This is a genomic window from Maricaulis sp. (genome assembly GCF_030149425.1).
In the GTDB taxonomy this organism is placed as follows: domain Bacteria; phylum Pseudomonadota; class Alphaproteobacteria; order Caulobacterales; family Maricaulaceae; genus Maricaulis.
In genome coordinates this window covers 57672-114854 of sequence record NZ_JASBRQ010000068.1, presented here as the reverse complement: position 1 = coordinate 114854, position 57183 = coordinate 57672, and the positions used below count along the sequence as shown (strand labels likewise).

Annotated in this window: 52 protein-coding genes (2 of these 52 running past the window's edge); 27 read left to right on the top strand and 25 right to left on the bottom strand. The window is 62.3% G+C overall.

All coding sequences use genetic code 11. From position 1 onward, the window contains the following. On the top strand, nt 1-4766 hold the final stretch of the coding sequence (locus tag Q1V57_RS12240; RefSeq protein WP_300531201.1) for an autotransporter outer membrane beta-barrel domain-containing protein. 7639 nt of this gene lie to the left of the window's left edge; 4766 of the gene's 12405 nt are visible here — the last part of the coding sequence; its start codon lies off the left edge, out of view; the stop codon is at nt 4764-4766. 71 nt (nt 4767-4837) lie between these two features. Here Q1V57_RS12240 and hemN read toward each other — a convergent pair whose 3' ends face one another. From hemN to Q1V57_RS12200, 8 genes are all read right to left on the bottom strand, one after another. Next, nucleotides 4838-6178 carry an oxygen-independent coproporphyrinogen III oxidase gene (gene hemN / locus Q1V57_RS12235; protein WP_300531198.1) on the bottom strand — a complete coding sequence of 447 codons (1341 nt, stop codon included), beginning with the start codon at nt 6176-6178 and terminating at the stop codon, nt 4838-4840. 95 nt (nt 6179-6273) lie between these two features. Beyond that, on the bottom strand, nt 6274-7365 hold the full coding sequence (modC, locus tag Q1V57_RS12230; RefSeq protein ID WP_300531196.1) for a molybdenum ABC transporter ATP-binding protein: 1092 nt from the start codon (nt 7363-7365) through the stop codon (nt 6274-6276). Continuing rightward, the gene (modB, locus tag Q1V57_RS12225; protein ID WP_300531193.1) at nt 7355-8029 is read right to left on the bottom strand and encodes a molybdate ABC transporter permease subunit; all 675 of its coding nucleotides are present in this window, start codon (nt 8027-8029) and stop codon (nt 7355-7357) included. The genes modC and modB overlap by 11 nt, the downstream gene beginning before the upstream one ends. Then, nucleotides 8026-8790, bottom strand: a complete 765-nt coding sequence (gene modA / locus Q1V57_RS12220; RefSeq protein WP_300531191.1) for a molybdate ABC transporter substrate-binding protein — start codon at nt 8788-8790, stop codon at nt 8026-8028. Before modA ends, modB begins: the two co-directional genes overlap by 4 nt. A 49-nt stretch (nt 8791-8839) precedes the next feature. Further along, nucleotides 8840-10987: an EAL domain-containing protein gene (locus tag Q1V57_RS12215; RefSeq protein ID WP_300531188.1), complete on the bottom strand. Its 2148-nt coding sequence runs from the start codon at nt 10985-10987 to the stop codon at nt 8840-8842. Nucleotides 10988-11101: 114 nt separating this feature from the next. Continuing rightward, nucleotides 11102-12334 (bottom strand): cyclopropane-fatty-acyl-phospholipid synthase family protein, encoded by a 1233-nt coding sequence (locus Q1V57_RS12210; protein WP_300531185.1) that lies wholly within the window; start codon nt 12332-12334, stop codon nt 11102-11104. Beyond that, nucleotides 12334-13104 (bottom strand): DUF1365 domain-containing protein, encoded by a 771-nt coding sequence (locus Q1V57_RS12205; protein ID WP_300531183.1) that lies wholly within the window; start codon nt 13102-13104, stop codon nt 12334-12336. The genes Q1V57_RS12210 and Q1V57_RS12205 overlap by 1 nt, the downstream gene beginning before the upstream one ends. Continuing rightward, nucleotides 13101-14468, bottom strand: a complete 1368-nt coding sequence (locus Q1V57_RS12200; RefSeq protein WP_300531180.1) for an FAD-dependent oxidoreductase — start codon at nt 14466-14468, stop codon at nt 13101-13103. Before Q1V57_RS12200 ends, Q1V57_RS12205 begins: the two co-directional genes overlap by 4 nt. Nucleotides 14469-14582: 114 nt before the next feature. Between Q1V57_RS12200 and Q1V57_RS12195 the strand changes: the two genes are divergently transcribed. From Q1V57_RS12195 to Q1V57_RS12105, 19 genes are all read left to right on the top strand, one after another. After that, the gene (locus tag Q1V57_RS12195) at nt 14583-15236 is read left to right on the top strand and encodes a sigma-70 family RNA polymerase sigma factor (protein ID WP_300531178.1); all 654 of its coding nucleotides are present in this window, start codon (nt 14583-14585) and stop codon (nt 15234-15236) included. Further along, complete coding sequence (locus tag Q1V57_RS12190) at nt 15233-15892, top strand: ChrR family anti-sigma-E factor (RefSeq protein WP_300531175.1); 660 nt, start codon at nt 15233-15235, stop codon at nt 15890-15892. Before Q1V57_RS12195 ends, Q1V57_RS12190 begins: the two co-directional genes overlap by 4 nt. A 65-nt stretch (nt 15893-15957) precedes the next feature. Beyond that, the gene (locus Q1V57_RS12185) at nt 15958-17013 is read left to right on the top strand and encodes a LacI family DNA-binding transcriptional regulator (RefSeq protein WP_300531172.1); all 1056 of its coding nucleotides are present in this window, start codon (nt 15958-15960) and stop codon (nt 17011-17013) included. Nucleotides 17014-17351: 338 nt separating this feature from the next. Then, entirely contained in the window at nt 17352-17681 is a 330-nt protein-coding gene (locus Q1V57_RS12180) for an Hpt domain-containing protein (RefSeq protein WP_300531169.1), read from the top strand. Beyond that, complete coding sequence (locus Q1V57_RS12175) at nt 17681-17983, top strand: STAS domain-containing protein (RefSeq protein ID WP_300531166.1); 303 nt, start codon at nt 17681-17683, stop codon at nt 17981-17983. The genes Q1V57_RS12180 and Q1V57_RS12175 overlap by 1 nt, the downstream gene beginning before the upstream one ends. Beyond that, complete coding sequence (locus Q1V57_RS12170) at nt 17976-18341, top strand: response regulator (RefSeq protein WP_300531164.1); 366 nt, start codon at nt 17976-17978, stop codon at nt 18339-18341. The genes Q1V57_RS12175 and Q1V57_RS12170 overlap by 8 nt, the downstream gene beginning before the upstream one ends. A gap of 20 nt (nt 18342-18361) precedes the next feature. Further along, a complete protein-coding gene (locus tag Q1V57_RS12165) occupies nt 18362-20419 on the top strand; it encodes a chemotaxis protein CheA (protein WP_300531162.1) in 2058 nt (685 codons plus the stop codon). Further along, nucleotides 20416-20943, top strand: coding sequence for a chemotaxis protein CheW (locus Q1V57_RS12160; RefSeq protein ID WP_300531159.1), 528 nt, complete (start codon nt 20416-20418; stop codon nt 20941-20943). The genes Q1V57_RS12165 and Q1V57_RS12160 overlap by 4 nt, the downstream gene beginning before the upstream one ends. A gap of 25 nt (nt 20944-20968) precedes the next feature. Next, nucleotides 20969-23854, top strand: coding sequence for a methyl-accepting chemotaxis protein (locus Q1V57_RS12155; RefSeq protein ID WP_300531156.1), 2886 nt, complete (start codon nt 20969-20971; stop codon nt 23852-23854). 26 nt (nt 23855-23880) lie between these two features. Next, nucleotides 23881-24762, top strand: a complete 882-nt coding sequence (locus Q1V57_RS12150) for a protein-glutamate O-methyltransferase (RefSeq protein ID WP_300531153.1) — start codon at nt 23881-23883, stop codon at nt 24760-24762. Continuing rightward, a complete protein-coding gene (locus tag Q1V57_RS12145; RefSeq protein ID WP_300531150.1) occupies nt 24749-25372 on the top strand; it encodes a chemotaxis protein CheD in 624 nt (207 codons plus the stop codon). Before Q1V57_RS12150 ends, Q1V57_RS12145 begins: the two co-directional genes overlap by 14 nt. 9 nt (nt 25373-25381) lie before the next feature. Then, nucleotides 25382-26437, top strand: coding sequence for a chemotaxis response regulator protein-glutamate methylesterase (locus Q1V57_RS12140; RefSeq protein ID WP_300531147.1), 1056 nt, complete (start codon nt 25382-25384; stop codon nt 26435-26437). Nucleotides 26438-26524: 87 nt separating this feature from the next. After that, the gene (locus Q1V57_RS12135) at nt 26525-27529 is read left to right on the top strand and encodes a methyl-accepting chemotaxis protein (RefSeq protein WP_300531144.1); all 1005 of its coding nucleotides are present in this window, start codon (nt 26525-26527) and stop codon (nt 27527-27529) included. 10 nt (nt 27530-27539) lie between these two features. Then, complete coding sequence (locus Q1V57_RS12130) at nt 27540-27845, top strand: STAS domain-containing protein (protein WP_300531141.1); 306 nt, start codon at nt 27540-27542, stop codon at nt 27843-27845. Nucleotides 27846-27853: 8 nt separating this feature from the next. Continuing rightward, nucleotides 27854-29050, top strand: coding sequence for a fused response regulator/phosphatase (locus Q1V57_RS12125; protein ID WP_300531139.1), 1197 nt, complete (start codon nt 27854-27856; stop codon nt 29048-29050). Beyond that, nucleotides 29050-29883, top strand: coding sequence for an ATP-binding protein (locus Q1V57_RS12120; RefSeq protein WP_300531136.1), 834 nt, complete (start codon nt 29050-29052; stop codon nt 29881-29883). Before Q1V57_RS12125 ends, Q1V57_RS12120 begins: the two co-directional genes overlap by 1 nt. Before the next feature lie 98 nt (nt 29884-29981). Further along, entirely contained in the window at nt 29982-31520 is a 1539-nt protein-coding gene (locus Q1V57_RS12115; RefSeq protein ID WP_300531133.1) for an alkaline phosphatase, read from the top strand. 57 nt (nt 31521-31577) lie between these two features. Then, complete coding sequence (locus Q1V57_RS12110; RefSeq protein ID WP_300531131.1) at nt 31578-32756, top strand: membrane dipeptidase; 1179 nt, start codon at nt 31578-31580, stop codon at nt 32754-32756. Beyond that, entirely contained in the window at nt 32753-33139 is a 387-nt protein-coding gene (locus Q1V57_RS12105) for a YbaN family protein (protein WP_300531128.1), read from the top strand. The genes Q1V57_RS12110 and Q1V57_RS12105 overlap by 4 nt, the downstream gene beginning before the upstream one ends. Here the strand turns inward: Q1V57_RS12105 and Q1V57_RS12100 are convergent. Continuing rightward, nucleotides 33136-35640: a zinc-dependent metalloprotease gene (locus Q1V57_RS12100; protein ID WP_300531126.1), complete on the bottom strand. Its 2505-nt coding sequence runs from the start codon at nt 35638-35640 to the stop codon at nt 33136-33138. The genes Q1V57_RS12105 and Q1V57_RS12100 overlap by 4 nt on opposite strands. Nucleotides 35641-35776: 136 nt before the next feature. Between Q1V57_RS12100 and Q1V57_RS12095 the strand changes: the two genes are divergently transcribed. Next, nucleotides 35777-36700: a dihydrodipicolinate synthase family protein gene (locus Q1V57_RS12095; RefSeq protein WP_300531123.1), complete on the top strand. Its 924-nt coding sequence runs from the start codon at nt 35777-35779 to the stop codon at nt 36698-36700. Between the two features lie 23 nt (nt 36701-36723). Next, entirely contained in the window at nt 36724-37725 is a 1002-nt protein-coding gene (locus Q1V57_RS12090; RefSeq protein WP_300531121.1) for a 4-hydroxyproline epimerase, read from the top strand. Here Q1V57_RS12090 and glp read toward each other — a convergent pair. Genes glp through Q1V57_RS12055 form a run of 7 tightly spaced genes read right to left on the bottom strand, consistent with a single transcriptional unit; the run spans nt 37722 to nt 42204 of the window. Beyond that, complete coding sequence (gene glp, locus Q1V57_RS12085; protein ID WP_300531118.1) at nt 37722-38906, bottom strand: gephyrin-like molybdotransferase Glp; 1185 nt, start codon at nt 38904-38906, stop codon at nt 37722-37724. The two genes, Q1V57_RS12090 and glp, sit on opposite strands and share 4 nt — an antisense overlap. Continuing rightward, the gene (moaC, locus tag Q1V57_RS12080) at nt 38903-39385 is read right to left on the bottom strand and encodes a cyclic pyranopterin monophosphate synthase MoaC (RefSeq protein ID WP_300531117.1); all 483 of its coding nucleotides are present in this window, start codon (nt 39383-39385) and stop codon (nt 38903-38905) included. Before moaC ends, glp begins: the two co-directional genes overlap by 4 nt. Before the next feature lies 1 nt (nt 39386). Then, the gene (moaB, locus tag Q1V57_RS12075) at nt 39387-39902 is read right to left on the bottom strand and encodes a molybdenum cofactor biosynthesis protein B (protein WP_300531115.1); all 516 of its coding nucleotides are present in this window, start codon (nt 39900-39902) and stop codon (nt 39387-39389) included. Then, on the bottom strand, nt 39899-40417 hold the full coding sequence (locus Q1V57_RS12070) for a molybdenum cofactor biosynthesis protein MoaE (protein WP_300531112.1): 519 nt from the start codon (nt 40415-40417) through the stop codon (nt 39899-39901). The genes moaB and Q1V57_RS12070 overlap by 4 nt, the downstream gene beginning before the upstream one ends. Beyond that, nucleotides 40374-40622: a MoaD/ThiS family protein gene (locus tag Q1V57_RS12065; protein WP_300531109.1), complete on the bottom strand. Its 249-nt coding sequence runs from the start codon at nt 40620-40622 to the stop codon at nt 40374-40376. Before Q1V57_RS12065 ends, Q1V57_RS12070 begins: the two co-directional genes overlap by 44 nt. 1 nt (nt 40623) lies before the next feature. Beyond that, a complete protein-coding gene (gene moaA, locus Q1V57_RS12060) occupies nt 40624-41643 on the bottom strand; it encodes a GTP 3',8-cyclase MoaA (protein WP_300531106.1) in 1020 nt (339 codons plus the stop codon). A 24-nt stretch (nt 41644-41667) separates the two neighbouring features. Beyond that, complete coding sequence (locus tag Q1V57_RS12055) at nt 41668-42204, bottom strand: molybdenum cofactor guanylyltransferase (RefSeq protein WP_300531103.1); 537 nt, start codon at nt 42202-42204, stop codon at nt 41668-41670. Between the two features lie 160 nt (nt 42205-42364). On the opposite strand from Q1V57_RS12055, the gene ppa reads away from it, so the two are divergent. Then, a complete protein-coding gene (gene ppa / locus Q1V57_RS12050; protein ID WP_300531100.1) occupies nt 42365-42886 on the top strand; it encodes an inorganic diphosphatase in 522 nt (173 codons plus the stop codon). A 79-nt stretch (nt 42887-42965) separates the two neighbouring features. On the opposite strand, the gene Q1V57_RS12045 is transcribed toward ppa, so the two are convergent. The 7 genes from Q1V57_RS12045 to Q1V57_RS12015 all read right to left on the bottom strand — a co-directional run bounded on the left by Q1V57_RS12045 (nt 42966) and on the right by Q1V57_RS12015 (nt 48956). After that, the gene (locus Q1V57_RS12045) at nt 42966-43541 is read right to left on the bottom strand and encodes a hypothetical protein (RefSeq protein WP_300531098.1); all 576 of its coding nucleotides are present in this window, start codon (nt 43539-43541) and stop codon (nt 42966-42968) included. 82 nt (nt 43542-43623) lie between these two features. Next, nucleotides 43624-45249: an NAD(P)/FAD-dependent oxidoreductase gene (locus tag Q1V57_RS12040; protein WP_300531095.1), complete on the bottom strand. Its 1626-nt coding sequence runs from the start codon at nt 45247-45249 to the stop codon at nt 43624-43626. Between the two features lie 52 nt (nt 45250-45301). Further along, nucleotides 45302-45679: a phosphate acetyltransferase gene (locus Q1V57_RS12035; protein WP_300531092.1), complete on the bottom strand. Its 378-nt coding sequence runs from the start codon at nt 45677-45679 to the stop codon at nt 45302-45304. Continuing rightward, nucleotides 45679-46047 carry a MaoC/PaaZ C-terminal domain-containing protein gene (locus tag Q1V57_RS12030; RefSeq protein WP_300531090.1) on the bottom strand — a complete coding sequence of 123 codons (369 nt, stop codon included), beginning with the start codon at nt 46045-46047 and terminating at the stop codon, nt 45679-45681. The genes Q1V57_RS12035 and Q1V57_RS12030 overlap by 1 nt, the downstream gene beginning before the upstream one ends. Beyond that, nucleotides 46044-47540 (bottom strand): long-chain fatty acid--CoA ligase, encoded by a 1497-nt coding sequence (locus Q1V57_RS12025; protein ID WP_300531087.1) that lies wholly within the window; start codon nt 47538-47540, stop codon nt 46044-46046. The genes Q1V57_RS12030 and Q1V57_RS12025 overlap by 4 nt, the downstream gene beginning before the upstream one ends. Before the next feature lie 4 nt (nt 47541-47544). Then, nucleotides 47545-48351, bottom strand: coding sequence for an enoyl-CoA hydratase/isomerase family protein (locus Q1V57_RS12020; protein WP_300531085.1), 807 nt, complete (start codon nt 48349-48351; stop codon nt 47545-47547). Next, complete coding sequence (locus tag Q1V57_RS12015) at nt 48348-48956, bottom strand: TetR/AcrR family transcriptional regulator (RefSeq protein WP_300531083.1); 609 nt, start codon at nt 48954-48956, stop codon at nt 48348-48350. The genes Q1V57_RS12020 and Q1V57_RS12015 overlap by 4 nt, the downstream gene beginning before the upstream one ends. 84 nt (nt 48957-49040) lie before the next feature. On the opposite strand from Q1V57_RS12015, the gene Q1V57_RS12010 reads away from it, so the two are divergent. From Q1V57_RS12010 to Q1V57_RS12000, 3 genes are all read left to right on the top strand, one after another. Continuing rightward, nucleotides 49041-49943, top strand: coding sequence for an alpha/beta hydrolase (locus tag Q1V57_RS12010; RefSeq protein ID WP_300531080.1), 903 nt, complete (start codon nt 49041-49043; stop codon nt 49941-49943). Then, on the top strand, nt 49943-52237 hold the full coding sequence (locus Q1V57_RS12005) for a TonB-dependent receptor (RefSeq protein ID WP_300531077.1): 2295 nt from the start codon (nt 49943-49945) through the stop codon (nt 52235-52237). Before Q1V57_RS12010 ends, Q1V57_RS12005 begins: the two co-directional genes overlap by 1 nt. An 81-nt stretch (nt 52238-52318) precedes the next feature. Continuing rightward, nucleotides 52319-53272, top strand: a complete 954-nt coding sequence (locus Q1V57_RS12000) for an alpha/beta fold hydrolase (protein WP_300531075.1) — start codon at nt 52319-52321, stop codon at nt 53270-53272. Here Q1V57_RS12000 and Q1V57_RS11995 read toward each other — a convergent pair. Continuing rightward, nucleotides 53269-53631, bottom strand: coding sequence for a BlaI/MecI/CopY family transcriptional regulator (locus tag Q1V57_RS11995; protein WP_300531073.1), 363 nt, complete (start codon nt 53629-53631; stop codon nt 53269-53271). The genes Q1V57_RS12000 and Q1V57_RS11995 overlap by 4 nt on opposite strands. Nucleotides 53632-53849: 218 nt before the next feature. Here Q1V57_RS11995 and Q1V57_RS11990 point away from each other — a divergent pair, with 218 nt between their 5' ends. After that, complete coding sequence (locus Q1V57_RS11990) at nt 53850-54116, top strand: hypothetical protein (RefSeq protein WP_300531071.1); 267 nt, start codon at nt 53850-53852, stop codon at nt 54114-54116. 71 nt (nt 54117-54187) lie between these two features. On the opposite strand, the gene Q1V57_RS11985 is transcribed toward Q1V57_RS11990, so the two are convergent. Beyond that, on the bottom strand, nt 54188-57183 hold the 3' portion of the coding sequence (locus tag Q1V57_RS11985) for an error-prone DNA polymerase (protein WP_300531068.1). Its footprint extends 280 nt past the window's final position; 2996 of the gene's 3276 nt are visible here — the last part of the coding sequence; its start codon lies beyond the right edge, outside the window; the stop codon is at nt 54188-54190.

Here is a 57183-nt window from a genome sequence, read left to right as displayed (position 1 = left end):
GCGGTGACGGCAACACGGTTTCCATCACTTCGACGACCGATATCGGTACGATTGGCAATGCCTCCCACGGCATCTTTGCCCAGTCCATCGGTGGCGGCGGCGGTAATGGCGGCTCGACCTTCTCCGGCTCCTTCTCGCTCTCCAACTCCAACTCGCTCAACGTCTCGATCGGCGGCAGCGGCGGTATTGGCGGCACAGGCGGCACGGTCTCGGTCAGCCAGTCCGGTACGATCACGACCTCGGGCGCGGCCTCCTACGGTATCTTCGCTGAATCCGTTGGCGGTGGCGGCGGCCAGGGCGGCTATGCCGGCAATCTGTCGATGACGGGGTCCAACTCCAACACGATCGACCTGTCTGTCGGTGGCGATGCCGGCGATGGCAGCACTGGTGGTGCGGTTTCGGTCACGGCCGATGGCATCGTGCAGACCACGGGCGAGGCTTCGCACGCGATCTTCGCTCAGTCGATTGGCGGCGGTGGCGGCCAGGGTGGCATGGTCGGTGTTGATGAAGACACTTTCGGCGCCTTCCTGACCGGTTCGACCTCGGTCAGCCTGGGGACCAATTCCAACAGCCTCAACGTCTCGATCGGTGGCGCTGGCGGTGCCGGTAACTCCGGTGGCTCAGTCACGGTCAACACGGATGCAGCCATTCTGACCCTGGGTAACCAGGCGGTCGGCGTCTACGCCCAGTCTATCGGTGGCGGCGGCGGTGATGGCGGCGTTGGTCTTGCCACTTCGGGCTCCTTCGGCGCCGGCAAGAACGGCAATTACGCCATCGGCATCGGTGGCTCCGGCGGTACGGGCAGCGTGGGCGGATCCGTCGACGTGACCAATACCGGCGCAATCATCACTCTTGGTGGCGCGGCCCACGGTGTCTTCGCCCAGTCCGTCGGTGGCGGCGGTGGCCGTGGTGGCGATGCTGGCGGCTTCGTGACCTCCTACAACTCTACCGACCAATCCGCGACGCGCGACACCCAGGTGTCGGTGTCCATGGGTGGTTCCGGTGGCACGGGCGGCGACGGCGGCGCTGTAAGCGTTGATAACCAGGGCGCGATCGGCGTCAGCGGTGAAATGTCCAACGGTATCTTCGCCCAGTCCGTCGGCGGCGGCGGTGGTGAAGGCGGGCTGGTCTCCCAGTCCGGCGAGCTGGTGAAAACCTGGCTCGGCTTCATCTCCAATGACGAGAACCGCGCAGCTTCGGTCAATATCGGTGGTACCGGTGGTGCGGCTGGCGATGGCGGCAATGTCGTCGTCACCAATAGCGGTGTCATCTTCGCCGACAATGCCCGCAGCGGTTACGGCATCTTCGCCCAGTCGATCGGTGGCGGCGGCGGTGTCGGCGGCTCCGGCCTGGCCGGCAACGTGGCTGTTGGCGGCGCCGGCGGTGCAGCCGGTGACGGTGGCAATGTCACGGTCGACAATAGCGGTGCGGTCTCCACGACCGGCTCCAACGCCCACGGCATCTTCGCCCAGTCCATCGGTGGCGGTGGCGGTGTCGGTGGCGCGACCGACTATGATGACAGCAATGATAGCCGCACGGCTCTCGGCGCTGCGATCCAGACCGCTGCAGACCTGACCGAATTCTACCAGCTGCTGGACAGCTTCGATAACCCGTCCCTGACCCTGAATATCGGTGGTAAAGGCGGCGCAGCCGGTGATGGTGGCGATATCAACATCACCAATTCCGGCTCCATCTTCACGTCTGGCGACGGTGCCCATGGCATCATGGCTCAGTCGGTCGGTGGCGGCGGCGGCGTCGGCGGTGCCGGCTCGGTCGGTGCCTGGGGCGATGTGACGATTTCCGGTGTCGGCGGTTCGGCCGGCGATGGCGGTGACATCAACATCACCCATACCGGCAATATCACCACGGAGGGCTTCGGCGCCTACGGTATCTTTGCCCAGTCCATCGGTGGTGGCGGCGGTGCAGCCGGCGACTACTCCTTCGGCTTCGGTACCTACACCACCAATGTCGGCCTCAACCCGTTCTCGGGCGGTGACGGCGATGGCGGTGACATCACCATCCGGACCAATGGCAATATCAATATCCGCGGCTTCGGCGCGACGGGCATCTTCGCCCAGTCTGTCGGCGGCGGTGGCGGCCTGCTGGGCAATTTCGGTTCGTCCCTGGGCTCGCTCGGCAGCTTCCTCGGTGCGGGTGTTGCCGGTGAGGTGAACATCATCCACTCCGGTGATGTGATCGCGCCGGACGTCAATGCTGTCGCGGTCCTGTCCCAGTCTGACGCTCGCGACGGCACCGATGACATGGTCATCACCCTGGATAGCGATATCCGCGGTGGTTCGCTGTTCGGCATGGGCGTGTTCTATGACGGTGGCAGCAACAATGTTCTCAACACGTCCGGTACGGTGTCTGCCGTGTCCGGTTGGGCGATGAACATGACCACCGGCAATGACACGGTGAACAATACCGGTCTTGTGGTCGGCAATATCGATCTGGGCTCCGGTATCAACCGGTTCAATAACCAGCTTGGCTCCACCTTTATGGCCTTCAACACGATTGATCTGCGTGACCCGACGGGCTCGCCGCAATCGCCGCTGAAGGTTGGCAATGGTGCGGGTAGCCAGTCTCTGGCCCAGCGCATGGTGATTGCCCCGACGGCGAGCGAAGGGGCTCTCGGCCTGGTCGCAACGACGTCGACGGATCTGAAGACGCCGGTGTCGGATACGGCTCCGGGGTCTGAGACGAGCTCCGGTCCGATCAAGCTGGCAACGTCTGACACGCCGGTTGCGGCGGCATCCCCGGCTCCGGCGGATGCTCCGGTGGCCTCCTCGGCTCCGGCGGCGACGCCTGTAGCGGCCGATAGCGCCGCCTTCGCTCCGGTTGCGACCGACAATGCGGCCTCGGGTCAGTTGGTCGCCTTCGCGCCGGGTGGCGGTGAAGGCGAGGCCTTCGGTTCGGTGACGGATGGAACCGCGACCAACGCTTCTGGCTTCGGTCTCGTGGCCGTGGCTACGCCGGCAGCCGGTGAACCGGTGCGCGGTGAAGCTGCTCTGATGGGGCCGGCGGAAGCCGCCGCTGAAGACACGGCCGCGTCCAGCGATGATGCTTCCGATGAGATCGTCGTGACCTCAAGCGACCCTGTGGCGCCGAAGCTGGCGGTTCAGGCCGTGCTGAGCCCTGCGGTTCAGACCGCGGTCCAGACCCCGGTCACCTCGGTCATGGATGCTCCGGTTATCCCGCTGGCAGCCGCACCGGGTGACCCGGCGACCTTTACCAATGAGGGCAATTTCCTGATGGGCCTGGCAGCGACCACGCTGCCGATCGACCTGCAGGATCCGTCGGCTGAGTTCTATAACCTCGACGATGAGGGCGATCCGCTGTTCAACGTCTACTACGGTGCGCGCGTCATCAATGACGTGCAGCTGGACGGTAACTACGTCCAGACCGATACCGGTTATCTCAACTTCGACGTGGCCTTCGGACCGTATGACTATGACCTCGTCACCCTGACCGGTGATGCGGATGTCGACGGTACCGGTGATGTGACCTTCATCTGGCTGTCCGATGCGGTGCCGACGCCGCTCTTCACCTCCCCGACGGGAACGGCGACGGATAATGGTCTGGAGATCACGGACACGCTGGCGGTGGACTTCTCCATCACCACGCAGGCCGGTGATGTCCTGCTCAACATCGACACCGACTTTGGCGGTGTGAACGGTCTCAACCGCAATGAGCAGGAACTGGGTGCCCATATGGACTCCAACCTGCTGGTTGGCGGTGCGGAAGGCACCGGCCGTCTGCTGGCCTGGTTGGGTAATCTGCAGGATGAGGAGCTTTACAACTTCCTCATGACCGAGCTGAACCCGGAGCCGCATATCGCACCGCTCCAGGGCCTGCTGAATACGGCGGCCAGCTTCAGCGATGATCTGCAGGGTTGCGGCACCGCAACGCTGATGGATCTGGGTGAAGAATGCAGCTTCGTGCGTATCGATGCCGGTACGGCAGATCGCGACAGCAGCTTTGAACGCTTCGGCACGCAGATGGACACGACCTCACTGCGCGCCGGTCACCAGCGTCCGCTCAATGATCTGTGGCGGATCGGTATGGCGATCGGTATCGAGTCGGTGAACATCCACTCCATCGATGCCGGCCGGGCCTATACCAGCGGTGACGGCGTCACCATGGGTATGACCCTGCAGCGTCACTGGGCTGATGGCGGCGTTATCTCCGGTGCCCTGTCGGGTGGCTGGATGCAGTACGACACCACGCGCCTGATGCGTCTATGGGAGCCGTTCCAGATCGAAAGCGGTCCGGATGCCGGTTATGTCGACATGCGCCTGGCCGCGGGCAAGCGCTATGAGTTCGAGGGTAATCGCTACTACCTCCTGCCGTCGGCAGAGGTTGCGGTGACCTCGCTGATCCATGGCGGTCTCTACGAGATCGGGGCCCAGGGTAATGGCGTGCGCTCGGATGGTGAGACGCAGTACATCACCAGCTTCTCGCCCAATCTGGAGTTCGGTTACTTCAACGAGCGTGAGAGCGGCGCTTATACCCGCTTCTCGCTGGCTCTGGGTGGCCGTCTGACGCAGCAGGATCATGTCGGCCTGCCGATCAGCTTCCGCGATGCACCGAACGGCACCATCCCGGCGGACATCATCACGGAGATTGATCAGGAGCTGATCACCTTCGATGCCGGTGTCGACTTCTCCGGCGGTGACAATATCCGCATCTCCTTCGGCTATAGCGGCCAGTATGGCGATACGACCGACAACCACAGCGCTGGTTTCGAGGTCGGGCTGAAATTCTAGGCCAAAGCCAACACCCAAACACAAAACGGGCGCCCCAAGGGGCGCCCGTTCTTGTTTCGGCCATGGCTTGCCTAGACAGCGACGCTATGGCGCTCAGTGCCCGCGTTGAAAGCCGGATCCAGCCGGGCCGCGATATTGCGGACATAGGGCCGGCCCGCCGCCGTTACCTGTAAGTGGCCATCCTGCTCTTCCACCAGGCCGAGCTGGAGCAGGTCCTCCAGGGCGGCGCGATCCGCGTCATCAATCGTGCCCGATGCGAGATGAAAATCGCACAGGACCCGTTCGATCCGGGCGCCGGTGCGCCGTTCCTCAACCGACCGGCCGCGGCCGCGTACCAGCGCGCTCTGCCCGTTTTCCAGTGCCTCCGCAAAAACCGCCGGGTCCGTTTCGTTCTGGACATAGCCGCCAGGCGCTTCACTGATGGCCGAGGCGCCAAGGCCGATCAATACGTCGTAACGATCATCGGTATAGCCCTGGAAATTCCGGTTAAGCTTGCCGGTGCGTGCCGCGACCGCCAGCGCATCATCGGGCCGGGCGAAATGATCGAAGCCGACCGGCTGATAGCCGGCCAGTTCCAGCACGCCGGTGGCGGTGAACATCTGCTCAAATCGAGCCTGGGCGCCGGGCAAGCGGTCCTCCGGGATTGCGCGCTGGTGCTTCTTGAACCAGGGCACATGGGCATAGCCGAAAAGGGCTATCCGGTCGGGCTTGAGCATGGCCGCACAGCGCGCGGTTCGCGCCACCCGTTCGCGGGTCTGTGCCGGCAAGCCGTACATGATATCCAGATTGATGGCCGCGATCCCAGCCGCGCGCAGGGTTGCAACGGCGCGCTCGACAGTAGTCAGCGGCTGGATGCGGTGAATGAGTGTCTGCACCTCCTCCGAGAGGTCCTGCACCCCGAGACTGACGCGATTGAAGCCGTTGTCAGCCAGATTGGCGGCCAGCTCTCCGGTAACTCCCCGAGGATCCAGCTCGGCGGCTATTTCGGCATCCGGAGCCAATGTGAAACGGGCGCGGAGACGCTCCATGATCCGCGTCATCTCAGCCGGGTTGAGCATGTCCGGAGAGCCGCCGCCGAAATGAATGTGATGGACCTGGTGATCTGCCGGTAGCTGGGCGGCCCGCTGATCCAGCTCGATCAGCAGTGCCTCAACATAGCGTTCGATGCGTTCGCGGCGATTGGGGATGGTGGTGTGACAGCCGCAATACCAGCACATCGATTTGCAAAACGGGACGTGCAGGTAGAGCGAAACCGCCGGTGTTTCAGGCAGGTCCTGCATCCAGCTCACCCAGTTCTCAGCACCGGTCTCGGCGCGAAATCCTGTGGCGGGCGGATAGGAGGTGTAGCGCGGTACGGTCTCACAGGCCAATTGCGGCAGAAAACGCGGCGCAGACAGGTCGGTAGCGGTCATCTCAGGTCCCCGGAAAATTTTTGCGACTATAAGCGGCGGCCGGGAGCAGCCCGATGTGCCCAAAACGCACAGCAGCAATTTGTCGCGGATTGTCTTTAGAGGGATGCCAGCGAGGCGGTTTTGATCAAGGCATAGACCGTGTCGCCAGGCGCAAGGTCGAGATCAAGAACCGCTGCCCGGGTGAGCCGCGCTGTCAAAGCATGCTGACCCGGCAGGTTGAGCTGGACCTGGGCAAAGGCGTCGGCCGGATCAGGATCGATTGCTGAAATCTCGGCCTGCAACGCATTGCGAATGCTCAGCCCGGCTGGCTCCTCACGGGCGAGCACTATGTCGCGTGCATCGATGCGAAGCCTGATAGCCTCCCCGGCGGGCCGGTCGAGGATTCCCGGTAATTGGATTTTTCCGCCGGGAACCGAAACCTCGCTCAGGGCCAGAGCCGGGTCGTGCCGCTCAATCCTTCCGCTCAAAATGCCGGCGGTTTGTGCTCCGCCGTCCAGCGAAGCGAAATGCGCGGCCAGAACGGACGCGGTGTCGCCGCGGTCATTGATGCGCCCTCCGGCAAGCAGCAGCACACGATCCGCCAGTGCCAGCATCTCGTCGACATCGTGGCTGACATAAAAAACCGGGCCATCGAATTGGGCCAAGACGCTGCGCAGATAGGACATGAGCCGATGCCGCCGCGGCCGGTCGAGCGCTGAAAGCGGTTCGTCGAGCAGGAGCATGCGCGGCCGGCTCATCAGGGCTCGCCCAAGCGCAACCCTTTGCCGTTCTCCGCCTGAGAGATTTCCCGGATGGCGGTCCAGCAGGTCGGCCAGCTCAAGCGCCTCTATGATCTCCTGGCGCTGTCTGTCGCCCAGTTTTGAGCGCCGGGCTGCAAACTCCAGATTGCCCCGCACATCGAGATGCCCGAACAGGTCCGCGTGCTGGGACACATAGCCGATACGCCGCAAATGCGCGGGCACTGCGCTGCGGCGCGCCGGTGACAGCCAGTCATCGTCACCCAGACGGATTGTGCCGGCGGTCATGGGGGTCTCGAAACCGGCGATCAGGCGTAACAGCGAAGTCTTGCCGCTGCCGCTGGGGCCGAACACGCCGGTCACGCCCTGCCCGCGGACAGTTTCCTCGACCCGCAAGTCAAATCCTGGCCGGGCCCAGGCGATATCGAGAGAGAGATCGTCAGCGGACATGGACAGGGAAACGGCGATTGAGGGCGAAGACCGCGAGCAGGGTGACAAAGGCGAACAGGATCAGCCCGGCGGACAGGGCGTGGGCGGTGTTGTAGTCCAGGGTCTCAACCGCCTCGAACAGGGCGATGGAGACAACCCGCGTCTCACCGGGAATGGAGCCGCCCATCATCAGGACGATGCCGAATTCTCCTAGGGTATGGGAGAAGCTGAGCACGGCGGCGGTGATATAGCCGCGAATGGAGACCGGGATCGCAATGTGGATGAAGCGATCCAGGGGGGCGGCGCCGAGGCTGGCCGCCGCCTCGAGCTGGCCCTGGCCAACGCCGGCAAAGGCCGTTTGCAGCGGCTGTACGGCAAAGGGCAGGGAATAGATGATCGAGGCCACCACCAGGCCGGAAAACGAGAAGGTCAGCGAACCGCCGGTCCATTCGCGCCAAAAGGCGCCGATCGGTGATTGCGGATTGAGCAGGATCAGCAGGTAGAAGCCCAGCACGGTCGGCGGCAGCACGAGCGGCAGGGCGGTGAGCGCCTCGACAACGGGCTTGAGCGGATGACGGGAGCGGGCCAGCCACCAGGCCAGCGGCGTGGCGATAACCAGCAGCAGGACGGTGACCAGAGCTGCCAGGCGCAGGCTCAGGGCGATGCTTTGCCATTCAGAGATCATGGCGCGTGGCTTTCATATCCGGCCTGCTGCATCAATGCGCGTGCGGACGGAGAGCGGAGATAGTCCAGGAAGGCCTGAGCGGCTGCGGGGGAACGGCCTCGCGCGAGGCGGATCGCATCCTGGTGCACGGGCCTGTGCAGTGAGGCGGGAATATCGATGGTCTTCAGCCCGTCCGGGACGGGCGACTGGACAAGGGCCGAGCGTGCAATGAAGCCGGCATCGGCATTGCCGGTCGCCACGACGGCATAAACCTGGGCCACATTGACCCCATAGACTTGGTTGTCTGCGGTTTTTTCACTCAGTCCAAGCGCGTCCAGGACCTGTCCGGCAGCCAGGCCGTAGGGGGCGAGCTCGGGCTGGGCCATGGCGATGCGGCTGGCCTGCTGCAGGATGCCGCGCAGGTCGGCCGGGACCGCGTCCCCGGGTTGAAACAGCAGACTCAACTGGCCCGTGGCGTAGGTGAAGCGGGTGTCCTCGAGGCCCAGTCCGCGCGCAGCGAGAGCGCTTGGCCGTGCCTGGTCTGCGGCGAGCAGGATATCGAAAGGCGCCCCTTGAACAATCTGGGCATAGAGCAGGCCGGTGGAACCGGGGATCAGGGTGACCTGATGGTCGTGTTCCGCCTCGAATGCCGCTTCCAGCTGACGCGCTGTGGACAGGAAGTTCGCCGCGACCGCGACCCGGATTTCGTCGGCCCGGGCCGACGCAGAAGCTGTCACAGCCAGTAGGCCGGACAAAAGGAAGACAATCAGCCCGTCGCGCATGTCCGGACTATGGCGCGATGGCGGAGGTCTCGTCCAGCCAGCTTGGCGGTCAGCCCGCCTGGCGCTTGTGGTCGCGCAAGTGTTGGCGCAGGGCGGAAGCGGTCAGCGGACGGCCGAAATGCCAACCCTGGAGATAGCGGAAGCCGAGCAGGCGCAGGAGGGAAGCCTGCCCTTCGGTTTCAACACCTTCAGCAACGAGATCTTTCTGCAAGGCGTCGCCGAGCAGCGACATCGCCTGCAGCATCTTGTTGGACCCGTCGCCCTTGCCGATCGAGCGAACGAAACTCTTGTCGATCTTGATCTTGTTGAACGGGACCTGGTGCAGATAGCCCATGCCGGCAAAACCGGTTCCGAAATCATCGAGATTGAGGCGGAAGCCAGCCGCAGCAAATTGCAGCAGGCGCTCGCGGGCCCGTTCAAAGTCATCAACGAGGACGGCTTCGGTCAGCTCGATCTCGATCAACTCCGGCGACAGGCCGGCGGCTTCCAGCTTGGCGACATAGCGTTCACAGACATCGGCGCTGTTGAGCTGGGCCGGCGACAGGTTGATCGACACCGTATGCTCGGAGCAGGCGGCGAAGTCCTGACACACTGTGTCGAGAACGAAATCACCCAGTTTCTGGATCAGTTTCGAGCGCTCGGCGATCGGAATGAAGACATCGGGAGGAACAGCACCCCGCGTCGGGTGTTCCCAACGTGCCAGCGCTTCAACCGAGCGGATGGTCCCGTCATTGGCATCCACGATGGGCTGATAGACGACATAGAACTCATTGCGCTCCAGACCGGCTTCCATATCGGCTTCAAGATCGCGGCGGCGATTGTGTTCAATGCCGAGCGAACAGTCATAGGTCAGAGGCTGATCGAGCTGTTCCGCCTTGGCGCGGTACATGGCCATGTCGGCCTCTTCAACCAGCTCCTTGAACGCGCGCGGTTGCTCGAGCGTGGACCAGCTGACGCCGATGGCGCCGCCGATATCATAATTCCGGCCCTGTGCTTCAACGGGCTCAGCCAGAAACTCAGAGATCGTCCGAGCCAGCTCGAGCGCCCGTTCCGATGCATCCTTGCCCAGCACGACACAGGCGAATTCATCGCCACCAATCCGGGCGATGTGGACATGTGCGGGCATGCTCTTGCGGAACCGGTTGGCCACCGTTTTCAGGACAATATCGCCAGCCTGGTGGCCCGCTTTGTCGTTTACCGCCTTGAAGCCGTTGAGGTCGACATAGATTACGGCAGCTTCGCCACTCTGGGCGGCGCTCCGAGAGGCCGGGCGGGCAATATACTGGTTGAAGCCCTGGCGATTGGACAGCCCGGTCAGAGCATCGCGAGCGGCCGCGCGGCGAGCCCGGCGCTCATTGGCTTCGGACCGTCGCGCCATACGGCGCACACGACGGCGCATGACGTGGAAGGCCAGCATGAAAACGAGGATGTAGCCGACGATCGGCACCATTGCGACCCGCAGCGTTTCGATCCCGGGCTTGGAGGGCGTCCAGACAAACTCGCCGACAGCCTCGCCAAGGTGGTTGTTCAACGGCACGGCCCCGGCCACCGGGCGGAGCTCCTCCTCTACCAGGCGGATGTCGTGGATCAGAAAGTTCTGCTCCAGCGCGCTAACGAATTCCTTGTCGATACGGGTACCAACCACAATGATCGGCGCTGTCTGGGGGTCGAGCTCCCCCCGTGCATCGCTTTCTCCCAGTGTGCTGACCGAGAAAAGATAAAGTTGACCGTCGAGGTCAACAAACTGACTGACGATGAATTCCGAGCGCTCGCGTCCCGCCTGCAATCCGGCCCTAAGCGAATCCAGCGTCTCCGCGCTCAGCAGGCTGTGATGGACTTTCTGACCGGTATCTCGACGCCAGCCGAAGCTGCGATCATTGCCGGGTTCGGACAGTGAAATAAGGTCGAAGGCGCTGTGGTCCTCGAAGGGCGAGGCCATCGCGGAGCTGAGGATTTCAGTACTGCCGGCATTGAAAAGAAGCAGAGCTTCGTCCCACCAGCCATAATCAGCCGCCCAGATTTCATTCTGCCGGGCCGCGGCTTCAATACCCGCAGTAATCAGCCTGCGATCTGTCTCGGCTGCGTTGCGGTTCAGCGTGCCGACGAAGAAGTAGATCGTCAGCACGGACGCGATCAGCGATAAGATCGCTGCGGCGCTTAGATATAGTGCGAGCCGTTTTTCGAGCGGTTTACGCATTACCCATCCCATTCTTATTGGGACGGACGCTAGCGGGCAGAGGTAAAAACTCCGCTTCCAGCCGCTGCACTTGTTCACCATGCGTGCAGCGGATCAGTAATTTATTATGAGCGGCTAGGGATTGCGATAGATAAACTGGCCGACATCGATGCGGCCGGTGTCAAAGCCCGCCTCGCAATAGGCCAGATAGTATTTCCAGATCCGGCGGAAGCGCTGATCGAAGCCGAGCGGCTCAATTCGCGCCCAGTCGGCATCGAAATCCTCGTGCCAGCGGCGCAGGGTTTCCGCATAGCTCGGTGCGAACATGCAGATATCATCGCTGATCAGTCCCGCGTCCTGAGCCAGTTCCTCAAGCTTGACCGGGGGCGGCAGCATGCCGCCCGGGAAGATGTATTTCTGGATGAAGTCGACCGCGTGGCGGTAGCCTTCGAAATCCTGCTCACGGATGGTGATGATCTGCAGGGCCGCCTTGCCGCCCGGCTTGAGACAGGATTGCAGCTTCTTGAAATACACCGGCCAGTGTTCTTCGCCCACTGCCTCAAACATCTCGATTGACGCGATCGCATCGAAGGTTTCCGGGATGTCGCGGTAATCCTGCAGGCGCAGATCGACCTGATCGGCGAGACCCAGGCGCAACATGCGCTGCTGTGCGAAGTCCAATTGCTCCTTGGATAAGGTGACGCCGGTAACCCGGGCACCGTATTCGCCCGCAGCTACTTCGGCAAAACCGCCCCAGCCGCAGCCGATCTCAAGCACGCTCTGACCCGGTTTCAGCTCAAGCTGATCGCAGATGCGCCGGTATTTCCGGCGTTGGGCGTCGGCCAGCGGTTCGTCGAGCTGGTCGAAGACCGCGGAGGAATAGGTCATCGTTTCGTCCAGCCAGTGGCTGTAGAACGTGTTTCCGAGGTCGTAATGGAAGGAGATATTGCGACGGCTGCCCTTGCGCGTATTGGCATTGCGCAGGTGCTTCAGGCGAGCCAGGAGCCGGCTCGGTCCGCCGCGGCGTTGTGCCGTCTGGATCTTGTCGAGCTCGCCCGACAGTGTCGTCAGGAGCGTCTGCAGGTCGGGCGTGTCCCACTCGTCATTGATATAGCCTTCGGCAAAACCGAGCGCGCCGCTGGATGCCACGCGCAGTAGGGCGTTCCACCGCTTCAGCGACCATTCGATATCGCGCGATGCATCCGGGTGACCACAGACAAAGCGATACCCGGAGGGCAGCCGGACCATGAGGCGAACGTCTTCGACACGGGCCATTGCCTTGCCGAGCCAGGCTTCCACCAGGCGATCAATCGGTCCGGCGGACGGCTGGCGCGGTTCGCCCTGCATGTGTTCTGAGGTCAGGTCCATTACAGGCTCCGGGATTGGGTATCGATTGTTCCGCGTCGTGGTGCGTGGGTGGCAAGTCCTTTCAGGCGCAATTTTAACGCCTCAATCAGGATCGCGCCAACAATCGATAACGTGTTGAACGGGTGTCGGAATTTTGTTGCCAGTAGAGATCTTGACGTAAGCGGCTGCCGCTCTGCGCGATGCACCGCGCTCATCTCAATCTGGTTGTTGCGGACCAGCTGGATGCCCAGCCGGTAATGATCCTCATCCCGGTCGAGACGGAAATTATACTCTCCGTCTACCGGGTTGAAAGGCGAGACGAAGAATGCCTTCGAACAGGCAAAGCGCAATGTCCGGGCCTCCGGGTCATCGACGCGGAAAGCGTAGGCGCAGCGACCGGAGTGGAAATTATTGACCTCGAAGATGATGCCTGCGAGGCGGTCGTCCCGGTCGTGACAGAAAAAGACCGAAAGCGGATTGAAATTGACGCCAAAGGTCCGCGGGGCGGTTAGCAGCTGGATGCGGCCGATCGTGTCGCCAACGCCCGCCGCTTGCAGTTTTTCCTCGACCCAACCCCGCAGCTCGCCATCGCCGCGACCATGGTCGCGCGGAGCAAAGCTGACCGCGTTGAACGGTCCGATGGAAAACAACGGTCCGGCCTTGGGTTTGGCATCAGGGCCGTCGATATCCACCAGGATGGAGTACATTTTGTAGCGCAAAGCATGATGGCGCGGCCGCAGCCGCGTATGACCGACCTCGCCGGTATAGATGGAGGCCGGCAGCGGCATCATTGCGCGGCAACTCCAAGAGCGGCGGGGCGTTCGAAAACGGGCGTGTCGGCGATATGGTTCGGCCAGGGAATACGTGAGGTGCTGCCGGCCAGGCCCCAGGGGCGAACCGGCGCTCCCAAGGCTTCTGCAACAGCGAGGCCGGCCTGGAGGCCGTCCTCATGGAAGCCCGACCCCATCCAGGCGCCGCAATACCAGATGCCACCGCGACCCTGGATCTCCGGCATGCGATTCTGGGCCACCACTGCGGCTTCATCAAAGACAGGATGCGCGTAGGTTTCCGTCTTCAACACCGTTTCCGGGGCGGGCTGGCGTTCCGGGTTGAGGGTGACAAGGACCGGCGTTTCCGTTGGCAGCGGTTGCAGCGCATTCATCCAGTAGGTGAGGCTGATCTCACTCTGCCCAGCGCCGCCGCGGGTTTCGATATAGTTCCAGCTCGCCCAGGCCTTGCGTCGCTTGGGCATCAGCCGTGTATCGGTATGCAGCACGGCGGTGTTCGGCTTGTAGGCGATGGCCCCGAGGATTTCGCGCTCCTGCACATCCGCATCACTGAGCAGACCGAGGGCCTGGTCGCTGTGGCAGGCGAGGACGACCTCGTCGAAACGCATCGGTTCCTGGCCGGCCAGATAAACCAGGACACCGTCTACAGTCCGGTCGATTTTCTGCACGTCTGCTCCGCGATGGATGACGCCATCAATGGCATCGGCCAGCGGTTGGACGTAATTCTGGCTGCCGCCGCGAACCGTGCGCCACATCGGACGATCCCGCAGCTGGACAAGGCCGTGATTGCGGAAGAACTCGAAGAAAGTCCGGGCCGGATACTGCTTCATCTGAACGGCCGGGGAGGACCAGATCGCCGCGCACATGGGCAGGATGTGGTCATTCCGGAACGTGTCTGAATAGCCTTCCTCGCGCAGGAACTGGTCCAGCGAGCGCGGATCCTTGGTCAATGAGCCGTCCTGGGCCGACCGGTAGAGCCGCAACAGGTCGGAAATCATCACCCACATGCGCGGACGCAAGAGGTTGCGGCGCTGAGCGAACAGGCCATGAGAGTTCGAGGAATATTCAAAACCGCCATCGTCGATGGACGCGGCAAACGACATGTCACTCTCCGCGCTCTCGACGCCCAGCGCGTCCAGCAGCGGTGTGAAATTCGGGTAGTTCTTGGGATTATAGACGATAAACCCGGTGTCGACGGCGACCTCGGTGCCGTCGACCACAACATGCTGGGTATTCGCATGTCCGCCAAGCCGGTCGTCTTTCTCGAAGACGGTGACGTCATGCGTCTGGCTCAGCCTCCAGGCCGCCGACAGGCCTGAAATTCCGGAGCCGATAACGGCTACGCTTTTCCGCGTCGATTGCGTCATAGAAATCCTCGATGGTTTCTGGAAACCCCGGGAACTCCTACGGGTTAGAATGCAGTGCGGATCACAAAAGTTTTTCTGATGATCCAATTCTGTGATGGAATCGTATGTTGAAACATGTACGTTGCCGCTCAATTAGATAGGCGTCCCAAAGACGCACCAATTGACGACCCCGGAAAGGGCCGGATGGCTTCGACCGTCAATTTTCCAGCCGCGGCGTTGAGCGTTGCTGATTTGTCTGACCTGCTTGAGCGGGTTGGCAAGGAGCGCGATCGCGATGCATTTCGCCAGGTGTTTCAGCATTTCGCGCCGCGGATCCGGACCTTTCTGGTCCAGCGGCGGCTGTCCGGTGCGCAGGCTGATGACCTGACCCAGGACGTGATGCTGACAATCTGGCGCCGGGCGGAAAGTTATGACCGGTCGAAGGCGTCACCCTCGACGTGGATCTATACGATTGCGCGCAACCAGCATATCGACCATTTCCGGAAAACGGCGCGGGCTCAACAACTTGACGAGAACGATCCGCATTTCCACCTGAATGACGACCCGGCCCCGGATGCCTTGGTTTCCCGGTCTGAGGACGTTTCAACTGTAATTGAAGCCTTGTCGACGCTGCCAGACGATCAACGTCTTGTGGTGGACCTCGCGTTCAAGGAAGGCCGGTCGCACCGTGATATCGCCGACCAGCTCGACCTGCCGCTGGGGACAGTGAAATCCCGTATTCGACTGGCCATGGAAAAACTGCGCGTGTGTATTGGAGAACAAGAATGACCGAGCGCGGCCACATGATGGATGACGCCTGGTATATGGATTATGCCGCCGGATCGCTGGATAGCGTCGGTGAAGAAGTCCTGATCGCGTCACACCTGGAATTGTCCGGCACCGCCAGCGAGCGGGTAGCTGAGCTTGAGCGCATTGGCGCGGCCCTGCTTATGGTGGCCGGCGACGAGGGCGAGCTCAATTTTTCTGCCGATGATATTTTTGACCTGGATGCCCAGGCTGCGGCGACCACGCCAATGGCAGCCAATGATATCGACAGCGAGATCATCCTCCCGGAGGCGCTCAAGAGCTTCCTGGACGGGATTGATCGCGATGTGAAATGGGAATTTCTCGGCCCGGGCCTGCAAAAGGCGATGCTCTGGGACGGTCCGGAACAGGAGAAGCTATGGCTGCTCAAGGCCAAGCCGGGTGTGGCTATCCCCCATCACGGACATAATGGTTCCGAACTGACCTTGGTGCTCAAGGGCAGCTTCCATGATGGCACTCAGCAGTATTGCCGGGGTGATGTCGAGGAAGCTGGTCCGGATACCGAGCATGATATCCGCATCGATGATGGCGATGAGTGCATCTGCCTGGCCCTGACGCGTGGCAAGCTGCGTTATGACAGCCCGCTTCTGAAGCTGTTCCAGGTCTTTACCGGTCTTTGATTTCCAGTCTTGTGGTGTGCGTGATGCATTGACGCCGAGCGATTGGGCTGGTCCGATCGCACGCGATGAGAACGCGTGCCAACAAACAATCTGGAGCGACCATCAAGGATGTCGCGGACCTCGCCGGGGTTTCCGCGATGACTGTGTCTCGCGTCCTCAATGCCGGTCACCGGGTGCGGCCGGCAACGCGCGAGCGCGTGGAAGCCGCGATCCGCGAGCTGAACTACAAGCCAAACCTGTCTGCCCGCAGCCTGGCCAAGGCGCGCAGCCTGTTTATTGGCCTGCTCTATAACAATCCCAATCCCGGCTATGTCAGCGAATTGCTGATCGGGCTGATGAACCGGTGCCGTCAGGTCGGATATCATCTGGTAATCGAGAATTTCGGCAGTACCGATGAGGAGTGGGCCGCCGGCATTGAAGGAATGCTGGCGAGTTCAAATTTCGACGGTTTGATCGTGGCGCCCCCGGTCAGTGACTTCGACAGCGTCATGAGTGCGATTGAGCGAGCAGACATCGCCTGTGTCCGCATCGCACCAGAGCTTGAACCCGACCTCTTTGCTAGCGTGCGCACGGATGATCGTGATGCGGCGCGACGCATGACCCGCCATCTTCTTGATCTGGGGCATCGCCGTCTCGGCTTCATTGCCGGTGATGCAGGGCATGGAGCGAGCCGGCAACGTCTGAGCGGGTTCAAGGACGCGCTGGAGGAAGCCGGTGTGGGACTTGATGACGGTTTGATCGTCGAAGGGCGTTTCACCTATCGCTCGGGACTTGCCGCAGCTGAACAGCTCTTGTCTCTGCGGCAGCCGCCTACGGCCATTTTCGCGTCCAATGATGATATGGCGGCGGCCGTCGTGGCGGTCGCGGGCCGCAAGGGCATTGATGTGCCCGGTGAACTCAGCGTCGCTGGTTTTGACGACACGCATACGGCGACCACGCTTTGGCCCCAGCTTACGACCGTAAGGCAGCCTATCGCGGATATGGCGGGGGCCGCTGTGGATCTCCTGGCCGCCGCAATTAATGCGGAGCCGGAGCAGGATGCTGCGCAGACACAGCGCCTGCTTCCGTGCGAGGTTATCATCCGCGACAGCTCGAGCACGGTGAAGGCAAAACCGGCTTAGAGCGCCAACTGTGTCTGGCAAGGATTTCCAGCGCATATTTTATGCGTCGCTAAATTAGCGCGGCCAGCCAGTGCCTGCGGCTGTGTCATGGTAAACCATATTATATTTTACAACCACTTATGACGAGAGTCCGACTCTACCCATGGGACATACTATCATGGGGGTTTGGTGGCTAAGCATTTGAATAAAAACAAGATGTGAAGTCAGCCCGAAAACCTTAGCCGAGTTGTGGTCGTTAGGTTTTGGTTAGAAGAATCGTTTAGTTTCAACTCACAATCATTCGTCTATGCGCTGCAATTATAGGTGGTGCTTTTTTCAGAATCTGCGGGAACAGAAAAATGTCCGACTGGCGCTCCAAGCCTGACCTCGATGATCAGATCGTATCGACCCTGATCGCGGCCGTTGGTTCAGATGCCTTTGTCGAAATGCGCGGCCAATTCATCGATGATCTCAAAAATCTACGGCATGCCTACAAGGAGGAAGCCGGGCGCGGCGACACCGGGTCGGCTTCCCAAACCGCGCACGCGCTGAAAGGCGCAGCGGCCAATATCGGCTTGGTTCGCCTGTCCTCGCTGGCCGCCATTCTGGAGGCGGGCGACACCGCCGCCGCGGTTGACTTGGATACGGTTTTTGAAGCGGCTGTCGGTTGCCTCGAGGATGCCGGTTGATGACATCAGCGGCAGCATCTGAGCCGGTCGAGTTACCCGCTCGCCTCGATCTCCTGGCCGCTGAGGCCTTGCGCGGAGACCTGCTGGACCGCCGAGAAGGCCTTGATGAGCTGACGGTCTGTGGGCGTGAGGTCAGCCTGATCGATACGCCAGCGATCCAGGTGCTCTTGTCCGCTGCACATGACCAAAACGCGCGCGGAGGCCGCCTGGTCCTGCGTGAACCCAGTCCCGCCATCGTCGAGGCCATGGCTGTGTTGGGTTTGGGGGAAGTTCTGGAGAGTTGGAGGGAAAGTAATGAGTAAACGCGTTCTGGCAGTCGATGACTCCAAGACCATGCGCGACATGGTGTCGTTCACCCTGAAACGGGAGGGCTTTGATGTAGTCGAGGCGGAGGACGGTGTCGCCGCGATCGAGAAGTCCGCTGACGGTGCCTACGATCTGGTGATCTCCGACGTCAACATGCCGCGCATGGATGGCATTACCCTGGTCGGAAAACTGCGCCAGGACCCGAAATTCCGGGCCACGCCCATTCTCATTCTCACCACCGAAGCCGACCAGGAAAAGAAAGCCGCGGGCAAGGCTGCTGGAGCGACCGGCTGGATCGTCAAACCTTTTGATCCCGATCAACTTATCGGGGTCGTGAAGCGGGTCTGCCGCTAGGTGATGAGGAGGTTGTCCCAGTGAACGATTTCGAACAGTTCAAGCAGACCTTCTTCGATGAATGCGAGGAGTTGCTGCAGCAGTTTGAAGACGTCGCCGGGACGCTGCAGGCCGGGGCCAATGACCCGGCTGGGCTGGACGATATGTTCCGCTCTGTGCACTCCATCAAGGCCGGTGCCGGAGCGTTCAAATTCGACCGTCTGGTCAAGTTCGCCCATGAACTTGAAAACGTCATGGACCGGGTGCGCTCCGGGCGCATGGAACTGGCCGAGGGCGATCCGGAATTCATCATGCAGGCCGGCGATGTGCTGCAGGACCTCGTGGCCGCAGCACGCAGTGGCGTTGAGGCCACTGCAGGGCTGGAAGATGAAGCTCTCGCGCGTCTTCAGGCGATGCTGGCTGGAGGCGCGGCCCAGCCTGCTGCCCCGGCTCAGATGGAAAGCGCTGGAGAAGCCGGTTCAGGCGATTTTCGCATTCACTTCCGCCCGCACCGGGCGATGTATGAAACTGCCAACGAGCCGCAGCTCCTATTCCATGCTCTGGCGGTTCTGGGTGAGCTGACCGCAAAGGCCGATCTTTCGAAACTCCCTGAGTTGGCGAAAATGCAGCCCGATGAGGGCTATGTGTCGTGGCAAATGGAGCTGCGAGGCGCTCCAGGGCTTGCAGAGATCGAAGAAGTCTTCGAATTCGTCGAGGGCGATTGTGATCTGACATTTGAACCGCTCGCGGCCGCACCGGACGTCGCCGAGGAGCCTGCCGCCGTCGAAGCCGGACCAGTCGACACGCCCGAAGCCAAACCCGCGGCCAAAACCGAGAATTCAGGTCCGGCTGCGGTCCAGTCGACATCGATCAGGGTCGAACTCGAGCGTGTCGATCAGCTTGTCGACATGGTCGGTGAGCTGGTCATTGCCCAGGCTATGGCGCTCGACAGCCTGTCCGAGCTGGTCGACATCCGCCATGTCAAACAGCTGCAAGCCCTTGAAGACCTCACCATGCGGACGCGCCAGCTCCAGGAGGGCGTGATGGCGGTGCGCATGCAGCCGCTCAAGGCCCTGTTCCAACGCTTCCCGCGCATTGTGCGCGATCTGTCCCGCAAACTCGGCAAGTCTGTTCGCCTCGAGCTCGACGGCGAGGCGACCGAAGTCGACAAGACGATTATCGAAGAGCTGAGCGATCCGCTCACCCACATGATCCGCAATTGTATGGATCATGGTCTCGAAACTCCGGAAGACCGCCTGGCGGCCGGCAAGCCCGAGCAGGGTGTGGTGCGGCTTTCTGCGGAACACCGCAATGGTCGCATCTTGATCCGCGTCAGCGATGATGGCCGCGGGCTCAATCCGGAAAAAGTCTTCAACAAGGCCGTCGAAAACGGCTTGGTCGATGCCGATGCCGAATTGAGCAAGGAAGAGATTGAGGCGCTGATTTTCATGCCCGGTTTTTCGACCGCAGCTGAGATCAGCGATGTGTCCGGCCGGGGTGTCGGCATGGATGTCGTCCGCCGTAACATCCAGAAGCTCGGCGGCCGCGTGACCGTGGAGTCGACCGAAGGTGAGGGCTCGACCTTCACCCTGGCCCTGCCGCTTACCCTCGCTGTTCTTGATGGCATGCTCGTTTCGGTCGCCGGCGAGCGCTATGTCGTGCCGCTTTCCGCCATTGTGGAGACGGTTTGTCCAGACGCTTCCGCCATACGGGCCTTGCCGGAAGGTGGCACGGTGATGCCGCTTCGTGGGGAAACCATCCGTCTTATTGACCTGTGCCAATCGATGAATCTGTCCCGCCTGGGCCAGCCCGAGCCTCTGCGCAAGCTCGCCGTGATCGTCGAGACCGAATTCGGCCGCCGCGTCGGCCTCGTGGTCGATGAACTGCTCGGCCAGCAGCAAGTCGTCATCAAGAGTCTGGAGGCGAATTATCGCCGTATTGAGGGCGTGGCCGGGACCGCCATTCTCGGCGATGGCCGTGTTCGCCTGATCCTCGACATCGATGGGCTCGCCACCATGCCTGTCCGCAACCCCGACGCCCGTCCGCAGGACGGTGACACTGCCAATTCCGAAGAAGCGACCGGAGGTCTGAGCGCATGAATGCAGAAGAAGCCGTGCTTGCGACCGCGGAGGCCATAGCGGCCGGCCGCGAGACCAGTTCCGACGCGAAGCAATATGTCAGCTTCGCTGCCGGTGATGAGCAATATGCCGTGGACATTATCTCTGTCCGCGAAATCAAGGGCTGGACCGATGTGACCAGCCTGCCCAACCAGCCGGACCATGTCCGCGGCGTGCTCAATCTGCGCGGTGCGGTCCTGCCGATCATCGATCTGCAATGCCGGCTCGGCGGAGGTCTTACCGAGACGAGCCCGCGCCATGTCATTGTTATCGTCGCCGTTGACGACCGCCAGGTCGGTCTTCTGGTCGACGCCGTCTCGGACATTCTCAGCGCTTCGGATGAACGCATACAGCCTGTTCCGGAGACCTCCGGTCGGGAAGATGCGCGCGTCTTCTCCGGTTTTCTGACCGAGGAAGAGCAGATGGTCGCCATGCTCGACCTGACCCGCTTGCTTGGCAGCGAGGTGCTCGACAGCGCTCTACACGAACAAACCGAACTTCAGTGACAAAACGACCAAAGGACTCACTGCTATGAACTACGCTCAAGCACATACCCAGAACCGGACCGCCGGTGACTTTGGTCGCCGCAAGGGCCTTCTCACCACCGCTGCCGTGTTTGCCGGAGGCGCCGTTGCCTTTTCCGCCGTCAGCTTCGTTGCCGCCAATGCCGGAATCGGTTTCGCTCTGGTCGCTGGATTGCCGGTAGCAGGCCTGTTCGCCGCCTGGCAGTTCCTCAAAGGTGGTGGCGCCGGTCAGCAAGAAGATGACCGCGTCCGCCAGGCACTGGATACATGTCAACAGAACGTGATGATCGCCGATGCGGACTACAATATCGTCTACATGAACGACACCATGCAGACGATGATGCAGGAGGCGGAAGCCGATATTCGTTCAGATATCCCGGCCTTCAGCGCCCGGGGGCTCATTGGTCAGAGTATCGATACATTCCATAAGAACCCGTCTTACCAGCGCTCGATTCTCGACCGCCTGACCCAGACCCACAAAACCAAGCTGACGATTGGCGAGCGTACGTTCAGCCTGATCGTCAGCCCGGTATTCGACGCGCAACATCAGCGCTCCGGCACGGTTGTCGAATGGGAAGACCGTACGGCGCAAGAAAAGGAACTCGCCGATCAGGCTCGCTCCTTCGCCGAGGGTGAAGCCAAGCTGGAAGCGATCAATCGCTCCCAGGCCATTATCGAGTTCGAACTCGACGGTACAATCCTGACGGCAAACGAGAATTTCTGTAACGCGGTCGGGTATACGCTGGAGGAGATCAAAGGTCGCCATCACTCGATCTTTGTCGACCGGGAATACGCGGCCTCCGCTGAATACAAGACGTTCTGGGAGAAATTCCGCTCCGGCGAGTTCTCCTCGGGCGAATACCAGCGCTTTGGCCGAGACGGCCGGGAAATCTGGATCAATGCCAGCTACAACCCGGTCTTCGATCAGCATGGCGAGGTCGTGAAGGTCGTCAAGTTCGCGAGCGATATTACCGAAGAAAAGCTCCGCAATGCGGACATGACCAGTCAGATCGACGCGATTCACAAGTCGCAGGCCGTTATCGAATTCAAGCTGGACGGTACCATAATCACCGCCAACGAGAATTTCTGCAAAACGATGGGCTATGCCCTTGAGGAGATCAAAGGCCGCCATCACTCGATGTTTGCCGAGAGTGGCTATGCGTCGAGCGCCGAGTATCGCGCCTTCTGGGAAGCGCTTGGACGGGGAGAGTTCCAGACCGGAGAGTATGAGCGCATCGCCAATGGTGGTCGCAAGGTTGTGCTGCAGGCCTCCTATAATCCGATCTATGACGTCAACGGGAACCCGGTGAAAGTTGTCAAATACGCCACGGATCTGTCGGCCAGTGATCGCATGAAGGAGAATGTTCGTATCCGGGCTGCGCTGGACAATACCACGACCAATGTCATGGTCGCCGACGCCGATCTGAACATCGTCTATATGAATGCCTCGCAAGAAAAGATGATGCGTAATGCCGAGGCAGATCTGCGCAAGGATTTGAGTGCGTTTGACGCCAATAATCTGCTCGGTCAGAACATTGACGTCTTCCATAAAAACCCGGCGCATCAACGCAATATGCTGGCGCATCTGACCTCGGCATACGAGACCGATATCAGCGTTGGCGGTCGTAGTTTCCACCTCATTGCCAGCCCGGTAACCGACGATGAAAACCAGCGCATCGGGACCGTCGTCGAATGGAAAGACCAGACCGCCGAAAAAGCCATTGAGCGTGAGATCGAAGGCGTGGTGTCCGCCGTCTCGCGCGGTGATTTCACCCGCACGTTGTCGCTCGAGGGCAAGGACGGCTTCTTCCTCAACCTGTCGCAAAGCGTCAACAGCCTCGCATCCACGGTTGATGGTGTGCTCGGCTCGCTCGGCGACATGCTTCAGGCCATGGCCCAGGGCGATCTCACCCAGCGCATCTCCCAGGATTATGAAGGCGTCTATGACGAGCTGAAGGAAAGCGCCAACTCGATGGCGTCGACCCTGCAGGAAACCGTCCGCACTATCTCGCTGGCCTCTGAGGAAGTGGCATCGGCATCGCAGCAGATTTCAACTGGCGCCTCCGATCTCTCCCAGCGGACCGAGCAACAGGCGGCCAATCTGGAAGAAACCGCAGCATCGATGGAAGAGATGGCGTCGACCATCAAGCAGAATGCCGACAACTCGCAGCAGGCCAGCCAGCTGGCGGTAACCGCCCGCGACAGCGCCGACAAGGGCGGTGAGGTCGTGTCCAATGCGGTCGATGCGATGGGCAAGATCGAGGACAGCTCGCGCCGCATTTCCGATATTATCGGTGTGATCGACGAGATTGCCTTCCAGACCAATCTCCTGGCGCTCAATGCGGCGGTCGAAGCGGCGAGAGCCGGTGATGCCGGTCGCGGCTTCGCAGTCGTAGCCTCCGAGGTGCGCTCCCTGGCCCAGCGTTCGGCCCAGGCCGCCAAGGATATCAAGGATCTCATCGTCGACTCTACCGAGCAGGTTCAGGGCGGTGTCGATCTGGTCAATGAGACCGGTGAAGCACTCACCGAGATCGTCGACTCGATCAAGAAGGTGGCTGATATCGTTGCTGAGATCAGCGCTGCCTCCCGCGAGCAGGCGACCGGTGCGGACGAGATTAACACTGCAGTCACGCAGATGGATGAGATGACGCAACAGAACTCGGCCCTGGTCGAGGAAAATGCGGCTGCGGCCAAGACCATGAATGATCAGGCCCTGCGCATGCGTCAGCGCATGAGCTTCTTCAACGCCGGCGTTGAGAGCGGACAGCAGCACATCCAGCCTGTCACCCACGCCACTCCGGCACGTGCGGCCGGAACCGGTGGAGCGCGCGGATTACAGGCCCAGCTGGCCGAAACCGTGGTCGATGATGAAGACGACTGGAGCGAGTTCTAGGTTCCAGACCGAACGGAGCGAGTTCCATGCGTACGGCTATCGAGCACCCCCGTGGAGAGCGCGAGTTCTCCATGCGGGATGCGGACTTCCGCATCATTGCCAAGGCGATCTACGACCATGCCGGGATCGTCATCGGCGACCATAAGCGCGAGCTGGTCTATTCCCGGCTCGCCCGGCGCCTGCGCGAGCTCGGATTGCCGGATTTCAAAGCCTATCTGGAGCGCCTTGAGGGTGGGTTTGGTGACGCCGAGCGCAATCACCTGATCAATGCGCTGACGACCAACCACACCAATTTCTTCCGCGAATCCCACCATTTTGACTATGTGCGCGATTACCTCGTGCCGTACTGGAAACGCCGGGCACAAGGCGATGGTAATCGCAAAATCCGGATCTGGTCAGCCGGCTGCTCGACCGGCGAGGAGCCATACACGCTGGCGATGAGCATCGCCGAGGCGCTTGATGGTCTTGGCGGGTGGGACTGGAAAATCCTCGCCACCGATATCGACACGAATGTGCTCAATCATTGCCGCGAAGGCCGTTATGAGCGCGAGGCCGTGAAAGCGATTCCAGCGCAGTACCGGAACAAGTATTTCCGCACCGCAGCCCGGGATGAAGATCATTCTGCGGTCTCCGCGGCGCTCAAGTCTCACCTCGTTTTCAACCGTCTGAATCTGCATGCGGCTTGGCCGATGAAGGTAAAGTTCGACGCCATTTTCTGTCGCAATGTCACCATCTATTTCGACGCCGAGTCCAAGCGGACCCTGATCCAGCGTTTCCGCGGCATGATGAAGGAGGATGCCTGTCTGTTCCTCGGGCATTCGGAGAGCCTGCTGGGCGATTCCGGGCATCTCAAATCGGTTGGGCGGACGATTTATGCGCGCGAAGGCGGAGTTCATGATGGCGCGTAGTGCTGCAGCCCGCCAGGAGACACCCGCCAATGGCCGCTATCATGACCGGGCGTCGGACCGCTGGGTGGTGAAAGTCCTTCCGGGCGCACAGCACGTGTCGTCTGACCCGAACGGGCAGGAATTGATCTCAACCGTGCTCGGGTCCTGCGTCGCCGCCTGTATCCATGACCCCTTGCTCGGTATTGGCGGCATGAACCACTTCATGCTGCCGCATGATGATGAAGGGCTCTGGAGCGGTGCCAGCCTGGCTTTGCGCTACGGTAATCACGCCATGGACGCGCTGATCAACGGCCTGCTCGCGGCCGGTGCGGACAAGCGTCGCCTGGAATGCAAATTCTTCGGCGGCGGTAATGTCGTCAACGGTATGAGCGGCGTCGGCGATAATAATGCTGCCTTCGCCCGTGAGTACGCCCAGGCCGAAAGCCTCAATGTCGTCGCCTTTGACCTGGGTGGTGATCGCGGCCGGCGTATCGTGTTCGATCCCTATACCGGGCAGGCCTGGCGGCGGTTTCTATCGAAGCAATTGGTTGATGATGTGGTGCGGGCCGAGCGCAAGCTGCGCCAGCCGCCGCCCTTGCGGGCACCGGACTCATCAATCGAGTTGTTCTAGGGGCGCGCGATGGCAAAGAAGATTCGAGCCCTGGTCGTCGATGACAGCGCGTTGATGCGTATGCTGATCCCGAGCATGCTGCAGGGCACGGGGGAAATCGAAGTCGTCGGCGCCGCGTCCAACCCCTATGTCGCGCGCACCATGATCAAGGAACTCCGCCCGGACGTGATCACGCTCGATGTCGAGATGCCTCGCATGGACGGGATTTCCTTTCTGGAGAAGATCATGACGCTGCGGCCGACCCCGGTAGTCATGGTCTCTTCGCTTACCCAGGAAGGCGCCGACGTCACACTGCGCGCGCTGGAACTGGGCGCTATCGACTTCGTCGGCAAACCGGTCATGGACCTGGAGCGCAATATGCCAGCGCTGGCCGGAGAGTTGATCGAGAAGGTCAAAACCGCCGCCGCGTCCCGGGTGCGCGCGGCCGCGCGCAGAGCTGCTGTCAAACAGGCAGGCCCGGTCAGTTTTGACACCACCGAAAGCCTTGTTGCCATGGGGGCATCTACCGGCGGGGTGGAGACGCTGGGGCGCCTGCTGGCTGCCCTGCCTCCGAATGCGCCGGGCACGGTGATCGCTCAGCATATGCCGCCGCAATTCACCAAACAGTTCGCTGACCGCCTCAACCGCAATTGCGCGATCACCGTCTGTGAGGCCAGTGATGGTCAACGCATTCGGGCCGGGCAGGTCTTCATCGCACCGGGTGATCATCACCTGACGGTGAAGCGCTCGGGTGCGGATTATGTCTGCCGCCTGACCGAAGATCCGCCGGTCTCCGGCCATCGGCCGTCCGTCGATGTATTGTTCGAATCCGTCGCCCGCGCCTGCGGTGGGGCGGCAATCGGGGTCATCCTGACCGGTATGGGGCGGGATGGTGCAACCGGATTGAAGGCCATGCGTGATGCCGGCGCCGATACGCTTGGCCAGGACGAGGCGTCCAGCCTGGTTTACGGCATGCCGAAGGCCGCTTTTGATGTTGGCGGTGTCGAGCGGCAGTTACCTGAAGATAAGATTCCCGACGCTATACTGAAAATTGTATCAGAGCGCGGCAATGTGTTGCGGATTTAAACAAGGCGTCTCAACGGGCCCGTCAGGGCGCTGGAGTGGGTGATGACAGGATATGCGCTAAATCAACCGGAAGTGGGTATGCCCCCGGTGCCGACGCGTTCCCCCTTTGCCCGGCTCCTGCTCGGCGCGCTGGGGACCGCCGAAAACGTGCTGGCAGAAACAACCCGGGATGTCGAAGATCAAACCCAGCGCCTGAGCGGCCTGTTCACCAGCCTGACAGAGAATTCAGCCGAGCAGACGGAACGTCTCGGCGAGCTGCTCGCCCAGATCACCACCGTTGATCATAATGGCCAGAGCTTTGACCTCGTCACCCTGCCGCGGATCCTGCAGGAATCGCTGCAGGAGGTGACCGAACGTATTCTGGTCCTGTCCAAACAGGGCGTTGCCCTGATCTATTCGCTCGACGAAATCCTCGAGGAAATCGACGAGGTGGCCAGCTGTATTGGTGAGATTGAAGCCATCAACCGGCAAACCCGGCTACTCTCGCTCAACGCCCAGATCGAGGCGGGACGGGCGGGCGCAGCCGGGGTCGGCTTCCAGGTCGTCTCCATGGAAATGCAGTCGCTGTCGCGGCGTATCGATGCACTGTCGGGACGGATGCGCGAAAGCGTCGGCAAGGTCACCGGGAGTATCCGCGAAGTGATCGGATCGATCCGTAATGAGTACCAGGAGCTCAGCGAGATCGGTGCCATGGATCTGTCGAGCCAGGTCGATGCCAAGGAGCAGCTCGAAGTGCTCCTCAATGCGCTTGTCGAGCGCAATAACGAGATCCAGAGGGAGCTTGGAAACTCCACGGATGCCAGCCGTAGAATGGCAAACGAGATCCACGATGTGGTCATGGCGATGCAGTTCCAGGACCGGATGAAGCAGCGCACGGAAGCGGTGATCGGCGCTTTTGATCAAATCGTAAGTTTCATGGGCGATCACGATGATCTCGCCATGGACGAGACTTCATGCGAAGCTTTGACCGCGTCCATTCTGGGCTCGATCACGCTTTCGGATGTCCGGCGCGAGTTTCAGCGTTCTCTAACCGGGGCAGAGGTATCTGAACCGGATCAACCCGACGACATGTCGAATATCGAACTCTTCTAGGGGATGAAGAATGGACTATAAAATCGAAGAAGGCGGGGCGATTATTAAGGTCCGTATTTCCGGTGTGCTGACGTTTGACGATCATGAGCGCTTCAAGAGCGTGGTCAAAGCGATCAATGAAAGCGATAGCGCGACGGCTGAAATCGACCTGGGTGAAACCAAGATGATCGATTCCGCTGGGATCGGCATGCTCCTGCTGGCCAATGACAGGGCCAAGAAAGCCGGCAAGGAAGTCCGTCTGACCGGCGCCAATGGCCATGTGCTGAAGGTTATTCAGCTATCCAAAGTCGATGAGATCATTCCGGTCGAGTCGTAGCTGAACACATGTCCGCTCAACCCGCTCCGGCGTCCGCGCCCGAACCCGTTCCATCCGATGATGCCCGCATTCTGGTCGTCGATGACTTGCGCTCATCCCGGATGCTGATCGGATCGGTTCTGAAATCCGCTGGTTTCAGCAATATCGACTATGCCGGAGATGGTATCGAAGCGTTGGAGCGCTTCGAGGCGCATGAGCCCGATATTATCCTGCTCGATATAGTCATGCCGAGGATGGACGGGTTCGAGGTCAGCCATGCCATCCGCAACCGGTTCGACAGCGATGTGCCGATCCTGGTGCAATCGGGCGTCCAGGAAGCCGAGCAACGGGTCCGCGCCTTCGACATGGGCGCGACGGACCTGGTCTCCAAGCCGATCAATGCCGGTGAGCTGATCTCGCGATTGCGCCTGCATATTGAACGGCGGCGGCTGATCGCCCGGCTGAAGCGCTACCAGAAGCGGATGGACGAGGAGCTCCACACCGCCGAGGGCATGCAGATGTCCTTGATGAAGGAGGCGCCTGAAGTCGATGCCATTACATATCCGCGGCAGGCCCGCATGGAGACCTTCTACCGCCCGTCCTACAAGTTGGGTGGTGATCTCTGGGATGTTTTCGAAATCGACGAGCACCGCTTCGGCGTCCTGATGGTCGATTTGTCCGGTCATGGAGTGTCGGCAGCGATTAATGCGTTCCGCCTGCACATGCTGGCGGAACGTAGTGAGGCCGATGCCGGCGACCCGGGCGCCTGGCTGGCGCGTCTCAGCGACGAGCTGTACGAAATCCTCCCGATCGAGCATTTTGCAACCGCCTTCTATGGTGTGTTTGACAAGCGCGATCTCAGTCTGACATTTGCCGGTGCGGGGGCGCCGACCCCGGTGCTGCGCCGTCATGATGGCAGTGTGGAACATCTTGATGCCAGCGGTCTGATCATGGGCTGCCGGTCCGGCGGCCAGTACGGCAATCAGCGCATTGCGCTGCAGCCCGGCGACCGGCTCTGCCTTTACAGCGATGCGCTATACGAGAATTTCGATACGCCCGACGGTGCTCTCAGCGTAGATGAGTTGTCAGCTCTGATCGTCGCAACCATGGAGGGCGAGGTCCGTGAGGGCTTTACCACCGATCTGATCCAGCGGGTCTTCGGTTCCATGCCGGAGAGTTTCCCCGATGACCTGACCATCTTGATGCTCGAGGTAATACAGCCCTGATGCTGGATCCGGCGAGGAATACGGTCTGTGTCAAGCTTGAGGATGCAAGACTGGGCGAGACGGTCAGAGACGCGCTCGCCGGTGGGCTGTTTGGTGTGACGGCCGACATGCCGCCAGAGGGTGGCCGGGTCGCCATTCTTGTCGTCGACTCGGCCCATGCCGGTCTGCTCGACCATCTCGCCGAAAGCACCCAGTCCATCCTCATCGCCGATGATCAGTCGCATGACCGCGCCGATTTCGTCCTGCCGGCTGATGTCGACCGCGCCATCCTGCACTCTGTTGTTTCAGCGGCTGCGGATTTCTGTGAGCAGGTGGAAACCCTGCGGTCTGATGTGTCCCGAAGGCAGTCGGCCGTGGGCAATATCATCAGCGGCCATTTTGCGTTCCGGACGCTTGATGAAGCCCGCAATCTGGCGACCATGCTGGCCCTCGCCTGCCCGAATTCCGACCTCGTTGTGATCGGTCTGCAGGAACTCCTGATCAATGCCGTTGAGCACGGCAATCTGGAGATCACCGGCGAAGAAAAGCAGGACCTGATCATGGAGGGCCGTTGGCGCGATGAGGTCGAGCGCCGGCTGGCCGCGGATGAATATGCTGATCGCGTGGTGGAAGTGTCCTTTCAACGCGGCGAACGCCTGATCGCGATCACCATCCAGGATGACGGCGCCGGGTTCGATTTTGCCCGGCAGGAAAGTGAAAAAGGGCCGGTGGAAGGCTATCGTGGCCGAGGGATCGCGATGGCCAGAGACATGTCGTTCTCCAGCGTCGCCTATCTCGGACGGGGCAATGTCGTCGAGGCGACGATCCTGCTCGATCAGCCGGGTGCCGACTAGGTTTCGTGACGGATCAATGACAGTGTGACGCAAAGCCGTCACTAGCCATCCTGAGACGACTTGGATATGTCACGGCCACCATTGTGGAGGATTATCCCTTGCGTGCACCGATTGCCGTTTCCAGCTTGGCCATTGCCATCAGTTTGAGCGCCTGCCAGCAAAACGCTGAATCAGAAGCGACCGGGAGTGAGCCGGCAAGCCAATCGCCGATTGAAACCCGGGTGGTAGACGCGACCTGGAACCGGGCTGCGGAAGAGGCGCGCCAGCGGCTGACCCTGCGGGCCCGCGAAGGTCAGGCCCGCAATGTGATCCTGTTCGTCGCTGATGGCATGAGCATTCCCACCATTGCCGCGGCGCGGATCTATGACGGCCAGACCGGCGGCGACACCTCCGGGGTCGAGAACCTGCTCACCTTCGAAGCTTTCCCCAACGCCGCGCTGGTGCGCACCTATTCGACCGACTCCCAGGTTCCCGACAGTGCCAATACGGCGACGGCTTTGATGACCGGCATCAAGACCCGCAATGGCGCCATCAGCCTGGCGGCCGATCAGGGCGTTGAGGTTTGCGGTACGCCCGAGGCTGCGCCGCTGACGCTGGCCGAGATCGCCGAAGCTCGTGGCATGGCAACGGGCGTGGTGACCACCACCCGTATCACCCACGCCACGCCGGCAACTACCTATTCTCATTCCGTGTCCCGTCAGTGGGAAAGCGATGTGGATCTTCCCGACAACGCTGTCGCGGCAGGCTGTCGTGATATCGCAGCACAGCTTTTATCGTTCGATGAGGGCGACGGCATCGATGTTGTTATGGGCGGTGGACGTGCCAATTTCCTGCCGGAAGGCGATGGCGGACGGCGCGGCGATGGACGCAATCTTCTCGCCGAATGGGAAGCGCGCGGCGGCGCGACTGTGACCGACGCAGCAGGCTTCCGGTCGCTCGATGTCGCGGCGACAGAGCCGGTTCTCGGCCTGTTTGCCAACAGCCACCTGGCTTTCAGCGCTGACCGTGATGATGCGGAAGAACCGTCGCTGGCAGAGATGACCGGATTTGCCATTGATCGTCTCAGCGCCGAAGAGGATGGCTATTTCCTGCTCGTCGAGGCTGGCCGGGTCGACCATGCTCACCATGCCACCAATGCCTATCGCGCGCTGACCGATATGCAGGCGTTCGAGGCGGCCATTGAAGCGGCCATTGACCGTGTCGATCTGGACAACACGCTGATCCTGGTTACGGCCGACCATGGTCACACCATGACCTTCTCGGGTTACCCGGCACGGGGCACCTCCATTCTCGGCCTGGTCCGGCGTGCGGTATCGGGTGGGCTCGACGGCGAAACGGCTCTGACCCTGGACCGGACCGGGCGGCCCTATACGACGCTAAGCTATGCGAACGGACCGAATACGCGCGGACAGGATGACGAAGCGCTGAGCGATGAAGAGGTGCAGGCCCCGAATTACCGCCAGGAAGCCACGGTCGCACTGCCGAGCCAGACCCATTCCGGCGATGATGTTGCCTTGTTCGCCACCGGCGCGCGGGCACATTATTTCGGCGGCTCGATGGAGCAGAACACGGTCTTCCACCTGGTGGCCTATGCCATGGGTTGGACAGAGCTGCCCGGTGACGAGGCGCCGAACTAGCGCGCCCTTGCCCCCTTAGACCTGCCCGGGCCATGATCCGGGCAAAGGGAGAGCGCCATGTTACGCGTCATTGTGATTGTTCTGGGCGCGGTCCTGGCCTTGGCTGCGGTCGGCTTGTTCCGGGTGGTTCCGGCGCGGGTTGATGCGGCCATGAATGTCGTCCAGCCGCATGAGCCCTACGAGATTGCACCGGGCGCTCGTGATCTGCATGCCAGTCTGCGGGTCGCAGACCTGCATTCCGACATGTTGCTCTGGATGCGCGATCCGGAGGACTGGAACGGGCGCGGCCATACCGATCTGCCGCGGCTGCGGGCCGGTGGAGTCGCGTTGCAGGTTTTTTCCAGCGTGACCAAGTCACCATCCGGCCAGAACTATGACAGCAATACCGGCGACAGCGACCGCATAACAGGGTTGGCCATCGCCCAAAGATGGCCGGTCGATAGCTGGACATCGCTGTTTGCGCGGGCTCGATATCAAGCTCGCCGGCTGCACCGGCTTGAAGCCCGCTCGGATGGGGCACTGGTCATCGCCCGCGACCGTCAGCAAATGGAGCAGGCTCTGGACGCGCGCGAGCGCAATTCCGAGCTCCTGATCACCATCCTTGCGACAGAGGGCGCTCATCCGCTTGAAGGCGATCTGAGTAAGATCGATGGTCTTTATGATGAGGGATATCGCCTCATCGGTCTGCACCATTTCTTCGACAACGAGCTTGGCGGCTCGCTGCATGGTCTGTCCAATGCGGGCCTGACCGAATTTGGGCGTGAGGCCGTCGAGCGCATGCTGGCGCGCGACATGATCATCGATCTGGCCCACTCGTCCTACGCCGTGGTCGAAGAAGTGCTGGCCATGACCGACCGGCCGCTCATCATTTCCCATACCGGTATCTATGGTCATTGCCAGGTCCGGCGGAACATTCCGGACCGTCTCATGCAGGCTATCGCTGCGGAAGGAGGGCTGATCGGGGTCGGTTTCTGGGGCGATGTCACCTGCGATGACACGCCTCGCGGTGTTGCCGAGACGATCATTGCTGCCGTCGAGTTGGTCGGGGTCGAGCATGTCGCGCTCGGCTCCGATTTTGATGGCACCGTCACCACCACATTTGACGGGTCCGAGTTCGCTGTACTGACTCAAGAGCTCTTGGCGCTGGGAATGAGTGAAGCGGACATCCGCCTGGTGACGGGGGAAAACGCGATCCGTTTCTTCCTCGAGAACCTGCCGGACGCGTCAAACGGATGATTATCCGCTGGCTATGGTTGGCCCTGGGCTGGGCATCGGTCGGATTGGCCATAGCCGGGGCCGCTCTGCCCTTGTTGCCGACGACGCCCTTCCTGCTGGTCGCCGCCTATGCTTTTGCCCGCAGTTCCAAGCGGTTTCACACATGGCTCATGGAACACAGGCAATTCGGCCTCCTGATCCGCAACTGGCGTGAACATGGCGCCATAGACCCATGGTCGAAATTCTGGTCCATGATCGCGATTGCGCTGACCTTCGGGCTGTCCATTGCGCTGCAACTGAGCCCGGGCATTCTTATCGTGCAGGCGATCACGCTCTCCGCCGTGACTTATTTTATCCTGTCGCGCCCCAACGGACCGGGACGCGACAGGTCAGAGCGGGATTAGCGTCCCAGCCCCATCAGCTCCGCACTGTCACAATGCCAGCACGTCGCTGCGCCGATCGGGCTGCCCGGCGGCACGGTGGTGCCGGTTGAGCGCGGCGTTTCGCCTTCATCAATGCGGTCCAGGCCGCTCTCGATATGCCGCGCCAGCCAGATCCGGTGACTGCGCCGGCCGGCCCGGCCATAACGCCCGGTCGGCAGGCCGCGGGCCAGGGTTTCCAGGCGGTCGCGCGCCCAGCTCGAGGCAACCGGTCGCTCATCGCCGGCGACACGCAGCAATTGCGCAGCGTACTCGGCTTGGACGGCCTCGCGCACCGGTCCCAGTCGGGCATCTTCATCGCGCGGGGCTACGAAAATTGCCGCTTCAAAGGCCTCAAAGGCAGTGAGCGGAGAGAGCTGGAGCGCATCGCGTGAGCTCTGATCGGCCATGCGGTCGATCCGGGCCGGAGACAAGGACGCGGCCAGGGTGATGCGCGCCGCCGCGGCCGCCGCATCGCGCCGGCTGAAAGCGGGGTATTGGCCGCTCTCGAACAATTCACGCGTTACCGCTTGGTCGTAATCGGCAAAGGGGGCGGGTGCGAGCAGCGCCAAGGTCGTATCGGCAATGTCCAGCCGTGCCGGGTCCAGCGTGGCAATAAGGGCCGACAAGGCAGCGGTCTGATCGGCCGCCGGGGCCGCACTCAGGCCCTGCGCCGCCGGGCCGTTGAGTTCATAATCGAAATAGACCCCGCCGAGCGTCTTGGCCGCCGCTTCGACCTGGTAGCGGTGATAGAGATAAATCGGTGCGAACACGCCACGCAGACTGCTCAGCGGCTGGTCGTCGCGCAGCACATGCGGGCCGAAATTCGCCAGCGCCGTGTCGCGGACATCCAGCGTCTCGAGCAATTCTTCGACCGGGTTCGGGCCGTTATCCCAGAGATTGGCCAGCGGGTGGGCCGAGCCCGTGCCCCGCGCATGTCGGTCAGTGATGTAAAGCAGCCCATCCGCGCGAGCGTCAGCGAGCACTTGCTCGATCAGCGCATGTTCCTCCTCGGCGGTCGCGGCCTGGCCGTACAGCCACGAGATGGCGGCCGTGTCCCATTCGCCAATTCCGGTGTCATAGGCATTGGAGATGTCGATCGCGCCTGCATCATCGAGCCGGACCCAGGGGGCCGGGTAGTCCATGACCGAGGCCCGGTCATTGATGCTGGCCGCAAAATTGTGCGCCAGACCGATCGTATGGCCGATCTCGTGAGCCGAGAGCTGGCGGATGCGGGCCAGGGCGATCTCGAGTGGATCGCCGGCACTACCGCTGCCGGTTTCCTCAACACCGAGCAGGCCTTCGAAAATCATCCGGTCTTGGCGCACCCGCTGGCTGCCCAAGGTGACATGGCCCTTGAGGATTTCGCCGGTGCGCGGGTCAATAACCGAGGCGCCATAGGACCAGCCGCGCGTCTGGCGGTGGACCCACTGGATCACGTTGTAGCGCACATCAAGCGGATGCGCGCCTTCAGGCAAGAGCTCGACGCGATAAGCGTCTTCAAAACCGGCTGCTTCAAAGGAGTCGGCCCACCACTGGCCGCCTTCGATCAGCGCATCGCGGATCACATCGGGGGCCCCGCGGTCGACATAATAGATGATCGGTTCCTCGACCGGTCCGCTGCTGGCGGACGGATCGATCCGGTTGAGCCGGTGCCGCAGGGCGAAGACCCGGCGCAGCGGCTCGTCCAGCGGCGCCGCCATGTCATAGAAGGCCGACGTGATCGAGCCCGCCCGCTGGTCGGCGAAGCGCGGGGTGTATCCAGCGTCCGGCAGGGCGACAAAGGAGTGGTGTACCGTCAAGGTGACGGCCCGCGGATAGGGCGTGACGGCGCGGACCTCGGACCCGGGTGCGGACGACTGCAACGTTAAAAGCGCGTCGATCTCGACATTCTGCGGGAAGGTCAGTGCCGTGTCGGTCAGAGGGGCGCTGCGGCCTGCATCGATGGAGAAACTGCCCTGATTGGTGCCGGACAGGTAGCTGATTGCATCAACCGGGTCGCGTTTCAGGAATTCGGTCAGATCGATCACCACCCGGCCATTGGCCTGGCCTTCAATTCCGGTCTGCCAGATGATGGAGCGGGCAAAGGATTGTTGCGTTGCGCGGGTTTCATCCGCACCGGCGCCGCGCGCGACATAAGTCGTGTTTTCAAACTCGGCGAAAACCTGGTTGGCGACGCGGAAGAAGCGCAGGATGTGGGAACTGGTGCCGCGGCCTCGATCCAGGCCCACCGGATTTGAACCCAGCCCCGAGGTCAGACGGGCCGTATAGATCATGCGACCCAGCGATCCATCCTCCTGCGGCGACAGTTCGGCCAGGATGCGGCCGGTTTCGCTGTCGACATAGAGCGGCAAGAATCCTTCGCGGCGTTCCATGCCCTCGACGGCCTCGTTCAGGCTGGCGATCTCCGACTGTGCCAGAGCTGGAGCGGACAGGCCGGCGCCAGCCACGCTCAGCGCCATGATGAATGCGCGTACCAAGGTCATGTGTGTCTCCCCATCAAGTCGCGGCAACGCTAACGGGGTCCGTGCGGCCTGTCACCTTGCTCAGCAGGTGATGCAAGGCAGTTGTTTGTCGAGGCAATTGATGATCGAGTGATGCTCTGGAGATTAGGAGGGACAGATGGGGATAGCTGCCTGGCGGGGTGTGTTTCCGGCCGCCACGACGCAATTCGCGGAAGATTTCAGCGTCGACCATGCGGCCACGGCTCGCGTCGTCGATAATCTCGTCACCGATGGCGTACACGGGATCGTCGCCATGGGGACTGTGGGAGAAAACAACTCCCTCAAGGCGGACGAAAAACGTGCCACGCTGCGCACCATTGTCGATGCTGTCGCAGGCCGGGTCCCGGTTATCACCGGTGTGTCCGAACTGACGACGGACCTGGCGGTTGCCTATGCCCGGGATACGGCCGAGATCGGTGCCGATGGGCTGATGCTTTTGCCGGCTATGGTCTATGTGCCTCAGGAGCACGAGCTGGAAGCCCATATCCGGGCCGTGGCTGCCGCGTCCCATCTGCCGATCATGCTCTACAACAACCCGCCAGCCTATCGCGTCTCGATCTCGATCGATCTGCTCAAGCGGCTCAGTGATGTCGAGACCCTGGTCTGTATCAAGGAAAGCGCGCCCGATCCGCGCCGCATCACCGATATCATCAATGCCTGCGGCGACCGCTACACCGTGTTTGCCGGGCTGGATGATGTCGCCCTGGAAGAATTGCTGCTCGGGGCCAAGGGCTGGGTGTCGGGCCTGACCAATGCCTTTCCCAAGGAATCGATTGCCTTGTGGGAGGCCTTCGAGGCCGGTGATCTCGACGCCGCGCGCGTGATCTATCGCTGGTTCATGCCGCTGCTGCATCTCGATGCGGAGCATGATCTGGTCCAGTCGATCAAGCTGGCCGAAGCGGTGATGGAGCGCGGCTCTGAACGCGTACGCATGCCGCGCATGGCGCTGCAGGGCGAGCGCCGGGCCCAGGTCGCCGCCATGGTCGAGCGCGCGCGCGATACCCGCCCGCTTCTGCTCAAGGACACGGTTATCGCCCACTAGGGTCACGCTTCGGGGCGCAGCAGATGCGGCACACCTTTTCCTGCCTGGACGGGCATACTTGCGGTAATCCGGTGCGCTTGATCATAGGCGGTGCACCGGACCTGCATGGCGCGGATATGAGCGCCAAACGGCAGGATTTCGTCCGCAATCATGACTGGGTCCGCACGTCGCTGATGTTCGAGCCACGCGGTCACGACATGATGTCCGGTGCGGTTTTCTATCCGCCCCACTCTGCCGATGCGGATGCCTCCATCCTCTTCGTCGAAACGACCGGCTGCCTGCCCATGTGTGGTCATGGCACGATCGGAGCGATCACGATGGGACTGGAAAACGGCATCCTCAGGCCGAAAGCGCGCGATGAGGTGATCCTGGATGCCCCGGCCGGGAGAATCCGTGCGGAAATCGAATGGGATGGCGAGCGGGTTGCCGGCGTACGGATCTTCAATGTCGCCAGCTATCTGGCCTGCCGCGATGTCGAGATTGATTGCCCGGAGCTTGGGCGCTTGCGGATCGATATCGCCTATGGCGGCAATTACTACGCAATCGTGGAGCCGCAGGGGGGCTATGCCGGTATTGATGCGCTCGGCGTCGACCGCATCATCGCGCTCAGTCCGAAACTGCGTGAACTGGCCGATCAGGCGGTGGATGTGGTCCATCCCGATGATGCCAGCGTCCGCGGCGTCAGCCATGTCATGTGGACCGATGAGGCGAAATCGCCGGAGGCCGATGCCCGCAATGCCGTCTTCTATGGCAAGCGCGCGATCGACCGATCACCTTGCGGCACCGGCACCAGCGCCCGCATGGCGCAATTGGCCGCGCGCGGAAAACTGAAGCCCGGTGATCCCTTCGTCCATGAAAGCATTATCGGCAGCCTGTTCTGCGGCCGGGTCGAAGCGGCAGCCCGCATCGGTGAGTATGACGGGATCAGGCCGAGTGTTCAGGGCTGGGCGGTGCAAACTGGCATCAACACGATCTTCGTGGATGAGCGTGATCCCTTCGCGCACGGCTTTTCCGTAACCGGCTAGTCCAGGTCGATAAATTCAACCCGCTCGCCCGCCTGTGCTGCGGGTGCACCAATTTTCCGCCGGATCAACGCATTCGACCGGACCAGAGCTGAAAGCGCGGAGGAGTCCTGGTTGGTGTCCGGGGCGATGGTCATGCGACCGGTATCGAGGCGCGCGCGCACGAAGGTTTCCCGGTCTCCATTGCCGGCCAGTGCTTGCGCCAAGGCAGCCGTTCTGTAGACGCGGACATGATCTGCGCCGGACAGCTTGGCCAGAGCAGGGCGCAAAAGCAGGCGCGCCATGACCAGGGCTGAGACGGGATTGCCGGGAAGGCCGAGGACGAAGCCGGGCTCCATCATGCCAAACCAGGTCGGCTTGCCGGGTTTCACGGCAATTTTCTCGAACACCAGCTGGCCGCCTCGCTCGGCGAAGACCCGGCGCAGATGGTCGTGATCGCCGACGGAGGCGCCGCCCACCGTCACCAGCAGGTCGCAAGTCTGAGCGTGATCCAGCTTGGCGGCGACATCATCCGGGTTATCCCGCGCAATGCCGACATAGTGAGGCTGGCCGCCCCATGCCTGGACCATGCCCGCGAGCGCATGGGAGATCGAGTTGTAGATCTGGTCGGGGGCCGGAGATTGGCCCGGTTCCACCAGCTCATCGCCGGTCGACAAGATGCCGACGAGGGGGCGTTTCCAGACCTGAAAGCGCGATACGCCGGCGCTCACCGCCAGGGCCAGGGCTTCTGCGGTGAGCGGTGCGCCGGCCGGCAATAGCGTGTCGCCACGCGCGAAATCCAGCCCCGCGCGGCGAATATGCCGTCCCGGATTGGCCTGGTCCTGCATTGTGACCTGCTGGCCCTTGCGGGCGGTATTTTCCTGGATGACGACCTGGTCCGCGCCGGCCGGGATGGCGGCTCCGGTGGAGACACGAATGCACTCGCCCGGCTTGATCTTTTCCGGATAGGCGTGGCCGGCTGCGCTTTCTCCCGCCAGCAGGAGGTCGACCGGCGCTTCACCCAGGCTGGCCGATTGGACGGCATACCCGTCCATGGCGGAGACATCGACCGGCGGCTGGGTCCGCGCGGCGGCCACGCTCCGGGACAGGCGGCGCATCAAGGCGTGCTCATGGTCGACCTCTTCCTCGCCGACCGGCTGCAGCCGGCCGAGCAGGCGCGCATGTGCCTCATCCAGCCCGATCATGCGTCATCCCGGTGGTAATCGCCGGATTTTCCGCCGGTCTTGCTGACCAGCTGCAAGCCTGAAATCTGCATCGACTTGTCCAGCGCCTTGGCCATGTCATAGACGGTCAGCGCGGCAATAGAGGCGGCCGTCAGTGCTTCCATCTCGACCCCCGTCTTGCCGTCGGTCTGGGCCTCGGATGTAACTTTGAAACCCGATCCGTCTGGCCGCGGCTCAATGGTGACTTTCAGCTTGGTCAGGGGCAGGGGGTGACAAAGCGGGATCAGATCGCTGGTCTTCTTGGCGGCCATGATGCCGGCGATCTCTGCTGTCTTCAGCACATCCCCTTTCGGGCCCTGGCCGTCACGGACAGCCTCGAAGCTCTTCCGGTTCATCGTGATATGCGCTTCAGCCACAGCCCGACGCCGGGTTACGGCCTTGTCGCCGACATCGACCATGCGCACACGTCCATCGCTGTCCTGGTGAGTCAGACCCGTCATTTCAGACCTCATTCAGGCGGGGGATCAGTTCGACCAGATTGCACGGCCGGTGCGTGCGGTCGAACTCATCCCTCAGGATGTGGTTCCAGGCGTCCTTGCAGCCGCCCATCGAACCGGGAATGGCGAAGACGAAGGTGCCGCCGGCAATGCCTGCAAGGGCCCGCGACTGGATCGTCGACACGCCGACGGATTGATAACTGACCTGGTGGAATACCGCAGCAAAGCCGTCGAGCTCCTTGTCTAACAGGGGGCGGACCGCCTCCGGTGTCACGTCCCGCCCCGTCAGGCCGGTGCCGCCGGTCGTGATCACCGCGTGAATGGCGGGATCGGCGATCCAGGTCTCCAATTGGGCGCGGATGGCCTCGATGCTGTCCGGAGTGATGCCGTGATCGATGACCGTGTGTCCGGCCGCCTCAATCTGATCGCGCAGCCAGGGGCCGGTCCGATCGGTTGTCTCGTCCCGGGTGTCGGAGACGGTCATGACGGCAAATCCGACGGTTTCGGGAATTTCGCTCATAATTTCCTATCCTGTGGCTTTGCCAACCAGCCCTCGGCGGCGGCGTGATCGTCCGCGCGCGGCTCAACCCAGTGGGCCCCGGTACGCGTGTGTTCTTTTTTCCAGAAGGGCGCCTGGGTCTTGAGGACATCGATCATGAATTCCACCGCGGCGAGGGCCGCCCGGCGGTGTGGTGCCGTGGCTGCAACGAACACGATTGGCTCCCCGATCTGCATTCGCCCAACCCGGTGGCAGATGACGGCCTGTGTCAGCGACCAGCGTTCAACGGCAACCTGCGCGATCTCGTCCAATGCCGTCTCGGTCACAGCCGGATAGTGCTCGAGCTCCAGGGCGATCAGCTCCTCACCGGCGCGGACTTGCCCGATAAAGCTGGCGACCGCGCCATCGTGTGCAGACTGACCCGTCAGCTCCGCCAGCATTGCTGCTGGATCAAGAGGCTCGGCGGAAACGCGGATGTGCGTGCTCAGCGCCCTATCCTCCCGAGAAGGGCGGGCAGAAGGCGATCTCGTCGCCATCTGTGACCGGCGTTTGCGGTGTCGCCACGGTGCCGTTGACGATGATGCGGACAAAGGGTTCGGCCAGCACCCAGCCCTTTTCGTCGGCGCTTTTGAAATGAGCGATTATGTCAGTGACCTTGTCGGCGAGTGCCGCATCGAGGACATCTTCAGCCCGGCCCATTTCATCACGCAGGGCGGCGAAAAAGCGGATCTGCAGAGCCATTCTAACCTCCCGTATGCGCCATGGTGCGCCCGACCGAGGGGCCAGCGCCGCGGCTGACATCGAAGTCATGGGCTTCGGGCTTGGCCTGCATGGCTGCATCCAGCGCCTGGTCGAGGGCATCAGGCCCGCCCTCGCGCAGGGCTGCGCGCAGGTCGACCCGGTCCGACTGGCCCAGGCACATGTAAAGCTGGCCGGTACAGGTCAGGCGGACCCGGTTGCAGCCGGCGCAGAAATTTTCGGTCAATGGAGTGATGAAGCCAATCCTGCCGCCGGTTTCCGCCACCCGGACATAGCGCGCCGGTCCGCCGGTGCGATCGGGAATATCGCTCAGCGTCCAGTTTTGTTCGAAACCATCGCGCACTGCAGTCAGCGGCAGGAATTGATCGGCCCGGTCAAAGCCGACATCGCCCATGGGCATCACCTCGATGAAGGTGATGTCGAACCCCTGCTCGTGCGACCAGCTCACAAGCCGGTCCAGCTCATCGGCATTTCCGGACTTCAGGGCGACCGTGTTGATCTTGACCTGCAATCCAGCTTGCGCCGCGGCCTCGATACCGTCCAGCGTGTCGCTGAGCCGGCCGCCGCGGGTCAGGGTGTCGAACCGGCCCGCATCCAGCGTGTCGAGCGACACATTGATCCGTTTGACGCCGGCCGCGGCAATCTGCTCGGCATAACGCGGCAGCTGCGTGGCGTTGGTGGTCAGGCAGACCTCCTCAAGCGCGGTGCTCCCAATCCTGGCGCCCAGATTTTCGATCAGGGTGAGGATGTCGCGCCTGACCAGCGGCTCGCCGCCGGTAATGCGGATTTTACTGACACCACGGCGGATAAAAGCGTCGGCAACATGGGTCAGCTCTTCCAAAGTCAGCAATTGCGCTTTGGGCAGGAAGTCCGGGCGTGCCTTCATGCAATAAACGCAGCGCAGGTCGCAGCGGTCGGTGACAGACAGGCGCAGATAGCTGATCGTCCGCCCGAAAGCGTCGATCAGCGGTGATGCGGTCGCGGTGAAAGCGGTCCGGTCCAAATCAATCCCGTTATTGGCTCGCGCTCAATTTAGCGTCTTATCGAGCGCTGCGAAGTCCTCAGGTGTGTTGATATTGGCAAAGTGATCGGTCCGTGATGGGTCGGTATCAATCCAGTCGACCTCATAAGCCTCGAGCAGCATGCGCATGGAGAAGTGTTCGGGCGGTTCAAACTTGCTGTGGAGGCGGGCGGGGAAGAAGGCCGGGAGCGGGTGGTCGCGATAGGCGCGGGCGCGCTGTGCGCCGACCAGGGCTGTCAGGTCGGACGGCTCAAGCCGTGGCATGTCGACCGGCAGGGCCAGAAAGGCCCGCTTGGTGTTGAGCGTGTTCATGGCGTCATAGAGCGCATGGGCCGGTCCGCAACCGGTCCTGCGGTCGGGCAGGCTGCCGTCGGGGCCGAGGACATGGACGGTGCTGCATCCGGCCGCTTGCAGGCAGGTGCGGGCCCGCTCGAGCAATGACTGGCCGCGCCAGTCCAGCGCGGCTTTGTCACGCCCCATGCGACGGCTTTGCCCTCCAGCCAGGATCAGCCCGACGAGGTCGGAATTGGCGTGTTCGCTCATGCCGGGATCATGCCTCCAGTCTGCCCGTGGGGGCAATTGCGAGGGTAAGCTCACCGCTTGATGCTGATTTTTCATATTGCAGCGCAGCGAAAGCATTGGCGCGGCCTCGCTATCGGCGTATGAGAGGCGCCAATTTCCAGTCCTGCAAGGAGCCCATCCTATGCGCCTTGATAAAATCTCTGCCGGTATCAATCCGCCGGAAGACATCAATGTGATCATCGAAGTCCCGGTCGGCGGCCAGCCGGTCAAATACGAGATGGACAAGGATGCCGGTACGGTTTTCGTCGACCGTTTCCTGCATACGCCGATGATGTATCCGTGCAATTACGGCTTCATGCCGCACACCCTGTCTGATGACGGCGATCCGATTGACGTCATGGTGCTGGGCCAGACCACTTTGATGCCGGGTTGCGTTGTCCGGGCGCGTCCGGTTGGTGTGCTCTTGATGGAAGATGAGAGCGGGCTGGACGAGAAAATTCTCGCGGCGCCGCACACCAAGCTCACGCCTTTCTATGACGACGTGAAGAATTTCACCGACGTGCAGAAGCCGCTGCTGGCCCGGATCACGCACTTCTTCGAGCATTATAAGGATCTTGAGCCCAATAAATGGGTGAAAGTCCAAGGCTGGGGCGATGCCGAGAAAGCCCAGCAGCTGATCATGGAAGCCGTCGCGCGCGCCTGATCCGGCGCTGGTTGGCTGATACAAAAAAGGGGCGGGCTGCGATGATGCGGCCCGCCCCTTTTTGTTTGTCTCCGGGGGTCTAGCAGCGACCGTATCCGGCGCGGTCCGCGTTGGATCCGCCATCGCTATCGGTGCAGCCGGTGCGCGATTGGCGGCCATATCCGGCGCGATCTGCGTTAGATCCGCTATCCCGGTCGGTGTTGCCTGTGCGTGACTGGCGACCGTATCCGGCGCGGTCTGCGTTGGATCCGCTATCGTTATCGGTGTTGCCTGTGCGCGATTGGCGACCGTATCCGGCGCGGTCTGCGTTGGAGCCGCTGTCATTGTCGGTATTGCCGGTGCGGCGTTGCGAGCCGTAGCCGGCCCGGTCGGCATAGGTGCCGCTGTCGTTGTCGGTGTTGCCTGTGCGCGACTGGCGACCATATCCGGCGCGGTCCGCGCCGCTGCCGCTGTCATTATCGGTATTGCCGGTGCGACGCTGGCGGCCATAGCCGGCCCGGTCCGCATAGCTGCCCGAATCGTTGTCGGTTTCGCCAGTATATTGCTGCAGCGCCTCGGCCCGGCCGGTGACCGAGGCCATGGCGCCTGCCGTAACAATGCCCCCAGAGACATTCAGCAGAAATGAGCGGCGGCTCAGCTTGCCCTTCTTAGCCATAGTCCTATCCCCTTCTAAACAGGCATGAAAAGGATAAGGGCTTCGATTAGCGCAACGCAACCAAAAACCATAAACGGGATAGTTATATGCGCCGGGCCCGGACGTCCTTGAGGATTTCCCGCGCTGCGTTATGGCCGGGTGCACCGGTCACACCGCCGCCGGGATGGGTGCCGGAGCCGCATTGATAGAGCCGTTTCAGCGGGCTGCGGTGATCGGCATGGCCGAGGACCGGGCGCGCGGAGAACAGCTGGTCGAGGCTCAGGGCGCCGTGGAAGATATCGCCGCCGACCAGCCCGAATGTGCGTTCCAGATCCAGCGGAGACAGGGCCTGGCGGCCGAGTACGGATTGTTTGAACCCCGGGGCCCATTGATCGACCGTATCGATCATCAAATCCGCTACCGTTTCGCGGTGATCATCCCAGCTTGCCCCGCCGGGCAGGACCGGTGCGACGTGCTGGCAGAACAGGCTGGCGACATGCTGGCCGTCTGGCGCCAGCGTCTCGTCGAGCAGGGACGGGATCAGCATTTCGATGATCGGTTCGCTCGACCAGCCCTGGCGCCGGGCATCGCTATAAGCCTTTTCCATATAGGCCAGGCTCGGCGCAATGATGATGCCGGCGGTGAGATGATCGCCGGCCTCCGGCAGGCAGGTGAAGCGTGGCAGTTCGGACAGGGCGAGATTCATCCGGAAGGTGCCGGAACCGCAGCGATAACGGGCGATGCGGTCGTTGAAATCAGCGGGCAGGGCGTCTTGGTCGACGAGAGAGCCGAACAGGAGTTTGGGATTGAGATTGGAGATCACGGCCCGGCCGCTCAGCACTTCACCGCTTTCCAGCACGATGCCTGCCGCCGCGCCGTCCTCGGTGAGCACTTCAGCCACCCGGCAACCGGTACGGATCTCCACACCCCGGTCTTCACAGCAGCGCGCCATGGCCTGGGTAATCGCGCCCATACCGCCAATGGCATGACCCCAGCTGCCCTTCTTGCCGTTCACCTCGCCGAAGACGTGGTGCAGCAGGACATAGGCGGAGCCCGGCGTATAGGGGCTGGCGTAATTGCCGACGACGCTGTCGAAACCCAACAGGGCCTTGATCGGCTCGCTCTCAAACCAGCCATCGAGCCAGTCGCCTGCGGATTTCGAGAACAGGTCGAGCAGGTCCCGCTTGGTGCCCATGGGCATGCCGCCGAGGCGGCCGCCCAGGCCGGCGGCCTTGATCAGCTCGGGCAGGGCCGAGAGCCAGCCGCCCTCACGCAGATTGGGCGGGGTTTCCAGAACCAGCTGGCGCAGCGTATCGGCAATGGTTTCAAGCCGGGTATTGAATTCCTCCAGCCGGTCCGCGTCTGCTTGGGAAAACTTTGCCACCTGATCGCGTGTCAGGCCTTCACCGGCGAGCAGATAGCCGTCATCGAGCGGCAGGAAATTGCTGACCTTGCGCTCGACGATTTTCAGCCCGTAGCGATGCAGATCAAGATCGGCAATCACTTTCGGGTTAAGCAGGGAGACCGTGTAGGAGGCGACGGAATTGCGGAAACCGGGGTGGAATTCCTCTGTTACCGCAGCACCGCCGACAATGTCGCGCTGTTCCAGGACGGTGACGTTCAGGCCCGCTTCGGCCAGATAGGCAGCGCAAACCAGACCGTTATGACCGCCGCCCACGATCAGCGCGTCGCGTGTCTCGACAGCCGAGTTATGAGAAAGTGCCAGCATGGCGCGGCAGTTTCCATAGCTTGGGCGGATTGGCAATAACCTGCTGGTTGCATTACCCCCAGGCGCCGTCGACATCCCTCGCCATGACCAGGGCGCGGCCGCGCGCCAGCTCGGTGCCATCCTCAAGCCGGCAGGTCGTACTCAGATCGACAAGGTGTTTGTCGGCCCGCAAGCGGGTGATTTCGACGCTCGCTATGATCTCGACATCAAGCGGGGCCGGGCGCAGGAACTCGGTTTCCTGCTTCAGATAATTGGTGCCGCGTCCGGGCAGGTCGACGCCGAGCAGGTCGGAAAAAAGCGCATTGATCAGGGCTTCGGGCACATGTCCGTTGAGGCTGATCGCACCAGTCAGATGACGCAGCTGGTCAGCATCCGCAGGGCTGAAACTGCGCCGGCGCTCGGCCCTTTGTCCCAGTTCCAGCCGGGCCATCAGCGCGCCACCTCGGTTTCGCCGCGGCAGGTGATCTCGCCGTCTGACACTCTGAGGACGGACAGGTCCAGCATTACCCGGTGTTCGCTCTCCTCGCGGATGCGGGCTTCGAAACGCAGTACTTCATCGACCGGTGAAGGGGCGGGGTACATGGTGGATTGGCGTAGCTGGCGTCCGCCCGGCACGAGTTGGTCGACCAGTCCACGCAGCACGGCGCAGAGCATGGCGCCATGGGCCACGGTCTTGCCGAACCGGGTCCGGGCGGCGAATGCCGGGTCGGTATGGATCGCATTGTCATCGCCGGACAAAGCCGCGAAGGCGTCGAAATCGCTTTGCCGGAAGCTGCGAACTAGCGTCGCCTCTTTCACTGGGCCGTCTCCGGTTCGGGCAGAAGGTGTTTTTGCACCTTGCCGGCGGCGGTACGCGGGAAATCGGCGGCGAAACGCACGTATTTGGGCACTTTATAGGCGGCCAGGCGTTCCCGGCACCAGGCCCGCAATTCGTCCTCACCAGCGCTCTGATTGGGGCGAAGCATGATGTGGGCGCAGCCAACCTCGCCCCATTTCTCGTCTGCCACACCGGCGACGGCAGCTTCCAGAACGGCCGGGTGTTCGTGCAGGACATTCTCGACCTCGGCCGGATAAACATTTTCGCCGCCGGAGATATACATCTCCTTGATGCGGCCGGCGACGAAGCAATAGCCGTCTTCGTCGAACCGCCCCAGATCGCCGCTCTTGAGCCAGCCGTCCGGGGTGAAGAGTTTCTCCGTCTCGTCCGGGCGGTTCCAGTAACCGGGGGTCAGGCCCGGCCCGAAGAACTGGATTTCGCCGGTCTCTCCCGGCGCGACGGGCACGCCCTCATGCGATGCGATCCGGGCATCGATCATGACCTGCGGTTTGCCGACCGAGCCGATTTTCTCCAAGGCGCGCTCCGGATCGACCAGGAATGCGGTCGGCCCGGTTTCCGTCATGCCGAACCCGTTGCACACAACAGCACCGCGATCGGCAAATTGCTCAACCAGAATATCGGGCAGCGGCGCCCCGCCGCAGGCCCAGTGGCGCAGACGCGTCAGATCGGTCTTGGCAAAATCCTCGTGCAGGATCAGGCCGCGATAGCAGGCGGGCACACCGATGAAGACATCCAGAGCGCCTTCATCGATCAGTTTCAGCATGGGGCCGGGCTCGAAGCCGGGCAGGATATGGACCAGCCCGCCGGCAATCAGGACCGGGAGCGTGTGCAGATTGATGCCGGCGGTGTGAAACAGCGGCAGGAAGTTGAGCGTCGCATCATCCCCGCGCAGCCCGATGGCCTGGCCGATATTGATATAGTTGATCATCGCCATGCCATAGGTCTGGATGACGCCTTTGGGCTGGCCGGTCGTGCCGGAGGTGTAGATCAGATACCAGGTCTCGTCCTCGGGCCAGCCGGTGCGGCCGGGGTGCGGTTTTGCGGCGTCGCGGGCGCTGGGGTAGTCCGTTTCCAGGTCGAGCACGGTGACGCGCTGGTCCTCGATCGCGATGGCTGCGGTGTCGCGGTCCTCGGCTCCGGTGACCATCAGGGTCGGGGTGCAATCGGCGATCAGGCCCTTGAGCTCCGCGCCGGGCATGCGCCAGTTCAGTGGCACCAGAATGGCGCCGAGCTTGGCGCAGGCGAACATGATCTCGAAAAACTCGACCCGGTTGCGGCACAGGATGGCGACGCGGTCGCCATGGCGGACGCCGCGATCTGCCATCAGGCTGGCCGCCCGGGCGCTACGGTCTTCCAGCTGCGCATAACTCACGCGCTCGCCGGTCTCCACGGTGTGGAAGGCGGTACGGTCAGGACCCAGCGCTGCGCGACGGCGGATAATGTCGGTGATCATGGCGTCAGACCTCCCTGAGCCTGTCGGTTTCGCGTTTCGACCCATTGGCGAAAGCCCGCATGCGGCTCAGCGTGGACGGGCGGGCGATCAGATCGAGAAAGGCGCGGCGCTCGCGATCGAGCTTGCCGGCTAGGGTGTCCCGGTCGACGTTGAGCAGGCCCCGCGAAGCCTGCACGACGGCGCGGTCCATGACCGCAAACCGTTCCATCGCCGCGCGGACGGCAGTGCCGAACTCGTCGGCGGAAACCACTTCATGCGCCAGACCGAGATGCAGCGCCGTAATGGCGTCATAACGGGTATCCGTAGCGATCCAGTTGCGCGCCTGGGCTGCGCCGATCACGTCCGGAAGCATCGCGGTCCAGCCGCCATCGGGCGCAAAACCGATCTGGCCGTAATAGGGCTGAACAAACGCTGTCTCGGCGAAAACGGTGTGGTCGGCGGCCAGAACGAGGCCGAGAGAGCCGCCGGTCACGGGACCATTGACGGCGGTAATCACAAGCGCCTCGCTCTCGACCAGGGCCAGAATGAACTCATTGAGCAGACCGACCAGCCGGTCGGCATAGTCCAGCAGGATCTGGGTGCTGGAGGCATGGTCGAGGAAGCCGCCGATATCGCCGCCGGCGGAAAAGGCCCTCCCGCTACCGGTCAGGATCACGGTATGGGCGCCGCCGTGCTCGTGCAGGGCGGTCAGCCCGGTCTCGATCAGCTGCGGGGTCAGGCTGTTGGCGCGCGCCGGCCGGTTGAGCTGAAGCGTCAGCACATCATGATCGAAATGCGAGATGATGGGGGGCTGCTCCAGCGTCTCCGTCATGGCTTCAGGCCTCCGGAGATCATGTCGATCGCATCACGGGCAATGTCTTCCGGGCTGCGCTGGGTATCCCAGATGCCGAATTTGAGCCCCAGGAAGACGCTCATACCGATCAGCGCCCAGGCCCGTGTGTCGGCATCGCCTGAGCGAATCTCGCCGCGTTCCTCGGCCTCGCGCAGATTGCGCTGATAGCCTTCGGCAAAGCGCTCATAGTGTGCCTTATATGCATCAGGGGCGACGAATTGCGCCTCCTCAATGATGCGGTAGAGATTGCGGTGGGCGCGGGCGAATTCGATGTAGGCCACCAGGCCCTTGAACTCGGCGTCGAGGCGGTCGGTGGACCCGGCGACGCGCTCGGCGATCCAGCTTCTCACCATATGACCCATATGAGCAACAAGTGCCCGGAAAATCTCGTCTTTTGAGTCGAAATAGACGTAGAAAGTGCCGAGCGCGACCTGTGCCCTGCCGGTGATGTCACCGATCGAGGTGGCGTGAAACCCTTCCTCACCGAATGCGATTTCCGCCGCATCCAGCAGCTTGTTCCGGGTGCGCTGACCGCGTGCGGTCTTCGGATTTTTCGAGGCGCTGGCTTTTTGCAAAGTTGACATATGATTCAGTTTTCACAAAATTGGTCCTAACGCAATATGGCACGAAACGAGAAAAACGCCCGTGCCAAGGGGAGTGCGATAAAAATGTTGAGCGCCAAGACCGCGCATCACGATCCATCGCACCGTCGCGAGCTGGTCATGCCCGACGGCAATCCCCTGTGCTATTTCGATTATGGCGAGGGCCCCGCGATTGTGCTGGTGCACGGCTGGGCGGCGTCGTCGCAATTCTTCGAAGATCTCAGCGCCCGACTGGCCCGCGATCACCGCGTGATTATTCCCGATCTGCGCGCCCATGGTGAAACCCCGGCCGGTGATACGCCGCTTTCGATCAAGTTGCTGGCCAGCGATGTCGCCGCTCTGATTGACGCACTTGAGCTCGATAACGCAGTTGCGCTGGGCTGGTCGATGGGCGCCTTGGTGCTGTGGCAATATCTGAGCGAGCCCGGCCGGCGTCCGCTGGCCGGTCTGGTGGTCGAGGATATGAGCCCGCGCATTCTCAATTCGGCCGACTGGTCGCTGGGTATGGTCAATGGTCTTGATGCCGCCTCCAGCGCCCGGGCGCTGGATGTGATGCGCAAGGACTGGCCGGCCTATGTCCGGGCCTTTACTCCGCACATGTTCGCGCGCGACACCGCGCGCGGTAATCCCGATCTGGTCGCGCGCACGAGCGAGCGCATGCGCCATCTCGATTCAGACGCCATGGCCCGCCTCTGGGCTTCAATGGCGCAACAGGATCTGCGTCCGGCCCTGCCGGCAATCCGCGTACCCACGCTGATCGCCTATGGCGGGCGCAGTGATGCCTATGGCCCGGAAACGAGCCGGTATCTCGTTGAAACCCTGCCCAACGCGTCACGACAAGAATTTTCGCGTTCGGGCCATGCACCGCATCTGGAAGAACCGACAGAGTTCGAACATGCGGTCCGCGACTTCGCCAGCCGGGTGCAGACGGCAGCGAACCCAGTTCAGAACATTGAGGGGAGTACCTAATGAAACCGATTTTCAAGATGACCCGGTCGGCCCTGCTTGCGGGTAGCATCCTGGCAACCCTGCCGATGGCTGCACCGGCGGCACTGGCGCAGGATGGCGACCAGATTGAGGACGTTGTCACTGTCACGGCCCGCCGCCGCGAAGAGTCGCTGCAGGACGTGCCGCTTTCGGTTACGGCCTATTCCGGCGAGCAGCTGGAGACCATCGGTGCGGTGGACATCACCACGGTCGGCGAAACCACGCCGAACGTGACGCTGGAAGTGTCCCGCGGCACCAACTCGACCCTGACGGCCTTCATCCGCGGCGTCGGTCAGCAAGACCCGGTGGCCGGTTTTGAAGCCGGTGTCGGCATCTATGTCGACGATGTCTATCTCAATCGTCCGCAATCGGCGGTGCTCGACATTTTCGACGTCGTGCGTATCGAAGTCCTGCGTGGCCCGCAGGGTACGCTCTATGGCCGCAACACCATTGGTGGCGCGATCAAATACGTGACGCGCCGTCTCGACCCGACAGAGGCCACTTTCAATGCCCGTCTCAATGTCGGCAGCTATGGCCAGCTCGATCAGATCATCACCGCCAGCGTGCCGCTGAGCGACACCTTCCGGATCGGTGGCGCCATCGCCAATTATGAGCGCGACGGTTTCGGGACCAATCTGACCCTGGGGACGGAGAATTACGACAAGGATATCCTGGCCGGCCGTGTGTCGATGGAATGGGAGCCGAGCGACACCTTCTTTGTCCGCCTGAGCTATGACACCTCCGAAGACACCTCCAATGCCCGCGGCGGCCACCGTCTGATCCCGGGTCAGCTGTCCGGCGCTCCGGTCCTCGACAACGTGTTTGACTCGCGCGGTGGTCTCAATGTCGTTGATCAACAGGTCGACACGGAAGGTCTTTCCCTGTCCGCCGACTGGACCATCAATGACAACTGGACCTTCCGCAGCATCACCTCGCAGCGTGAAGACTCCAGCACTACGCCGATCGATTTCGACGCTCTGCCGTCAGGCGATTTCGACGTCCCGGCGATCTATGACAACGAGCAGTTCTCGCAGGAATTCCAGGTCCTGTATGAAGGCGACCGTCTCGCCGGTGTGTTCGGCTACTACTATCTCGACGCCTCGGCGCTGACCGTGTTCGACGTGCTGCTCGACAATGTCATCGCCGGCCTCAACGCCCAGACGTTCGGCGAAGTGGACACCGAGACCTACTCCTTCTTCGGTAACTTCACCTATGACGTGACCGACCAGTTCTCGGTCACGCTGGGCGGGCGTTATACGTCCGACGAGCGTACCTCGCGGGTTCTGCGCCGCACTTATTTCGGCGGTTTCTCCGAATTCTTCGGCGGCACCGGTGCAGCGGTTGCGACCACGTCGGACTTCCAGGGCACGAATGACTGGACCGATTTCAGCCCGACCCTCTCGCTCGCCTATGAAATGGACGACCGTAACAACGTCTACTTCACCTACTCGCAGGGCTTCAAAGGCGGCGGTTTCGACCCGCGTGCGCAGACGACCGGTGCACCGGACTTCGACCAGAGCGGTGGCGTGTCGGATGCTGAAATCTTCCGCTTCATGTCCTTCGAGCCGGAAACCGTCGACAGCTATGAAATCGGCTGGAAATTCGCCGGCGACAATTATCGCCACTCGCTGGCCTGGTTCTTCTCGGACTATCAGGACGTCCAGATCCCGGGTTCGGTCGGTATCGACACGACCGGTGACGGCGTCGCCAACGATTTCACCGGTGTCACCACCAATGCCGCTTCGGCAGAGATCTGGGGCATCGAGTATGAAGGCTTCTGGACCCTGGGCGAGGACGTTGCCAATGCCGGTGACAGCCTCGATCTGAGCTGGGCCGTCGGTTATCTCGATGGCGAGTACAAGGAGTTCATCAATGCCTTCGGTGTCGATGTTTCCGATGATGTCGTCATCCAGAACACGCCGGACCTCACCGCCAGCGCGACGCTGAGCTATGTCACTCCGCTGCATGGCGGCGACCTGACCCTGCTCGGTACGGTCTCGCATCGCGGCGATAGCAGCCAGTTCGAATTCCCCTTCGCGGAACTCGACCAGGATGCCTACACGCTGTTCAACGCGTCGGTGGTCTGGGACAGCGAAGATGGCCGTTACCAGGTCGGCCTGCATGGCCGCAATCTCGGCGACGAGGAATACCGGGTCTCCGGCTATGACTTCGTCAACAATGACACGCTCCTCTCCGAGCTTGGCGCAGAAGGCGTGCTGACGGCCTATTACGGCAATCCGCGCACCGTCACGGCAACCTTCGCCGTGCGCTACTAGTCTGCACCTTGGCGGGGCGGTCTCCGGATCGCCCCGTCATCTTTTTTGTTTGTCTTTTATCGTCGGGCAGGACCGGTCCTCATGCGCAATCTCGTTTTCGTCGCTCTCGCCCTTGTCCTGATCGCGCTCGCTGCCTGGGTCCTCCTAGGCAATCGCGACAGCGCTGAACCGACGTTCGAACTGTCCGCCTCCGAACGGCCGATCCCGGACAGCCCCTACTGGTCAGCGTCTGACCGCTGGGTCGATGTCGATGGCATCACTGCCCGCGTGCGCATGGAAGGACCCGCCGATGCGCCGGCCCTGCTGCTCATTCACGGGTTTTCCTATTCGCTGGAAAGCTGGGACGCCTGGGCTGCCGATCTGGCGCAGGACTACCGGGTGATCCGCTTTGACCTGCCGGGGCATGCCCTGACCGGGCCGGACCCGCAGGCCCGCTACAGCGTCGCGGACACTGTTGCGTTCACGCGCTCATTGATGGACGCCCTGGCGCTCGATGAGGCCAGCCTGGTCGGCAATTCCCTGGGCGGTCTGGTGGCCTGGCGGCTCGCCGCAGATCATCCCGAACGCGTCTCCAGCCTGGTCCTGCTGGCGCCCGGCGGGTTTTCCATCAATGGCGTGAGCGAGGAGCCGGTACCGGTTCCCGCGGCCGTGGCCTTCTTCCTCACCCAGGGACCGGAATTTGGTATTGCCGCCGCCTCGCGCACCCTGTTTGGCGATCCCGAGCGCATGCCGGAGGATTTGCCGGCCCGTGTGCACAGCCTGATGCGCCAGCCCGGCGTCGGCGACGCCCTGGTCGAGCGGCTTGAAGTCTTTACCTTGCCGGATCCGCGTGCCGACCTGGCCCGGGTCGAGGCTCCGGCCCTGATCGTCTGGGGTGAGCGGGATGTCATGGTGCCGCCGGCCCATGCCGGCGAATTCGCGGCCCACATGCCCGATGCCCGTATCATCACCTATAGTGATCTCGGCCATGTCCCGCATGAGGAAGCGCCGGCGCGTACGCTGGCGGATGTGCGGGCTTTCCTGGACGCGGGCTAGCGCGCGGCCTTACGGGCCTTGCGGGCGGCGATTTCCGCCTGAAGATCGGCCCAGTCCTGCGGATCGAGATCGCTTTCGCTGAGCACCACCATGCCGGTCAGACCGCTGGTATCAGTCGTCATGCCCGACAGGGCGCGTCCGAGTTTGTGGGTGCGCGCAGTGTCCCGATTGAGCAGCGGCTTGTAGACAATATCCTGGCCCTGGCGCCGGCGCGCCACGGCGCCCTTATTGACCAGGCGGCGCAGGGTCTGCAGCGTTTTGCCGGCGGGTGAACGGGTCGCGACAGCGAGTTCGTCCAGCGAGGCGGAGCCCCGGTCCCAAAGGGCGGACATGGTCTGGTTCTCGATCTCGTTCAGCACGCTGGTCACCCTTGATGTTCACGCAAGTCCAAGCTGACCCAAAGCGTAACACCGCGCCCTGGGTTAACAAAGTATTGCAATATCGACGCCGGTTTTGCGCGGCCCGCGCCGCCACAGCGACGCGGGGGTGAGGCGGAGCGTCGCGGGGCGCTTGGTCGCATATCCGGAGGAAAAGTGTGGCGATAACCTGAGGCTAAATCTTCAGGGAGGCCATCGACATGAACCACAAACACCGCAAGACCTTGCACGCGATTTTCCATCATCCCGAGCCGGCCAATCTGGCTCCGGCCGATGTCGAGCATGTTCTGAGCGATCTCGGTGCTGAGCTGCATGAGCGCAATGGCGCCAAATTCGCGGTCACGCTCAACGGCCATACGGCGAATTTCCATCACGCCAAACATTCGCTGCCCAAGGATGAAGTGCGCGCCATCCGCAAATTCCTGGAGACGGCGGGCGTCGACCCGGAGCGCGATTACGCGCTCTAGTTTCCGGCTTTGATATACAATCTGTGAGCCGGGCCAGCGCGGTATCGCTGGGCCCGGCTTTACCGTTCTGGTCAATGAAAATCCCGGCTCTTGGGCAGGATCTCGCTGAGCCCCTGGCCCTGCATGGCCTTGCGATAAAGCGCCACCGTGCGCGGGTCGACCTGGGGGCGACTGACCTCGTCGGCATGGGCCAGCGCCTCTTCGAAATCGGCACCGCCGGCCAGCGCGGCCAGGCGCCAGCTTTGATCATCGATCCGGTGTGAGACGATGTGGATGACCTCGCCCTCCTTCTGCAGCCGGCCGGTCACAGTCATCAGCTTGGCGCTCATCACCGTTTTGCGGTGACGCTCGAACGTCTTTGGCCAGACGATGACATTGGCGACCCCGGTCTCATCCTCCAGCGTGGCAAAAATCACGCCGCTGGCCGAGCCCGGGCGCTGGCGCACCAGCACCAGGCCAGCGATCGTCACCCATTGTCCGTCCCGCATCTCGCGCAATTGTTCGGCGCGTAAAAAGCCCCGCTCATTGAATTCGGCGCGGAAGAAGGAGAGCGGATGAGCCTTCAGGGAAAGCCGCAGGCTGGCATAATCCTGGGCCACGTTCTCGCCGCCGCTCAGGGCCGGCAGGGCAACCGCGCGCTCCGCTCCATAATCATCGAGCCGGTCGAACAGGGGCAGGGGTTTGCCGGCCTCGGCCAGGGCTGACCAGCCGGCCTTGCGCCGGTCGAGATCGATCGAGCCGAAAGCATCGGCCTGGGCCAGCCGGTCGATTGTGCCGCGGTCGATGCGGGCCCGGCGCGCCAGGTCGGCGACGCTGGCGAAGGGGCCTTCCGCGTGACGCGCTGCGACCAGCCGCGCCGCCATCGGCTCCTTCATGCCTTTGATCTGACGCAGGCCGAGGCGCACGGCAAAGCGGCCGCCGCCCTCGCCGGTAGGCATGTCGAAGGGCAGGCGACGGTCCGGCGGCGGCCCGCTGCACGGTTCCAGCGTCGCTTCCCAATCGGAGTGATTGACGTCGGGCGGGCGCACTTCGACGCCATGATCGCGGGCATCGCGGACCAGCTGCGCCGGGGCGTAAAAGCCCATCGGCTGGGCGTTGAGCAGGGCGGCGAGAAAGACGTCGGGGAAGTAGCGCTTGAGCCAGCAGGAGACATAGACGATGAGGGCGAAGCTGGCGGCATGGCTTTCCGGGAAGCCGTATTCGCCAAAGCCCTCGAGCTGTTTGAAACAGCGCTCGGCGAAGTCCGGTTCATAGCCATTGGCGATCATGCCCTGTTTCAGCTTCATGCCCATTTCGTGGATCGTGCCGGAACGGCGGAAGGCGGCCATGGACCGGCGTAAGCGGTCCGCCTCCGAGGGGGTGAAGCCGGCCGCGACAATGGCAATCCGCATGGCCTGTTCCTGGAACAGGGGCACACCCAGCGTCTTGCCCAGGACATCCTCCAATTCCCGGGAGGGAAACTCGACCGGCTCACGGCCATCGCGCCGGCGCAGATAGGGATGCACCATATCGCCCTGGATTGGGCCCGGGCGGACAATCGCGACCTCGATGACCAGGTCGTAGAAATTGCGCGGTTTGAGCCGTGGCAGCATGGTCATCTGGGCCCGGCTTTCGATCTGGAAAACGCCAATCGTGTCGGCCTTGCAGATCATGTCGTAGACCGCCGCATCCTCGGGTGGAATATCGGCGACACGCAGGGGCCGCTGATAGTGCTCACGGATCATCGTCATTGCCCGGGCCACGCAGCTGAGCATGCCCAGGCCGAGTACATCCACCTTCATCAGGCCGAGCGCGTCGATATCTTCCTTGTCCCACTCCAGAACCGTGCGGTCGGGCATGGCGGCATTGTGCAGGGGCACGATCTCGTCGAGCCGTCCCTGGGTCATGACAAAACCGCCGGGATGCTGCGAGAGATGCCGGGGAAAGCCCATCAGCTCGCGTGCATAGCGCAGCGTCATGGCGATCTCCGGCGCTTCCGGGTCGAGGCCGAGTTCGCTGCGGATCCGGTCATCGGTCAGATCATCGCTGCGCCAGCCCCAGAGTGTTTTGGACAGGGCCGAGATGATGTCACCGGACAGGCCGAACACCTTGCCGGTTTCACGGATGGCCCCGCGCGGGCGATAGCAATTCACCGTCGCGGTCATGGCGGCGCGGCGGCGGCCGTACTTCTCATAGACGTACTGGATCACCTCCTCGCGGCGCTGGTGCTCGAAATCCACGTCGATATCCGGCGGCTCACCACGTTCTGCCGAGACAAAGCGTTCAAACAGCAGGTCAATCCGGGCCGGATCCACTTCGGTGATGCCGATAATGTAGCAAACAGCGGAATTGGCCGCCGAGCCGCGGCCCTGGCACAGAATGTCCTGGCTGCGGGCAAAGCGGACGATGTCGTAGACGGTGAGGAAATAGGCGGCGTAGTCGAGCTCCTCGATGAGGGCGAGCTCATGTGCAACGGCGCGCGTGATGCGGTCCGGCGGGCCGGATGGGTAGCGCCGCTCCAGGCCTTCCTCGGTCAGCCGCCGCAGGGTCTGCATCGGGGTTTCATCTGCCCCGATCACCTCATCGGGATATTGATAGACGAGCTCGTCGAGCGAGAAGTTGATCCGGCCGGCGAGGTCGAGCGAGCGGGCCACGGCGGCCTCATAGCCCTGGAACAGGCGGTAGAGTTCGTGTGGTGGTTTGAGATGGCGTTCGCCATTGGCGGCGAGATGGAAGCCGGCGCGTTTCAGGGTCACATGCTCACGGATACAGGTCACCACATCAGCCAGCGGTTTGCGCTCGGGGGTGTGGAAACGGGCATCGGTTGTCGCCACGGTGTCGATTTCGAGCTCCTGGGCGATGGCGTCGAGCTGGAACAGGCGGCGGCCATCCTGGCCGTCAAACCACCGCGTCAGGGCCAGGGCATGGCGGGCATGCGAGCGGGCCAGTATATGGGCGGCCCGTTCGCGCCAGTGCTCGCTGGCATGTTGTGGCGGGAGCAGGATGAAGACCTGGCCGGGAGAAGCATCGATGACCTCTTCCAGCCAGAGATCGCACTGGCCCTTCACCGAGCGGAAATTGGCATTGG

What these genes read in the sequence shown, in the direction of transcription:
- Q1V57_RS12035 (WP_300531092.1), bottom strand. Translation starts at nt 45,679, where the DNA reads ATGGCCCGGCTGGAACTGGGACAAAGGGCCGAGCGCCGGCGCAGTTTC.
- Q1V57_RS12100 (WP_300531126.1), bottom strand. Translation starts at nt 35,640, where the DNA reads ATGACCTTGGTACGCGCATTCATCATGGCGCTGAGCGTGGCTGGCGCC.
- Q1V57_RS12185 (WP_300531172.1), top strand. Translation starts at nt 15,958, where the DNA reads ATGAGAACGCGTGCCAACAAACAATCTGGAGCGACCATCAAGGATGTC.
- modC (WP_300531196.1), bottom strand. Translation starts at nt 7,365, where the DNA reads ATGTCCGCTGACGATCTCTCTCTCGATATCGCCTGGGCCCGGCCAGGA.
- Q1V57_RS12070 (WP_300531112.1), bottom strand. Translation starts at nt 40,417, where the DNA reads ATGGCGACGAGATCGCCTTCTGCCCGCCCTTCTCGGGAGGATAGGGCG.
- Q1V57_RS12215 (WP_300531188.1), bottom strand. Translation starts at nt 10,987, where the DNA reads ATGCGTAAACCGCTCGAAAAACGGCTCGCACTATATCTAAGCGCCGCA.
- Q1V57_RS12180 (WP_300531169.1), top strand. Translation starts at nt 17,352, where the DNA reads ATGTCCGACTGGCGCTCCAAGCCTGACCTCGATGATCAGATCGTATCG.
- Q1V57_RS12205 (WP_300531183.1), bottom strand. Translation starts at nt 13,104, where the DNA reads ATGATGCCGCTGCCGGCCTCCATCTATACCGGCGAGGTCGGTCATACG.
- Q1V57_RS12020 (WP_300531085.1), bottom strand. Translation starts at nt 48,351, where the DNA reads ATGACGGAGACGCTGGAGCAGCCCCCCATCATCTCGCATTTCGATCAT.
- moaB (WP_300531115.1), bottom strand. Translation starts at nt 39,902, where the DNA reads ATGAGCGAAATTCCCGAAACCGTCGGATTTGCCGTCATGACCGTCTCC.
- ppa (WP_300531100.1), top strand. Translation starts at nt 42,365, where the DNA reads ATGCGCCTTGATAAAATCTCTGCCGGTATCAATCCGCCGGAAGACATC.
- Q1V57_RS12045 (WP_300531098.1), bottom strand. Translation starts at nt 43,541, where the DNA reads ATGGCTAAGAAGGGCAAGCTGAGCCGCCGCTCATTTCTGCTGAATGTC.
- Q1V57_RS11990 (WP_300531071.1), top strand. Translation starts at nt 53,850, where the DNA reads ATGAACCACAAACACCGCAAGACCTTGCACGCGATTTTCCATCATCCC.
- Q1V57_RS12005 (WP_300531077.1), top strand. Translation starts at nt 49,943, where the DNA reads ATGAAACCGATTTTCAAGATGACCCGGTCGGCCCTGCTTGCGGGTAGC.
- Q1V57_RS12090 (WP_300531121.1), top strand. Translation starts at nt 36,724, where the DNA reads ATGCGGCACACCTTTTCCTGCCTGGACGGGCATACTTGCGGTAATCCG.
- hemN (WP_300531198.1), bottom strand. Translation starts at nt 6,178, where the DNA reads ATGACCGCTACCGACCTGTCTGCGCCGCGTTTTCTGCCGCAATTGGCC.
- Q1V57_RS12170 (WP_300531164.1), top strand. Translation starts at nt 17,976, where the DNA reads ATGAGTAAACGCGTTCTGGCAGTCGATGACTCCAAGACCATGCGCGAC.
- Q1V57_RS12195 (WP_300531178.1), top strand. Translation starts at nt 14,583, where the DNA reads ATGTACGTTGCCGCTCAATTAGATAGGCGTCCCAAAGACGCACCAATT.
- Q1V57_RS12015 (WP_300531083.1), bottom strand. Translation starts at nt 48,956, where the DNA reads ATGTCAACTTTGCAAAAAGCCAGCGCCTCGAAAAATCCGAAGACCGCA.
- Q1V57_RS12145 (WP_300531150.1), top strand. Translation starts at nt 24,749, where the DNA reads ATGATGGCGCGTAGTGCTGCAGCCCGCCAGGAGACACCCGCCAATGGC.
- Q1V57_RS12105 (WP_300531128.1), top strand. Translation starts at nt 32,753, where the DNA reads ATGATTATCCGCTGGCTATGGTTGGCCCTGGGCTGGGCATCGGTCGGA.
- Q1V57_RS12175 (WP_300531166.1), top strand. Translation starts at nt 17,681, where the DNA reads ATGACATCAGCGGCAGCATCTGAGCCGGTCGAGTTACCCGCTCGCCTC.
- Q1V57_RS12130 (WP_300531141.1), top strand. Translation starts at nt 27,540, where the DNA reads ATGGACTATAAAATCGAAGAAGGCGGGGCGATTATTAAGGTCCGTATT.
- Q1V57_RS12155 (WP_300531156.1), top strand. Translation starts at nt 20,969, where the DNA reads ATGAACTACGCTCAAGCACATACCCAGAACCGGACCGCCGGTGACTTT.
- Q1V57_RS12210 (WP_300531185.1), bottom strand. Translation starts at nt 12,334, where the DNA reads ATGGACCTGACCTCAGAACACATGCAGGGCGAACCGCGCCAGCCGTCC.
- Q1V57_RS12140 (WP_300531147.1), top strand. Translation starts at nt 25,382, where the DNA reads ATGGCAAAGAAGATTCGAGCCCTGGTCGTCGATGACAGCGCGTTGATG.
- Q1V57_RS12200 (WP_300531180.1), bottom strand. Translation starts at nt 14,468, where the DNA reads ATGACGCAATCGACGCGGAAAAGCGTAGCCGTTATCGGCTCCGGAATT.
- Q1V57_RS12150 (WP_300531153.1), top strand. Translation starts at nt 23,881, where the DNA reads ATGCGTACGGCTATCGAGCACCCCCGTGGAGAGCGCGAGTTCTCCATG.
- modA (WP_300531191.1), bottom strand. Translation starts at nt 8,790, where the DNA reads ATGCGCGACGGGCTGATTGTCTTCCTTTTGTCCGGCCTACTGGCTGTG.
- Q1V57_RS12010 (WP_300531080.1), top strand. Translation starts at nt 49,041, where the DNA reads ATGTTGAGCGCCAAGACCGCGCATCACGATCCATCGCACCGTCGCGAG.
- Q1V57_RS12065 (WP_300531109.1), bottom strand. Translation starts at nt 40,622, where the DNA reads ATGGCTCTGCAGATCCGCTTTTTCGCCGCCCTGCGTGATGAAATGGGC.
- Q1V57_RS12110 (WP_300531131.1), top strand. Translation starts at nt 31,578, where the DNA reads ATGTTACGCGTCATTGTGATTGTTCTGGGCGCGGTCCTGGCCTTGGCT.
- Q1V57_RS12125 (WP_300531139.1), top strand. Translation starts at nt 27,854, where the DNA reads ATGTCCGCTCAACCCGCTCCGGCGTCCGCGCCCGAACCCGTTCCATCC.
- Q1V57_RS12040 (WP_300531095.1), bottom strand. Translation starts at nt 45,249, where the DNA reads ATGCTGGCACTTTCTCATAACTCGGCTGTCGAGACACGCGACGCGCTG.
- Q1V57_RS12095 (WP_300531123.1), top strand. Translation starts at nt 35,777, where the DNA reads ATGGGGATAGCTGCCTGGCGGGGTGTGTTTCCGGCCGCCACGACGCAA.
- Q1V57_RS12055 (WP_300531103.1), bottom strand. Translation starts at nt 42,204, where the DNA reads ATGAGCGAACACGCCAATTCCGACCTCGTCGGGCTGATCCTGGCTGGA.
- Q1V57_RS12000 (WP_300531075.1), top strand. Translation starts at nt 52,319, where the DNA reads ATGCGCAATCTCGTTTTCGTCGCTCTCGCCCTTGTCCTGATCGCGCTC.
- moaC (WP_300531117.1), bottom strand. Translation starts at nt 39,385, where the DNA reads ATGACGGGTCTGACTCACCAGGACAGCGATGGACGTGTGCGCATGGTC.
- Q1V57_RS12025 (WP_300531087.1), bottom strand. Translation starts at nt 47,540, where the DNA reads ATGATCACCGACATTATCCGCCGTCGCGCAGCGCTGGGTCCTGACCGT.
- Q1V57_RS12120 (WP_300531136.1), top strand. Translation starts at nt 29,050, where the DNA reads ATGCTGGATCCGGCGAGGAATACGGTCTGTGTCAAGCTTGAGGATGCA.
- Q1V57_RS12190 (WP_300531175.1), top strand. Translation starts at nt 15,233, where the DNA reads ATGACCGAGCGCGGCCACATGATGGATGACGCCTGGTATATGGATTAT.
- modB (WP_300531193.1), bottom strand. Translation starts at nt 8,029, where the DNA reads ATGATCTCTGAATGGCAAAGCATCGCCCTGAGCCTGCGCCTGGCAGCT.
- Q1V57_RS12160 (WP_300531159.1), top strand. Translation starts at nt 20,416, where the DNA reads ATGAATGCAGAAGAAGCCGTGCTTGCGACCGCGGAGGCCATAGCGGCC.
- glp (WP_300531118.1), bottom strand. Translation starts at nt 38,906, where the DNA reads ATGATCGGGCTGGATGAGGCACATGCGCGCCTGCTCGGCCGGCTGCAG.